Annotated in this window: 50 protein-coding genes and 3 pseudogenes (1 of these 53 running past the window's edge); 29 read left to right on the top strand and 24 right to left on the bottom strand. The window is 69.9% G+C overall.

The features are described 5' to 3' along the window. The 4 genes from OG199_RS00265 to OG199_RS00250 all read right to left on the bottom strand — a co-directional run. Positions 1–1,438, bottom strand: the 5' portion of a protein-coding gene (locus OG199_RS00265; RefSeq protein WP_405827157.1) for an AMP-binding protein. 14 nt of this gene lie to the left of the window's left edge; 1,438 of the gene's 1,452 nt are visible here — the first part of the coding sequence; it begins with the start codon at positions 1,436–1,438; the stop codon falls past the left edge of the window. Positions 1,439–1,796: 358 nt separating this feature from the next. Continuing rightward, a complete protein-coding gene (locus tag OG199_RS00260; protein WP_356806512.1) occupies positions 1,797–2,498 on the bottom strand; it encodes a response regulator transcription factor in 702 nt (233 codons plus the stop codon). A 191-nt stretch (positions 2,499–2,689) separates the two neighbouring features. Beyond that, positions 2,690–3,661 carry a DMT family transporter gene (locus OG199_RS00255; protein ID WP_356806514.1) on the bottom strand — a complete coding sequence of 324 codons (972 nt, stop codon included), beginning with the start codon at positions 3,659–3,661 and terminating at the stop codon, positions 2,690–2,692. A 54-nt stretch (positions 3,662–3,715) separates the two neighbouring features. Next, complete coding sequence (locus OG199_RS00250; RefSeq protein ID WP_405827155.1) at positions 3,716–5,080, bottom strand: TrpB-like pyridoxal phosphate-dependent enzyme; 1,365 nt, start codon at positions 5,078–5,080, stop codon at positions 3,716–3,718. A 509-nt stretch (positions 5,081–5,589) separates the two neighbouring features. Between OG199_RS00250 and OG199_RS00245 the strand changes: the two genes are divergently transcribed. Both OG199_RS00245 and OG199_RS00240 read left to right on the top strand, forming a co-directional pair. Next, complete coding sequence (locus tag OG199_RS00245) at positions 5,590–6,078, top strand: GNAT family N-acetyltransferase (RefSeq protein WP_356806516.1); 489 nt, start codon at positions 5,590–5,592, stop codon at positions 6,076–6,078. Between the two features lie 1,104 nt (positions 6,079–7,182). Further along, positions 7,183–7,896 (top strand): LysR substrate-binding domain-containing protein, encoded by a 714-nt coding sequence (locus tag OG199_RS00240; protein WP_356806518.1) that lies wholly within the window; start codon positions 7,183–7,185, stop codon positions 7,894–7,896. Positions 7,897–8,023: 127 nt separating this feature from the next. Here OG199_RS00240 and OG199_RS00235 read toward each other — a convergent pair whose 3' ends face one another. Then, positions 8,024–8,764: a class I SAM-dependent DNA methyltransferase gene (locus OG199_RS00235; RefSeq protein ID WP_405827152.1), complete on the bottom strand. Its 741-nt coding sequence runs from the start codon at positions 8,762–8,764 to the stop codon at positions 8,024–8,026. A 107-nt stretch (positions 8,765–8,871) separates the two neighbouring features. Then, positions 8,872–9,603 (bottom strand): NAD(P)H-binding protein, encoded by a 732-nt coding sequence (locus OG199_RS00230; RefSeq protein WP_356806521.1) that lies wholly within the window; start codon positions 9,601–9,603, stop codon positions 8,872–8,874. Positions 9,604–9,761: 158 nt separating this feature from the next. Between OG199_RS00230 and OG199_RS00225 the strand changes: the two genes are divergently transcribed. Then, complete coding sequence (locus tag OG199_RS00225; protein WP_356806522.1) at positions 9,762–10,238, top strand: Rrf2 family transcriptional regulator; 477 nt, start codon at positions 9,762–9,764, stop codon at positions 10,236–10,238. Positions 10,239–10,534: 296 nt separating this feature from the next. On the opposite strand, the gene OG199_RS00220 is transcribed toward OG199_RS00225, so the two are convergent. The 3 genes from OG199_RS00220 to OG199_RS00210 all read right to left on the bottom strand — a co-directional run bounded on the left by OG199_RS00220 (position 10,535) and on the right by OG199_RS00210 (position 15,570). Further along, a complete protein-coding gene (locus OG199_RS00220; RefSeq protein WP_405827149.1) occupies positions 10,535–11,950 on the bottom strand; it encodes a DEAD/DEAH box helicase in 1,416 nt (471 codons plus the stop codon). Between the two features lie 598 nt (positions 11,951–12,548). Next, entirely contained in the window at positions 12,549–14,165 is a 1,617-nt protein-coding gene (locus OG199_RS00215) for a purple acid phosphatase family protein (protein WP_405827147.1), read from the bottom strand. A 742-nt stretch (positions 14,166–14,907) separates the two neighbouring features. Beyond that, the gene (locus OG199_RS00210) at positions 14,908–15,570 is read right to left on the bottom strand and encodes a hypothetical protein (RefSeq protein WP_405827145.1); all 663 of its coding nucleotides are present in this window, start codon (positions 15,568–15,570) and stop codon (positions 14,908–14,910) included. 217 nt (positions 15,571–15,787) lie between these two features. Between OG199_RS00210 and OG199_RS00205 the strand changes: the two genes are divergently transcribed. The 7 genes from OG199_RS00205 to OG199_RS00175 all read left to right on the top strand — a co-directional run bounded on the left by OG199_RS00205 (position 15,788) and on the right by OG199_RS00175 (position 24,895). Continuing rightward, positions 15,788–15,928 (top strand): hypothetical protein, encoded by a 141-nt coding sequence (locus tag OG199_RS00205; RefSeq protein WP_356802835.1) that lies wholly within the window; start codon positions 15,788–15,790, stop codon positions 15,926–15,928. Between the two features lie 165 nt (positions 15,929–16,093). Then, positions 16,094–17,047, top strand: a complete 954-nt coding sequence (locus tag OG199_RS00200; protein ID WP_356802833.1) for an aKG-HExxH-type peptide beta-hydroxylase — start codon at positions 16,094–16,096, stop codon at positions 17,045–17,047. Between the two features lie 8 nt (positions 17,048–17,055). Beyond that, positions 17,056–18,249: a HesA/MoeB/ThiF family protein gene (locus OG199_RS00195; protein WP_405827143.1), complete on the top strand. Its 1,194-nt coding sequence runs from the start codon at positions 17,056–17,058 to the stop codon at positions 18,247–18,249. A 76-nt stretch (positions 18,250–18,325) separates the two neighbouring features. Further along, positions 18,326–19,597, top strand: coding sequence for an MFS transporter (locus tag OG199_RS00190; RefSeq protein WP_405827141.1), 1,272 nt, complete (start codon positions 18,326–18,328; stop codon positions 19,595–19,597). Continuing rightward, complete coding sequence (locus tag OG199_RS00185; RefSeq protein ID WP_405827139.1) at positions 19,594–21,000, top strand: metallopeptidase TldD-related protein; 1,407 nt, start codon at positions 19,594–19,596, stop codon at positions 20,998–21,000. The genes OG199_RS00190 and OG199_RS00185 overlap by 4 nt, the downstream gene beginning before the upstream one ends. Continuing rightward, entirely contained in the window at positions 21,000–23,957 is a 2,958-nt protein-coding gene (locus OG199_RS00180; RefSeq protein WP_405834367.1) for a lantibiotic dehydratase family protein, read from the top strand. Before OG199_RS00185 ends, OG199_RS00180 begins: the two co-directional genes overlap by 1 nt. Beyond that, the gene (locus OG199_RS00175; protein WP_405827137.1) at positions 23,954–24,895 is read left to right on the top strand and encodes a thiopeptide-type bacteriocin biosynthesis protein; all 942 of its coding nucleotides are present in this window, start codon (positions 23,954–23,956) and stop codon (positions 24,893–24,895) included. Before OG199_RS00180 ends, OG199_RS00175 begins: the two co-directional genes overlap by 4 nt. On the opposite strand, the gene OG199_RS00170 is transcribed toward OG199_RS00175, so the two are convergent. The 3 genes from OG199_RS00170 to OG199_RS00160 form a co-directional block, all read right to left on the bottom strand. Then, positions 24,884–26,587 (bottom strand): DUF885 domain-containing protein, encoded by a 1,704-nt coding sequence (locus OG199_RS00170; RefSeq protein WP_405827135.1) that lies wholly within the window; start codon positions 26,585–26,587, stop codon positions 24,884–24,886. The genes OG199_RS00175 and OG199_RS00170 overlap by 12 nt on opposite strands. A gap of 108 nt (positions 26,588–26,695) precedes the next feature. Further along, on the bottom strand, positions 26,696–27,889 hold the full coding sequence (locus OG199_RS00165) for a threonine aldolase family protein (RefSeq protein WP_405827133.1): 1,194 nt from the start codon (positions 27,887–27,889) through the stop codon (positions 26,696–26,698). Positions 27,890–27,899: 10 nt separating this feature from the next. After that, the gene (locus tag OG199_RS00160; protein ID WP_405827131.1) at positions 27,900–28,112 is read right to left on the bottom strand and encodes a response regulator transcription factor; all 213 of its coding nucleotides are present in this window, start codon (positions 28,110–28,112) and stop codon (positions 27,900–27,902) included. A 233-nt stretch (positions 28,113–28,345) separates the two neighbouring features. Here OG199_RS00160 and OG199_RS00155 point away from each other — a divergent pair, with 233 nt between their 5' ends. Further along, positions 28,346–31,369 (top strand): BTAD domain-containing putative transcriptional regulator, encoded by a 3,024-nt coding sequence (locus OG199_RS00155; protein WP_356802817.1) that lies wholly within the window; start codon positions 28,346–28,348, stop codon positions 31,367–31,369. A gap of 42 nt (positions 31,370–31,411) precedes the next feature. Here the strand turns inward: OG199_RS00155 and OG199_RS00150 are convergent, their stop codons facing one another. Both OG199_RS00150 and OG199_RS00145 read right to left on the bottom strand, forming a co-directional pair. Beyond that, entirely contained in the window at positions 31,412–31,555 is a 144-nt protein-coding gene (locus OG199_RS00150; RefSeq protein ID WP_356802816.1) for a hypothetical protein, read from the bottom strand. 138 nt (positions 31,556–31,693) lie between these two features. After that, complete coding sequence (locus OG199_RS00145; protein ID WP_405827128.1) at positions 31,694–32,101, bottom strand: hypothetical protein; 408 nt, start codon at positions 32,099–32,101, stop codon at positions 31,694–31,696. A gap of 215 nt (positions 32,102–32,316) precedes the next feature. On the opposite strand from OG199_RS00145, the gene OG199_RS00140 reads away from it, so the two are divergent. The 11 genes and pseudogenes from OG199_RS00140 to OG199_RS00090 all read left to right on the top strand — a co-directional run. Next, positions 32,317–33,636 carry a lysine N(6)-hydroxylase/L-ornithine N(5)-oxygenase family protein gene (locus OG199_RS00140; protein WP_405827126.1) on the top strand — a complete coding sequence of 440 codons (1,320 nt, stop codon included), beginning with the start codon at positions 32,317–32,319 and terminating at the stop codon, positions 33,634–33,636. Beyond that, positions 33,633–34,688 (top strand): FAD-dependent oxidoreductase, encoded by a 1,056-nt coding sequence (locus OG199_RS00135; protein ID WP_356802810.1) that lies wholly within the window; start codon positions 33,633–33,635, stop codon positions 34,686–34,688. The genes OG199_RS00140 and OG199_RS00135 overlap by 4 nt, the downstream gene beginning before the upstream one ends. Beyond that, complete coding sequence (locus OG199_RS00130; RefSeq protein WP_405827124.1) at positions 34,685–36,691, top strand: class I tRNA ligase family protein; 2,007 nt, start codon at positions 34,685–34,687, stop codon at positions 36,689–36,691. Before OG199_RS00135 ends, OG199_RS00130 begins: the two co-directional genes overlap by 4 nt. After that, the gene (locus OG199_RS00125; protein WP_405827122.1) at positions 36,684–38,348 is read left to right on the top strand and encodes an AMP-binding protein; all 1,665 of its coding nucleotides are present in this window, start codon (positions 36,684–36,686) and stop codon (positions 38,346–38,348) included. Before OG199_RS00130 ends, OG199_RS00125 begins: the two co-directional genes overlap by 8 nt. After that, a complete protein-coding gene (locus OG199_RS00120) occupies positions 38,345–38,950 on the top strand; it encodes a GNAT family N-acetyltransferase (protein WP_405827120.1) in 606 nt (201 codons plus the stop codon). The genes OG199_RS00125 and OG199_RS00120 overlap by 4 nt, the downstream gene beginning before the upstream one ends. A 2-nt stretch (positions 38,951–38,952) precedes the next feature. After that, a complete protein-coding gene (locus OG199_RS00115) occupies positions 38,953–39,744 on the top strand; it encodes an alpha/beta hydrolase (protein WP_405827118.1) in 792 nt (263 codons plus the stop codon). Next, entirely contained in the window at positions 39,741–40,691 is a 951-nt protein-coding gene (locus tag OG199_RS00110) for a cupin-like domain-containing protein (RefSeq protein WP_405827116.1), read from the top strand. The genes OG199_RS00115 and OG199_RS00110 overlap by 4 nt, the downstream gene beginning before the upstream one ends. A gap of 14 nt (positions 40,692–40,705) precedes the next feature. Continuing rightward, positions 40,706–41,914 carry an ATP-grasp domain-containing protein gene (locus tag OG199_RS00105; RefSeq protein ID WP_356802798.1) on the top strand — a complete coding sequence of 403 codons (1,209 nt, stop codon included), beginning with the start codon at positions 40,706–40,708 and terminating at the stop codon, positions 41,912–41,914. Continuing rightward, positions 41,911–43,185, top strand: a complete 1,275-nt coding sequence (locus OG199_RS00100) for an MFS transporter (protein WP_405827114.1) — start codon at positions 41,911–41,913, stop codon at positions 43,183–43,185. The genes OG199_RS00105 and OG199_RS00100 overlap by 4 nt, the downstream gene beginning before the upstream one ends. 62 nt (positions 43,186–43,247) lie before the next feature. Further along, positions 43,248–43,967 carry a hypothetical protein gene (locus tag OG199_RS00095; RefSeq protein WP_405827112.1) on the top strand — a complete coding sequence of 240 codons (720 nt, stop codon included), beginning with the start codon at positions 43,248–43,250 and terminating at the stop codon, positions 43,965–43,967. Between the two features lie 139 nt (positions 43,968–44,106). Beyond that, positions 44,107–44,313: pseudogene (locus OG199_RS00090) on the top strand (IS481 family transposase); the annotation flags it as partial. 228 nt (positions 44,314–44,541) lie between these two features. Here OG199_RS00090 and OG199_RS00085 read toward each other — a convergent pair. From OG199_RS00085 to OG199_RS00075, 3 genes and pseudogenes are all read right to left on the bottom strand, one after another. After that, positions 44,542–45,060: a hypothetical protein gene (locus tag OG199_RS00085; protein ID WP_405834365.1), complete on the bottom strand. Its 519-nt coding sequence runs from the start codon at positions 45,058–45,060 to the stop codon at positions 44,542–44,544. Next, the gene (locus OG199_RS00080; protein WP_405834363.1) at positions 44,946–45,329 is read right to left on the bottom strand and encodes a NucA/NucB deoxyribonuclease domain-containing protein; all 384 of its coding nucleotides are present in this window, start codon (positions 45,327–45,329) and stop codon (positions 44,946–44,948) included. The genes OG199_RS00085 and OG199_RS00080 overlap by 115 nt, the downstream gene beginning before the upstream one ends. Continuing rightward, positions 45,262–45,692, bottom strand: a pseudogene (locus tag OG199_RS00075) (IS21 family transposase); the annotation flags it as partial. The pseudogene OG199_RS00075 and the gene OG199_RS00080, both read right to left, overlap by 68 nt. A 104-nt stretch (positions 45,693–45,796) precedes the next feature. Between OG199_RS00075 and OG199_RS00070 the strand changes: the two are divergent. Next, positions 45,797–45,919 carry a hypothetical protein gene (locus OG199_RS00070; protein WP_405827110.1) on the top strand — a complete coding sequence of 41 codons (123 nt, stop codon included), beginning with the start codon at positions 45,797–45,799 and terminating at the stop codon, positions 45,917–45,919. 177 nt (positions 45,920–46,096) lie between these two features. On the opposite strand, the gene OG199_RS00065 is transcribed toward OG199_RS00070, so the two are convergent. From OG199_RS00065 to OG199_RS00050, 4 genes are all read right to left on the bottom strand, one after another. Then, entirely contained in the window at positions 46,097–46,516 is a 420-nt protein-coding gene (locus OG199_RS00065; protein WP_356808865.1) for a hypothetical protein, read from the bottom strand. A 286-nt stretch (positions 46,517–46,802) separates the two neighbouring features. After that, positions 46,803–47,231, bottom strand: a complete 429-nt coding sequence (locus tag OG199_RS00060) for an ATP-binding protein (protein ID WP_405827108.1) — start codon at positions 47,229–47,231, stop codon at positions 46,803–46,805. 565 nt (positions 47,232–47,796) lie between these two features. Beyond that, the gene (locus OG199_RS00055; RefSeq protein WP_405827106.1) at positions 47,797–48,585 is read right to left on the bottom strand and encodes an anti-sigma factor family protein; all 789 of its coding nucleotides are present in this window, start codon (positions 48,583–48,585) and stop codon (positions 47,797–47,799) included. Between the two features lie 25 nt (positions 48,586–48,610). Continuing rightward, on the bottom strand, positions 48,611–49,213 hold the full coding sequence (locus OG199_RS00050; RefSeq protein WP_356808862.1) for a sigma-70 family RNA polymerase sigma factor: 603 nt from the start codon (positions 49,211–49,213) through the stop codon (positions 48,611–48,613). Between the two features lie 704 nt (positions 49,214–49,917). Here OG199_RS00050 and OG199_RS00045 point away from each other — a divergent pair. The 6 genes and pseudogenes from OG199_RS00045 to OG199_RS00020 all read left to right on the top strand — a co-directional run bounded on the left by OG199_RS00045 (position 49,918) and on the right by OG199_RS00020 (position 53,453). Then, on the top strand, positions 49,918–50,463 hold the full coding sequence (locus OG199_RS00045; protein WP_356808861.1) for a cupredoxin family copper-binding protein: 546 nt from the start codon (positions 49,918–49,920) through the stop codon (positions 50,461–50,463). A gap of 122 nt (positions 50,464–50,585) precedes the next feature. Continuing rightward, positions 50,586–51,476: a metallophosphoesterase gene (locus OG199_RS00040; RefSeq protein ID WP_356808860.1), complete on the top strand. Its 891-nt coding sequence runs from the start codon at positions 50,586–50,588 to the stop codon at positions 51,474–51,476. Next, on the top strand, positions 51,473–51,928 hold the full coding sequence (locus tag OG199_RS00035; protein ID WP_405827103.1) for a hypothetical protein: 456 nt from the start codon (positions 51,473–51,475) through the stop codon (positions 51,926–51,928). The genes OG199_RS00040 and OG199_RS00035 overlap by 4 nt, the downstream gene beginning before the upstream one ends. A gap of 136 nt (positions 51,929–52,064) precedes the next feature. Further along, the gene (locus OG199_RS00030; protein WP_356808858.1) at positions 52,065–52,334 is read left to right on the top strand and encodes a hypothetical protein; all 270 of its coding nucleotides are present in this window, start codon (positions 52,065–52,067) and stop codon (positions 52,332–52,334) included. A gap of 14 nt (positions 52,335–52,348) precedes the next feature. Then, positions 52,349–52,710 (top strand): annotated as a pseudogene (locus OG199_RS00025) (transposase family protein); the annotation flags it as partial. A 212-nt stretch (positions 52,711–52,922) separates the two neighbouring features. Beyond that, entirely contained in the window at positions 52,923–53,453 is a 531-nt protein-coding gene (locus tag OG199_RS00020; RefSeq protein WP_356808857.1) for a 2'-5' RNA ligase family protein, read from the top strand. Positions 53,454–53,517: 64 nt separating this feature from the next. Here OG199_RS00020 and istB read toward each other — a convergent pair whose 3' ends face one another. The 3 genes from istB to istA form a co-directional block, all read right to left on the bottom strand. Beyond that, positions 53,518–54,312 (bottom strand): IS21-like element helper ATPase IstB, encoded by a 795-nt coding sequence (istB, locus tag OG199_RS00015; protein WP_405827100.1) that lies wholly within the window; start codon positions 54,310–54,312, stop codon positions 53,518–53,520. Between the two features lie 67 nt (positions 54,313–54,379). Beyond that, positions 54,380–54,637 (bottom strand): hypothetical protein, encoded by a 258-nt coding sequence (locus OG199_RS00010; RefSeq protein ID WP_356809566.1) that lies wholly within the window; start codon positions 54,635–54,637, stop codon positions 54,380–54,382. Further along, positions 54,634–55,725, bottom strand: a complete 1,092-nt coding sequence (istA, locus tag OG199_RS00005) for an IS21 family transposase (RefSeq protein ID WP_356809565.1) — start codon at positions 55,723–55,725, stop codon at positions 54,634–54,636. The genes OG199_RS00010 and istA overlap by 4 nt, the downstream gene beginning before the upstream one ends. Between the last annotated feature and the right edge of the window lie 1,505 nt (positions 55,726–57,230).

Below are 57,230 nucleotides of genomic sequence, written 5' to 3'. Positions count from 1 at the left end.
CCATGAGGAGGCGACGGCTCACCTTGCCGGTGGGCCCGATCGGCAGTGGGTCGGTCATCAGGTGGAAGGCGGCGGGAATGGCCGCCCGGTTGACCTTGGCGGCGCAGTAGCTGCGCAGCTGCAGTCCGGTCACCGCGTCGTCGCTGCGCCGGACGAACGCGTGCAGTGCACGTCCCGAGACGGGGTGCGGCACGGCCACCACGGCCGCCTCGGCGACGCCACCGTGGCCCTGGAGGACCCGTTCGACCTCCTCCAGGTTGATCCGCACACCACGCACCTTGACCTGCGAGTCGGTGCGGCCCACCAGGGCCAGTTCACCGCCGGCCGAGCGGGTGACCACGTCACCGGTGCGGTACCAGACGCGGTCACCGCGCACGACGAACCGGTCCTTCGCCCCCGCCTCACCGAGATACCCGGCGCTCTGGAACGGCGTCGAGACCAGCAGCTCGCCGCTGCCGGCGCCCCGCAGCACCGCGCCGTCGGCCACCACTTCCACCAGCACGCCCGGCAGCGGACTGCCCAGGGGCAGCACCTCCCGGTCGGCCGCCTCGGCGGCGGAGAAGGTGTGGATCATGCTGTCGTTCGTCTCGGTGCAGCCGTACACGTTGTGCAGCCGCGCCGCCGGGAAGAGCCGGGCGAGTCCGGCCCGCACCGACCGCGGCACATGATCACCCGTCAGCAGCAGCTCACGCACGCCCGGGAACCCGGAGGCGCTGCCCGCCTCGGTCAGCAGACGGAAGAACATCGGCACCGCCTGCACGACGTGCGGCCGGGTGCTCGCCAGCAGAGCCAGCAGGTACCTGGTGTCGACGCACCGGTCGTGGTCCACCGGTACGACACAGCCGCCGTGCCGCAGCGTCCCCCAGATGTCCAGGAGGGTCAGGTCGAAGTTGAGCGGGGCGAAGTTCAGCACCCGCGTACCGGTGCCGAGCGCGAACGCGCTGCCCGCCCAGGAGGTGAAGGCGTCGACGCCGGCTGCGCCCAGCGGAACGAGCTTGGGGATGCCGGTGGAACCGGACGTCGTCAGCAGCAGGCTGGTGTTCTGCGGCAGCACCGTCCCGCCCTGCGCGTCACCGGCCACCGGACGGTGCGTCAGACGCTCCTCGACGACCCCCAGGACGGCCTGACAGCCGCTGCGTTCGACCAGCTCGGCCAGGAGTTCCCGGCCGAGTTCCGTGGAGGCCAGCAGCAGCGGCCGTCCGGCCTGCATGCAGGCCAGGACCGTGGCGATCGCCACGGTCGACTTCGACGCCTGGAGCGCGAGCGGGCGGCGGGTGTCGGGATACCGGCCGGCCAGTTCGGCACCGATCCGCTCCGCCGCCCCGACCAGTTCGGCGTACGTGACGACCTCGTCCCGCGCGCCGCCGAACAGCAGCGCCGGATCGTCCGGGCTTTGCCTCGCACGCACTGCGACGTCCGCCGCCACCGATCTGGACATGACTCCCCATTGATCGAAAATCGGCGGACCCGAGCCATCGAGTCCTCCGACCGGATATACCGTCACGAACATTCTGACGGCGCCGCCCCGTCAATTTCTTCGGACTAGCGGCCGGGTTTTGTACCCGTTCTTTGGACCTGCATCCGGACCGGATCGCACGGAACGCAGCGGATAAACTGTGACAGGCATCTCGGGCGCATTACCGCCGACCCGATCCTGAAAACAGAAAACCTCATCGAGACGGCCCGGACCGCGAATTGCACCCGGCCCGGACCGCCTACGACGAGGATCCGCCACAACAGCGGTGACACACATATTCCAGAAAATCCCGCACCCGTTTCGGCGACAGCGCGGAAACCTAGAAACCCCCGCCCTGCGGGCCGGCCAGAACACCCCGGTCCCACGCACGGACGATGGCCTGCGCACGACTGCGCACACCGAGCTTGCGCAGCAGGTTGGACACATGGAACTTCACGGTCTTCTCGCTCAGCACCAGCGCCTGGGCGACCTCGCTGTTGGACATGCCCGCCGCGATCAGATCGAAGATCTCCCGCTCCCGCGACGTCAGCGTCGACACCTGCGGCACCACCGCCTGCGCCGGCCCACGCCGGACCAGGAGATCCACCAGCCGGCGCGTCAGCGGCGGCGGCAGCACCGCGTACCCGTCCGAGACCGCGCGGATCGCGGTGGCGATCTCGCTCAGCGCCGCGTCGAGCGGCACGAACCCGTCCGCCCCGGCCCGCAGATGCTCCAGCGCCGTCTCGTCCACGCACTGGTCGACGAGCACCACCGCCGCCACCCCGCCGGCCCGCCCGACGACCGCCCGCAGGATGTCACCGGTCTCCCAGCCCGGATCGGAGTCGTCGATCAGCACGACCCGCGGCTCCTGCTCGTCCAGCAGACGCAGCAGCTGCGGCCGGGAATCGGCCACCCCGACCGCCTCCAGCTCCGCCTCCGCGGCCATCAGGGCACGCAGCGCCGTGACGAGCAGCGGCCGGCGGGCCAGAACGGCGATCCGGATCGGTCGGGTAGAGGGACCGGTGGCGGCCATCTGCGACATCAACCTCCAAACTTCCTGGATGAGGCACCGGGGCCACAGGTGCCCCGGCTCGTGAACGCGCCGATCCCGGCGCGCACCCGGCTGTGCGCGCCGCGCACCGGATCCGTTCCACCACGGCCCGCGGCCCCGGCCCGCCGCTCACGCACGGGGACTTGCACCCCGCCCGGCGGCACCGTGGCGCGCCCGCACGGTCAGGGAACGCGCCCCGCCTCACCCGAGGGCTGCGCCCCCACGGCCACCGCGGCCGGCGTGAACTCCGGCTCGGGACCGGTGACGACCGCACGCCGCCCCAGCCGCGACAGCTGGTTCTCGCCGAGCAGGATGCTCACCACGATCACCGCACCGCCGACCGGCACGTTCCAGCTGAACCGCTCCCCGAGGAAGACGGCGCTGACCACCAGACTGATGAACGGCACCAAATAGTTGACCGCGGAGGCACCGGTCGCACCGATGTCCGCGATCAGCCGGTTGTAGAGCACATAGGCGAGCCCCGTGCCGAACACCCCCAGCAGCACGATGCTCAGGGAGACCGACCAGGTGAACGACGGGGTGCGCCAGCCCAGGAACGGCACCAGCGCCGCCTGGATGACCAGCGCCACCAGAACCTGCGCACTGGCCGAGGACATCGGGGAGATACCGCGGTCGGACAGGAACTTGCGGACGAACACCGCATGCCCCGCGTAGATCACGGCGACCGCCAGACACGCCATCTCGCCGCCCGCGGTACCCGTCGCCCCGTTCCAGGGCGCGATGGCGAGCACGATGCCCGCGAAGCCGAGCACCAGCCCCGCACTGCGGCGCGCCGTCGCCCGCTCACTGCGCAGCTGCACCGTGGCCAGCCCCAGCGTCAGCAGCGGAGTCGCACCGGTCAGCACACCGGCCATGGCGGCACTGGTGTGCTGCTCACCCCACGCGAGGAGAAGGAACGGCGCGACCATGCCCAGCACGGTCGTGACGGTGATGTGCACCCACACGAAGCCGAAGCGCGGCAGCCCCGCACCCGTCACCGCACCGATGCCGATCAGGACCACCGCCCCCAGGACCAGCCGGGCCAGCACCAGCTGCCCCGGATTCAGCCCCTCGCCGGAGACCTTGATCAGGGGATAACTGGAGCCCCAGATGACCCCCAGGACCACGAACTGCACGGCGCTGACACGTTTCACGGGATCGTCCCGTCCCTTCTCCTGTGCTCCTGCTTGCGGGCGGGCCGGGCTGCGTCAGGCGTTCACCAGCTTGGGAATGCTCTCCAGCCCGTGCTCGAGGGCGCCCGGGTCGATGCTGTCGTCGGCGAGACTGCCGGACAGATAACGGTCGTAGGCACTCAGATCGAAGTTTCCGTGCCCGGACAGGCCGAACAGGATGGTCTTGCCCACCCCCTCCTCACGGCACCGGATCGCCTCGTTGACCGCGCCGCGGATCGCGTGCGTCGACTCCGGGGCGGGCACGATGCCCTCGGTACGCGCGAACAGCACACCGGCCTCGAAGCAGTCACGCTGACGCAGCGCCACCGCCTCCATCAGGCCCTCCTCCACGACCCGGCTGACCAGCGGAGCGATGTTGTGCGCCCGCAGCCCGCCCGCGTGCACCGACGGCGGCACGAACTGGTGGCCCAGCGTGTGCGTACGGGTCAGCGAGGTCAGCCCGGCGGTGTCGGAGAAGTCGTAGGCGATCCGCCCCTGCGTGAGCGAGGGGCACGCGGCCGGCTCGGCGGCGATGAACCGGATCCTGGGCCCGCCGTGCAACTGCGCCCGCAGGAACGGGAACGACAGCCCGGCCAGGTTGCTGCCGCCGCCCGCGCACCCGACCACGATGTCCGGGTAGTCCCCGGCCATCTCCATCTGCAGGATGGCCTCCTGCCCGATCACCGTCTGGTGCGCACACACGTGATTGAGCGCGCTGCCGCGGGTGTAGCCCCAGCGCGGGTCGGAGAAGGCGACCTGCAGCGCCTCGGACTTGGCGATGCCCAGGCTGCCCGGGTGGTCCGGGTTCTCCTTCAGCACCGCACGCCCGGCCTCGGTCTCCATGCTCGGGCTCGGCGTGCAGCTCGCCCCGAAGGTCTCCATCAGCGCCCGCCGGTAGGGCTTCTGCTGGAAGCTCACGTTCACCATGAACACCTTGGCGTCCATGCCGAACAGGGACGCGGCGAACGCGACCGCGCTGCCCCACTGGCCCGCACCGGTCTCCGCGATCAGACCGGTACGGCCCGCACGCTTGTTGTAATAGGCCTGCGGAATCGCGGAGTTCGGCTTGAAGCTGCCGGTCGGCGCCACACCCTCGTACTTGAAGTAGATCCGCGCCGGCGTGTCCAGGGCCTTCTCCAGACCACGGGCACGCAGCAGCGGCGCCGGCCGCCACCGGGCGTAGAACTGCCGCACCTCTCCGGGGATCTCGAACTCGGCTTCCCTGCTGAGCTCCTGGTCGACCAGCGCCTCCGGCATCGTGCGGGTCATCTCGTCACGAGTGACCGGCTTGCCGGTCGCCGGGCTCAACACCGGCGCCACATAGTCGAGGTCGGCGGCGATGTTGTACCAGGTCTCGGGAATGTCCCGGGCGCTGAGCTCGAACCGTACCGGCTCTATCATGGCTGCCTCTCTGCGCGTTGAATCGTCACTCCGGCCACGCGACCGCCGGGCTCTTGTGTCACCACACCTGCAGGCCGCCTCCGGACAATGAATTCTGGCCGCCACAGCCACCGACCCGATACCTCGGCAGGCAGGTGGTAGGGAAAACAATGGAACGTCCCGGGAGAGCAGGACGAAGCCCGACAGGACTTTTCCTCCCGGCCCGCCATGTGGTACAAGCATCTCCCCGCCAGCTTGGCCACCCGCATTCGAGGGTAATCCTGAGACGGACGACGCGAACCCTCCCGACCACCCCCGTATTTACCTCCCAACCCCGCCTGCGGGAAGCACGCACGGCAAAGTCTGGGAATTCCACCAGTTCCCCTCGCGACCGATCCATGGCATCTGCACACGCGTGCGAACCTGAGCCCCCGGGGCCCGGCCGCCGCGGCACCCCGACGCCGCACGGCCCGCCCGCCGCACCCACGCGGCCGGTTCATCGGACCACCAGGACCCAGGGGATGGCACACATGATTCGTCCAGTCACCGCCGACGACCTCACGCTGCTCCACACGATGGTGCACGGGATGGCCGAGAACGAGGAGGCGACCCAGCAGATCAGCACCGACGAGGACGAACTGCGCCGCGCCCTGTTCGGCCCGGACCCGGTCGCCTGGGCCCACTTCGCCGTCGACGACAAGACCGACGAGATCGTCGGCTACACCCTGTGGGCCCTCGTCTACAGCACCTGGCGCGGCACCGCCATCCACATCGACGACATCTACGTCCGCGAGGACGCGGTCGGACGCGGCTTCGACACGGCCCTGCTGAGCACCCTCGCCGGCCTGTGCGTCGCACGCGGCTACCGCCACATGCAGTGGTGGGGGAGGGTCACCAACGAACCGACGGCCGCCTTCTACCGGTCGCTCGGCGCGGAGATCCCCTCGGTCCAGGGCAAGGAACTGACCGTCTTCCGCCTCTCCGGCGAGCCGCTGGCCGACCTCGGCCGCCAGGCCTGACCCACCTCGCACCGTCCGAACGGGAAGCGATCCGTAAGTGAATTATTAGATGTGCCCCTCCCGGCTGTCGCGCGGTGCTCCCGACCCGTGAGGCTGACGGCATGAGCACACCACTGAGCGTCAGCGGTGCCGCCGCGAGGTGCACCGGCCGGCCGGGCAGACCGCGGGACAGGGACAAGGCCGAACCCGTCCGGGCACCGGGTCTCTGACCCGGCGTCAGCGGCCCTGGCCACCGGGATGTCCTCCCGCGCACGCGCTGCCTCCCGCCTTTTGACACCGGGCGGCCACCGGATTCCCGGATGTACCGACACCGGGAACCGGGCGGCCCGCGTGCGCCCGGACCACGGACACCGGGCGGGGCACACGGCCCAGCGGTGCCCGCATGCCGCCGGCCGGTGCGTGACGGCAGCCGGCGACCGCACACCCGCCGCGCGGCCCTTCGCCGCCGCACCGCACCCGCTCCACGCGAGCCCGCCGGGCCGCTCCCGGGCACTCCGCCCACCCGCTCCCGCCCCGCTCGCCGCGCTCTCCGGCGGCCACCGGCCGCACCCGGCCCGCGTACGGCCGCCCACCGCACCGCCACCCTCACCCGGTGCCCCGTGCCGGCGGCCCGCTCCCGCTCCCGCACCAGGACGGGCGGGCGTTCGCTCACCGATGCGCGCCGAAGGCGCCGGCGCACACGGCCGCACGGCCGTGCATGGCCGGACGGCGGCGCACGGCCGGACCGCCTCGCCGTCGCGGCCGGGGAGCGCCGGCCGCGACGCGCACCACCCCGCCGCGCGGGTCACCGGCGCCCGGGGGACCCACCCCCTCGGCCGCCTCGGCCGCCTCGGCCGCCTGCGCGGCCGGAGCCGTCGTGGCCGGACCGACCGGCCCCGGCGGCCGGCTGACGCCGCGTCCGGTACTCCGCCCGGCGGCCCGCGGACGCACGCTCACCGCCGTACGCACCGCGCCGCGATCCGGCGTACGGCGCCTCACCGCACCCCCGGGTGCCCTCACCGCACCCCCGGGTGCCCTCACCGCACTTCCTGGGTGCCCCACGGCACTTCCCTGGGCGCACCCCCAGCCCTCCCCATCAACGCCGCCTCACCGAGGAGCTCTGACATGGTTCACCTGACCGGCCCCGAGCCGACCACCCGCGGCCTCGGTACCACCGACGCCCCCGCGATCCGCTTCGGCATACACGTGACACCGGACCTCGCCAAGGGCGTCATCGCCCGCACCGGCGCCCGCATCGAGGACTTCGTCCTGGTCCCCTCCAGCGTCCGCGAGTCGTTCACACAGCTGCGCACCCGCCGGGTCGACGTCATGCTGGTGAAGTACAGCCCGCACGAGAACGACATCGCGGTGGGCCCGCCGGTCGGCTTCGACGCCCGCGCCGTGCTCGTCGGCACGGACCACCCGCTCGCCTCCCGCGACACGGTGTCGGTCGAGGAGGCCGCCTCCTATGACGCCTTCGACCGGCCGCAGGGTTTCCCGGAGTCCGTGTGGGACCTGATCGTGCCCCCGCGCACCCCCGCCGGGACACCGATCCGCCGCGTCCACACCCTCACCACCCAGGACGCGCTGACCCGCACCCTGACCACCACGCAGGCCCTGCACTTCTCCTTCCGCTCGGTCGAGGCGGGCCTGTCACCGCGGATCAGGGCCGTCCCGGTGAGCGACCTGCCCAGCGCGCCGATCGCCCTGGCCTGGCTCAACGGCGCCGTCCTGCCCGCCCACGTACGCGCCTTCATCCGGGCCGCCCAGGCGGGTGCCACGTGGCTGCCGCAGGCGACCGGGACCGACCCCGTACGGCAGGCGGGCGGCGCGAGGTGAGGCCCATGCGTGGTGCGCGTCCCACCCGCGCCGCCCCCGCGGTGCCGCACCGGCCCGGACCGGGCCGGTGCGCGGGGCCGTGCGGGCGCGCGCTCCCGGGGCCGGGTGCGGGTCCGGCCCGGCCGGGTCAGGCGGCGGGTTTCTCCCAGACCGAGACGTGCCGGGTGCTCTCGCCGGTGAACGGTGCCCGTGTCCAGTCCTCCCACCGGTCGCGCAGCCGCAGCCCGGCGAGGCGCGCCATCAGGTCCAGCTCGGCCGGCCACACGTACCGGAACGGGAGGGACCAGTGCTCCGCGCGCCCGTCGGTGATCGTGACGTAGTGCGAACTCATCGCCTGGGTGGCGACGTCGAAGGTGTCGAACGCCCAGCGGGTCGAACTGATGTGGAACGGCACGGCGTTCTGTCCCGGCGGCAGCCGGCGCAGGTCCGGCACCCCCACCTCGACCACGAAGCGGCCGCCGGGGTCCAGATGGGCGGCGGCGTTGCGGAAGCAGTCCACCTGGGCGTCCTGCGTCGTCAGGTTGTTGATCGTGTTGAAGACGAGGTACGCCACCGCGAACGTGCCCGGCACCTCCGCCGTCGCGAAGTCGCCGATCGTCACCCCGACGGCGTCGCCTCCCGGCTTCGCGTGCAGCCGGGCGACCATGGCCCGGGACATGTCGATCCCGTGCACCGGGACCCCGCGGCGGGCCAGCGGCAGCGCGATCCGGCCGGTGCCGACGCCGAACTCGAGCGCCCGGCCGCCGCCGGCGAGCTCGGCCAGCAGGTCGACCGCCGGATCGACCGCGCCCGGCTGGAACATGTCCGCGGCCGAGTCGTCGTAGCCGGCCGCGATGGATTCTCCGAAGTAGCCGTCGTCATCGAGCATTTGGGGACCGTACCGCCCGCGGGCCGGCCGGCGCGCGCCGTTTTCCCCGCGGACGGGGGCCTTGGGGAAGGTCCACCCGAGCAGCCCCTGGCGGGGGCCCGCGGGGTCTACTTCAGCCAGTCGGTGTAGCGGGTGGCGGCGATGCGGGCGCCTTCCTTGGTGGTGAGGACGTCGCCCTTCGGGACGGCGAACATGCCGGCGGTGTCGTCGACGGTGACCGGGCGCTTGTCGCCCTTGGCGGCGAGGGTGATGCGGCCGATCTCGTCCAGCGGGTAGGTGTCGGGTCCGCCGAGGTCGAGGGTGCCGTCGAGGGGGGATCCGGCCGCGACGTCGGCGACGGTGGCCGCGACGTCGGCCGCGGCGACGGGCTGGAGGAGGGTGCGGGGCAGGCGGACGGTGTCGTCGTCGGCGGTCCAGGACAGGGTGGCGTCCATGAACTCCATGAACTGGGTGGCGCGGACGATGGAGTAGGGGACGGGGCCGGCCTTGAGGAGGTCCTCCTGGAGGGTCTTGGCGCGGTAGTAGTCCAGCTCGGGGACCTGGTCGACGCCGACGATGGACAGGATGACGAAGTGCCCGGTGCCCGCTCGCTGGGCCGCGGCCAGGAGGTTGTCCATCGACGTCTGGAAGAACGCGGGGGAGGCGTCGTCGAAGGTCGGGGAGTTGGTCAGGTTGACGACCACGTCGGCGCCTTCCAGCGCCGCGTCCAGGCCCTTGCCGGTGAGGACGTCGACGCCGGTGGACAGCGAGTGCGGGACCGCCTCGTGCCCGGCCGCGTTCAGGTCCCGTACGACCTGCGATCCGATGAGCCCGGTTCCGCCGATGACCGCGATCTTCATGACCCGTCCTGCCCTTCTTTGATGGCTTATGTCCGCTATATAGCCAAAGAGACGCGTACGCACTCCATGCCGCCTACTCGGACATTCAATGTCCGGGATAATACTCGGACACTTGATGTCCGAGTCAAGCGGGGGTGGATTAGAGTGAAGCCGTGAAGATGTCGGGCGGGGTCGAATGGGCACTGCACTGCTGTGTCGTGCTGACCTCGGTGGAGGAACCGGTACCGGCCGCACGGCTGGCACAACTGCACGACGTCTCGCCCAGCTACCTCGCCAAACAGCTCCAGGCACTCTCCCGCGCCGACCTCGTCCGGTCGGTCCAGGGCAAGGCGGGCGGCTACGTCCTCACCCGTTCCCCCGCACAGATCACGGTCCTCGACGTCGTCGAGGCCGTCGACGGACCCGGCCCGGCCTTCGTCTGCACCGAGATCCGCCAGCGTGGCCCGCTGGCCGCCCCGCCCGAGTCCTGCCCCGCCCCCTGCGCCATCAGCCGCGCCATGGCCGACGCCGAGACCGCCTGGCGCAACGCCCTGCGATCCGTCTCCGTCGCCGACCTGGCCCGCAACGTCAGCTCCGACTCCGGCCCCGGCGCACTGAAGACCGTCGCCACCTGGCTGACCACGCCCGAGGGATAGAACCACCACGCCGCGGCCTGCGCCCGCCCGCCCGCTGCGATCTACGCCCGCGGCCTGCGCCCGCCCGCCCGCTGCGATCTACGCCCGCGGCCTGCGCCCGCCCGCCCGCTGCGATCTACGCCCGCGGCCTGCGCCCGCCCGCCCCCTGCGATCTACGCCCGCGGCATACCGCCCGTCCGCTGTGCCGCCGCCCGTCCGCCGTGTGGGCGCCGTGCCGCCGTGCGGGCGCCCGCCGGCCGCGTACGTGCCACGGCCACCCCAGCAGAGCCGGGTAGAGGCCCGGCAGGGCCCCGGTGTCAGCGCCCCTTGCGCGTCCGGGCCGCCGCGCGGGCCTCCGCGACCTTGCGGGCCTCGGCGGCCTTGCGGGACTCCTTGGCCGGACGGCCCGCACGCGAACCGAGGCCGGCGAAGGGGACATGGCCGCCGCCCTTCGCCCCGGCCGGCGGCCGCTTCGCCCCGGTGATGGCCGTCAGCGCCTCCTCACCGGAACGCACCTGCGTGACCGTCGGCCGGATACCGGCCTCGGACATCACCCGGTTCACCTCGCGCCGCTCGCCATGGGTGACCAGGGTGACCACCTTCCCGGACTCCCCGGCACGCGCCGTACGCCCGCCCCGGTGCAGATAGTCCTTGGCGTCGGCCGGCGGATCGACGTTGACGACCAGGTCGAGCGCGTCGATGTGAATGCCCCGCGCGGCGACGTTGGTGGCCACCAGCACGGTGACCTCACCGGCCTTGAACTGGGCGAGCGTGTGCGTCCGCTGCGGCTGCGACTTCCCGCTGTGCAGGGCGGCGGCCCGTACACCGCTGGCCCGCAGATGCCGGGTGAACTGGTCCACGGCCGCCTTGGTGTCCAGGAACATCAGCACCCGGCCGTCCCGCGCCGCGATCTCGGTCGCCGTCGCGTACTTGTCGGCGCCGTGCACGTTCAGCACGTGATGTTCCATCGTGGCGACCGAGCCGGCCACCTGGTCGACCGAGACGACGACCGGGTCGTGCAGGTACCCCCGTACCAGCTGGTCGACGTTGCGATCGAGCGTGGCGGAGAACAGCAGCCGCTGACCGTCGCCGCGGACCTGGTCCAGGATCTCCGAGACCTGCGGCAGGAACCCCAGGTCGCACATCTGGTCCGCCTCGTCCAGCACCGTGATCCGCACCTGGCCCAGCTGGCAGTCCCGCCGCGACACCAGGTCGGCCAGCCGTCCCGGCGTCGCGACGACCACCTCGACACCGGTGCGCAGCAGCGCCGTCTGCCGGTTGATCGACAGACCGCCGACCACCGTCGCCAGCCGCACGTTCAGCGTCCGCGCGTACGGCTCCAGCGCATCGCTCACCTGCTGCGCGAGCTCCCGGGTCGGCACCAGAACCAGTGCGAGCGGCCGCTTCGACTCCGCGCGCAGACCCGCCGTCCGCACGAGCAGCGCGAGCCCGAAGGCCAGCGTCTTGCCGGAACCGGTCCGCGCCCGGCCCAGGACATCCCGGCCGGCCAGCGCGTTGGGCAGCGTCGCCGCCTGGATCGGGAAGGGCTCCGTCACCCCCAGGCCGCTCATCGCCCCCACCAGCTCCGAGGGCAGCCCGAGCGCGTCGAAGGACGCGGCCGGCGGCAGACCGGCGGAGACCGCCTGCGGCACCGGGAGCTCACCCTGCGGCACCGCCGCCGACCGGTGCTCGCCGGCACGGGGGAGTCCAGAAACTGGCGGCTTCGCGTTCATGGGGAACCTTCCTCGATACGACGCCCGAAACGCGCCGGGGCCCGTACCCCTTTCGGTACGGACCCCGGCGACATCGAAGCGTGCCGCCATTTTACCAGCGGCACCCCGCCCGCCCGCCGCCCCGAAGGGACACGGTGCGTGTGTGCCGCCCGCACGACCGTGCGCCTCCCGGCCGGGCCGGGGCAGGCCCACCCCGCGACACGAGCAGGTGTGACGACAGCGGGTGTGCGTGTTGATGCCGGCGGCTGGCCGGTTGGCCGGTTGGGGCATGACGACGTATCCACCCGCTGGTGACCCGACCACGGCGGCGCCCGGGGGCGGCTGCGCCGCCCCAGAAGGGCGGGTGGTTCAGCGGTCCAGGGCTTGCAGCATGGTGCGGAACCAGTCGGTCATCGTCATGCTGTCCGTCACGTGGGTCGTGCCTGCCCGGTGCGCACTGGTTGGTCACAGCGGTGAAGTACTCACGGAGCTCGTCACGTCGTGCAGGTGCCGGACGAGTTGGACCCGTCCCGTTGCGCCATCGACGCGCGCAACGCCTGGGGCCGGGACGACGTCCCGGCCCCAGGCGTTGACGACTACTGCTGCTGCTCGCGGTGGGTCAGTGCCGGCCGTGGCCGCCGTCACTACGACGGCGTTGGAGCGTGAACTTCTCGAAGACCGACAGCTCACCCGTGGGCGTGATGATGTTGTAGTAGGTGACGTGGATGCGGGTCACGTCACCGGGGTGACGGCCCGGGTCGACGGCGAACTCGGCGAAGCCGTACGGATGCTCCGCGTCGCGGACGCCGATCCACACCGCCGTCTCCTTCTCCTTGACCGAGTTGAACTTGCCGACGTGCTCCGTCTGGACGTATGCCGAGTGATGCCCGTGACCGTCGGCGTCGTCGGTGGTGAAGCTGTTGTTGGTGATGCCGGACACGCCGCCACCGCCGAGGACCATGTGCGTTGTGCCGTGCGCGCTGTCGATCACGTCGAGTGCGCTCTGACTCGGGTTGGGGGTGAGGGTGACGCTGCCCGGGACGACGCCACGCACCGCCAACGAGCGCTCGTAGTCGTGCTCGTGGCCACAGAGCACCAGGTCGACGCCGTACTTGTCGAACAGCGGCCCGTACGCCGCACGCAGCGCGAGATCGGGGCCGTTCGCGGCGGTCGCAGAGCTGATCATCACCTGGTGCATGCAGATGACGATCCAGTCGATGTCCTTCGAAGCCCGTGCCGACTTGAGCTCCTTCTCCAGCCAGGCCAGCTGCCGACCGCCGGAGTAGCCGTTGATGTAGATGTCGCCCCCCTCCTGCAGGGCGATGTCGTCGTTCTGCAGGGAGATCACCTTCACCGCGCCGACCGTGAAGGAGTACCAGAGGTTGTCGAGCTCGGGCTGGGTCTCGGTCGAGGGCAGCTCGAAGTACGTCTGGTACGCGTCGAGACCGAGCTTGCCGTTGCCCAGCTCGATCTCGTGGTTGCCCGCGGCCGGCATCCACGGACGGAATCGCGCTGAGCGGCTGTTGTTGGCGAGGAAGTCGCGCCAGACGCGGATGCGGTCGGGCCCGGTGTTGGCGTAGCAGAGGTCACCGTTGAGGAGGTGGAACAGCGGGCCGACCTTCTCGACGCCGGTGACGATGTCGGCGGCGGCGGGCGTGGCGTTGGGCTCGAAGTCCCGGCCCGAGGCGTCGGCCGGGTTCGCTCCGGTCTTCCACGTCACACTGGGCGCACCCTGGTCGCCGAAGCTGGTGAAGGTGAACGGAGCTCGGCCGGACGGCGCCGTGTGGAAGGTACCGGCGTCGGGGGTGGCGCCGTCGTGCTGGGCCGCGTACAGGTAGCCGGTGTCGGCCCTGAGCTTGCTGATCAGCGCGTGATGGACCCAGACGCTCCGCCCGGAGGCGCCGTCCACGTAGGTCTTCGTCCTCGCGTGCACGGTCGAGCCGAAGCCGCCACCCAGCGTGCCGTAGACGACCCGAGGGTTCTTGACGGCCGCGTCGGTGACCCACGAGACGACCATCTGGCTGCGTGGGTCGGCGCCGAAGGTCAGGTGCAGGCCCTGGACGGGGGTGGTGGCCGAGCCGGTGGTGAGACCGGTGACCTCCGACTGCGCCGGGACCGCCTCGGCGGTTCCGGCGCCGAGGACCAGTGGCCCGGCGGCGGCGCCGGACACCGTCGCGCCGAACAGGCCGAGCGCGTTGCGACGAGAGATTCTGGTTTGCTTGGGTTCTTCGGACATTCCAGGGGCCTTTCGCGTCGTCGGGTGCAGTCGCACAACGACCGGACAGCAGCGCTCCGAACCTGACAGGGGGCTGCGGCAGGTCAGCGGTGCGCGCACTCACGGACGCTAGGAAGCACGGTCGACCGGAGCGGTGAGACAGGTATGAACGCCAGATGGCGGTCACCGCAACGGACGGAAATTCCCGGCGGCCTGACCCCGTCCTGGCTAAAGACCGTGTCCTACGTGGTGAGGCGGACGAGCCTCTAGTAGCAGCACAGGGCGGCGGCGAGGCCGAAAAGGCCGGGTAGTTGCGGCGATGGCGCGGGACGCCGCCACCGGCCGCCGGACAGCACTGAACCCGCCGGCGGCCCCGCGACGGGGACCCCCACGGAGGTGCGGTCGACAACGGCCTGCAGTGCGACGAGTACCCCTTCGCCTCCACCGAGAAAGGCTCCACCAAGGGAGACACCGCTTCTCCGTCCGGCTGATCGACGGAAGGATACGACGTACCCGAGTTCGGCAGGCTGTCCAACGTGCGCCGCTTCGTACGTCGTGTGTGGGCATGGTGCAAGAGACGGCTGAGCTGGTCTGTTTTCGCTCTTCCCGCGGCGGCATGTCTCGTGCCGGGGAGGGGTCCCAGCCGCGCGTTCGCTGCGTGACACCCATGAATCTCTCGTACGCGGCGCGCTCGACGAATCGCTTCCCTCCTCCTCGTCGGAACCCCGGGGTGGAGGCTGCGCACCGCGTCCTGGCGCGTAGGTCAGACCATGGGAATCAGGACCGCGGGAAGATCCCCGGCCTCCACGGCTGCCCGATCGACGGACAGGCCGCAGTAGTCGCCCACAGCCGTGAACACCGCTTCGGGAAGCCGGGGCCCGTGCTCCTCGAAGTGCGCCACGGCAGCGGCCTCACCCACTTCCCCGATGGAGGGGAACACAGCGCCGGCAGCATGGAGGGCCGCATCCAAGGCCGAGCCTTCCCCGGTGTCCTGTCCGAACTCGGCCTGACGGGCGCTCTCGTCGCCCGGCGCATGGATGATCCTTTGCGGCGGACTCCAGGCGTTCAAGGCCACGCAGACGATCTCCTCGTCCGGAGCGGGCCGCATCGACTCCACCTTCCGGTAGCCGGTGGCCCACGTCGCCGCGCCCCAGTCCTCCAGCACGTACACCCACTCGCCGCACGTCCCGTACATCGCGCGATTGACGTGCGGTGACCGGTCGCCCGGTCGCCTCACTGGCACGAGGAGATCCCTGCAGAGCGTACGGTCGGCGAGCTCGTCGAGATCGGCACCCAGCGCGATGAGGAACTCGTCCGCGTCGACGCCGCGTGCACAGGTAAGCGATATCCCTCCCAGCATGCCCGGAAGGGCGGCTGAACTGCCTGCCGTACTGTGCACACCGATCCAGGCGATTCCGTCACTCATGCGGGTTCCATTCGGGTTTCGTCGTGGCCGCCAAGAGATCCACGAGAACCAAGTGTCTCGTGACGCCCCCTGTCGAACTGGATCACGAGTGCCATGCGCATTTATACGTGATCTCTACTCACGTCAAGTCGTCTACTTTTCCGACTGGTTGGACCACCCCGCCATGCCGGAATCTTGAGTCAAGCCCGAACGGCGGGCCCGACTGAAGGAGACGGAAATGGCTGAGAACACCAACGACATCCAGGGCACCCCGGTCCAGGACCAGGTGGAGACGAAGGTCGCCGCGGACCTCGACGTCGAGATCGAGCTTGAGACGGCGGAGACCTCCTTCACCTACACCGAGCCGCGTCTCGCCTGATCATCCGGCCGCTGAGCGGCCGCGAGCGTTGGGCGCCGCCATTCGTGAGCTGGCGGCTGTCCCATCGTCGGCAGCACTCGGGGCGGGATCTCGATTCGAGGTTCCGCCCCCGGCTTCTCACCCACCAGGAGCGATCGCGCAGATGAGTACCGAGGAGGAGGAACAGTGAAGGCGATCCCCGTCGACCTTGCCGAGCAGGTGCGATCGATCGGCATCGACGCGAGCCGGACCGAGCGGCTTGCAGTGATCTATCACCGCAGTCTGGCTCGGCGCGCCGCGGGCCGGGTGGACGCGGCCGAGCGGCGGCGGGTCGAGGACCTCGTTCCGCGGACCCGGCGTCTCGCGCCAGCGGCCGTGCACTCCCTGTACAAAGGCACCGTCGCGGACACCGATCCCGTCGAGGTCGTGCGTTGGCTGGACGAAGCCGGCGTGCCGCAGCCGACCGAGGTGTACAGCGGTCCCCGCGACCCGCTGTGGCTGCGTGACGGACTGCAGGAGGTGCTGCGGTCCCTCAACTGGGGCGAAGAAGAAGTGGGGAGCGTCGTCACCGACCTGCCAGACGACGTGCGCGTTTCGCTGAGGCTGGCTCGGCAGGCGCTGAGCGCTTCCTGGCCTGATGCGTGGACGGAACACAACCTGCTGGTCCAGTACCTCGTCTTCGCGCGGGGGCCGCTGCGATCGGCGACCATCCAGAGCACGTACGGCGTCGTCTACGCCGAACTGGAAGAGGCAAGCGACCCGCTGCGTATGTTCGAGCTGTTGCTGCACGAGTCGGCGCACCACGCGCTGGCCCTGCGGGAACAGTTCACGCGTTTCCTCGACAACCCGGACGCCATCGGTGTCCACGCGCTGCGTCCCGATGCGCGGCCGCTGCGCGGAGTCCTGCACGCCGCCTTCGTCATGTGCCGGATCGCCGAAGGGCTGAGCCGCTATCTGAGCGTCCATCCCAGCGGTGGCCCACTGGACGGCTGCCCGGTCGAGGAGCGCCGGCGCTTCGCCCTGGACTCATTGCGTGAGGCGCTGATCGTGCTGGACAGTACGGCGCGGTGGACCAAGGACGGGCAGACCTTGTGCGCGTCCATGGGCGAGTGCCTGGCACGAGAGGGTGTGCCGTCATGAGGGCGGCGGTGTCTGAGGCGACGGTGCCGCGGTTCGGCGTCACCGGACGCACCACCGCGGCTCGTACGGTGGCTGTGGGACAGGGGGACGAGCGCTGGCAGTTCAGCAACCAGTGGGAAATGCTCGAACTGGCCGACGGTTCCCTGTTCTTCGACAGCGTCTACGCCGATCACCGGGTGATCTCCGAGCCGCCCGATACGCTGCGCCGGATCCTGTTGCTGATCGAAAGCGACCGGCCGACGCTCAGGAACGTCGTCGAGCGCGTCATCGGTGACACGTCGGTCACCACCATCAGCCGGGTCGAGCGTCTCCTTGCCCCTTTGACCCGGGCCGGGATCCTCGTACCGCTGCGCGACGGACAGCGCCCACCGTGGGCGGACGACGAGCTCGTCGATCGCTTCTCGACGGAGCTTGAGTGGCTGGGCACGCTGTCCACCGAGTCGCAAGGGCATTGGGACTATTTCGGCAGGCTGCGCGCGGCGCACGTGGCTGTGATCGGCCTCGGCGGGGCGGGCAGCCTGTTGGCCCAGGCGCTCACCGCCGTGGGAGTCGGACGGTTGACCCTCGTCGACGGTGACACCGTGGAATCGTCCAACCTGGTGCGGCAGATCCTCTTCAGCCCGGACCAGAGCGGGCGGGGTAAAGCCGACTGCCTGGCTGAGCAGCTGCGGCGGTTCTCCCGGTACACCGACTACCGGGTTCTGCCCGAGTACGTCCGCGGCAAGGACGACGTCCGCCACTCGATCGACGGTGCCGACTTCGTGGCCGTGTGCGCCGACGCGCCGCGTTTCGTGCTCAACCGGTGGATCGACGAGGTCTGCAAAGAGAGCGGCACGCCCTACCTGGGCGCCTTTGCCGGCTCCGTCGGACCGCTGTACAGCCCGAGCGCGGCCGGTTGCTTCGGCTGTCTCGAACACCGGCTGCGCGAGGAACTGGGGGACCGCCACGACCTGTTGGTCAACGCGCTGGCGGCCAAGCGGTCGTGGCGCTACCCGGCCTTCGTCTCCGGCCCGCTCACCGTCGCCCATCTGATGACGACGGAGATCGTGCTCCATCTGACCGGTGCCGCACCACCCTCCACCGTCGGGGGGATCGTGCGCTTCCAGCATCCGCGCACCGTGCTGGAGCCGTTCCCCGGACATCCGGCCTGTGACTGCGCCACGGGGGAAACGGTGGCGCCCCCTAGCGCCAGGACCGCCTGAGCGGCCACCGCCCGGACCCCACCCGACCCAAGCCTTCCGAGTAGACGAGCAGACGATCAGACAGAGCGAGGCCTCCATGAAAGCCGCCCTGACGAACTACAAGAATATCGCGCACCTTCCCGACGCACGGCGCCTGCTTGTCGCGGATTCGATCTCCAAGGCCGGTGACTGGATCCTCTACGTCGCGATGAGCGCGCTGGTCTTCGAAGAGGGTGGGGCCGGTGCTCTCTCCCTGTTCACCGCGCTGCGCGTCGTCGTTCCTTTCATGGTGGGGCCATGGGCCGGGCGCTGGGGCGCGGTTCTGGCGCCGCGAACGGTGATGATCCTCGCCGACGCCGTACGGGCCGGCCTGCTGTTCCTGGCAGCCCTCGCGGCCAGTGCCCACCAGTCGGCGTGGCTGCTCGTGGCCCTCGTTGTGGGCTGCTCCTTGGTGTCCGCCTTCCACGGGCCGGCCGAACGCCGCTTTCAGCGGGATGTCATTGACCCCGACCAGCGCGCGAGCTTCAACGCCGTGATCGGCGCGACGGGCACCACGGTCATCGTCGTCGCCCCGGCGCTCGGCGGACTGATGAGCACCGCCGTCGGCAATGTCGGTGCCCTGGTCGTGGACGCCGCGAGCTTCCTGCTGTCACTGGCGTTCGTGGCCGCAGTCCGCGAGCCCACGGCCACCGCCGCGCCAGTGGCCGAGCAGTCGCAGGCCGCCGGGTTGCGCAAGGGCGCCCTGGCCACGGCCGTACGGGCCATGCGGAAGGATCCGGCGGTGCTGGCCTGCGTCATGACCCAGGCGGTGGCCTGCACGGTGGCCGGTGCCTCGTTGGTCCTGCTGCCGTTGCTCGGCGACCGGCTGCACGCCGGCAACGGGTCGATCGGGTGGCTGACCGCCGCTGTCGGCGCCGGTTCCGTTCTCGGTGTCCTGATCGGTGGCAGCGTGGCCAAGCAGGGACGGCTCCTGCTGTGTGTGACGAGCGTGGTGTCGATGGGCGTGATTCTCGGTCTCCTCGGCTCCAGTCCCAGCCTGCTGGTCGCCCTCGGGTGCGCTGTTCTCGTGGGTCTGGCCGCCAACATTCCGGAGCCCATGTACTGGACGTCGTATGCCGACCGCGTCGGCGAGAGCGACTCCAGCGCCTTCTACGGCCTCGTTGAGTCGTCCATCACCGGAGGATTCGCGCTCGGCGGGGTGATCCTCGGCGGGCTCGTCGCGGCGCTGGACGTGCGCACCGGGACCTGGGCCGTGGGCCTGGGCGGCAGTGTGCTGGCCCTGGCGGCCTTCGTGCCCGCCGTGCGCCACCACCGGGCCCGAGCGGCACAACCCTTGTTCTCTCCGTCGGCCGCGGAGTCGGCGTCATGACCCCATCGACCACCGGCCACGATCTCGCGGGAGCGGGCGGTCACCGCACGGCGCCGGCCGCCGGGGACGGACCTGGCTGTGTGACGGTCCGCAGCCACCGGCGTGCGGCCGCGGTGGGCACCGGTCCGGGGACGGAGGTAAGGATCCGCCGCCTCGCGGACCATGTCGAGCGGACCACCGCCGCCCTCGTGTTCGACTGTGCGGCGGGCCCCGAGGCGTCCCCGGTCCGCCATGCGGCCGTGGACGAGTGCGGCACGCGCGCGCTGCGTGCGGTGTCCCAGGTCGTCGAGGTGGAATGCCCTGACACACATGGTGCCGCTGGACCCGACGCCGAGCTCGTCATGCCGCCGCACATCGACCGGGAGCCAGCACTGCTCGTCGAGGCGGTCGCCCGGCAACTGCCCCGGGACGACGACCTGAAGCTGGTCGTCGAGGCTCACGTCGCCGTAGAGAACCGGCTGCTGCTGCCGGCAAACGGGCCGTCCAGGCACGAGACGCTACACACGTCGGCCGTCGTCGTCGATGTGCTCAGGGCGGGGCGGCGAGTGGCCGAGGCAGATGCCGCGTGGAGCGGTGACATCGCCTACGGCCTCGACCGGCTCCGCGAGCAGGTGGAACAGGCATTGGCCCGAGCAGCTGCACCCCCGCGCACGGCTGCTCCCCGGGTGCAGCTGCTCCTCATCGACGGCAGCGCCGGCGCCTTCTTGCACGAGGTCTGCGGCCACCTCCTGGAGAGCACCCGGCATCGTCCGTCGCTGCTGGCTGGACACCTGACACGGCAGGTGGCGTACGACCGGCTGACCATCGACGACAACCCGCGGCACGCCGGAGGCTTCGGCGCGCACCAGCACACCATGCTCGGCACGCCGACGCGCCGTCGCCCCCTGCTCGCCGCGGGGCGGCTAGCGGGCCTGCTGGAGGACAACGTCGACGGCCCGTGGCGTGCCGAGGACGCCTGGCACAGGCCGCAACCGCGGATGAGCCACCTCGAACTGGCACCCGCCGCCTCGTCCGCCGCCCTGGACAGCGCGCTGGGCGACACCAGTGCACCGGTGATCCACGTCCACCGGCTGGGATTCGGGTCTTTGGACCACCGGGATGGCACGGTCGTGCTTGAGGTCAAGGACGCCACGAAGGACGACGGCCGCACCCGGCTGGAGCCGTTCCTCGTCACCGCAAAAGCACGGCACCTGTTGCAGGACGTACGGGCCGTGGGGTGTGCCGGGACCCTGCACACGTGGTCGGCCTACTGCCTGGCTGGCTCCGGCAGCCTCCCGGTCGGAGCCACCACACCCACCCTGCTCACGGGTCCTGTCCGAACACTGCCGCATCGACGGCTCACCCCGCCGCGGCCCGCCGTCCGCCACCAGACACGACAGCCGAAGGAAGAAAGGCCGGTGTGATGACGGACGACCCGCCCCCCGTCACCTACACCAGCGCCGGGCCGGCGCTGGTGCGGATTCCGCTCGCGCAGATCGGCAGCCCCCATGACGGCGCGGGAGTGGCCACAGCACCACCCACCCCGGAGCAGCTGCGCGCGCGGATCACGGCCTTGCTGAGTGACGACCTGCTGATGGACGCGGTCGCGCTGGCGAGCCCCTCGACGACGCACACGGCCCGACAGCCGCTGGACCAGCTTCCGGTGAAGAAACTACGCACCCTCGCCGTGAGCCTCACCGCCTACGCGGCACGAATGCGGGCCCGGGCCACGCCCTTTGGTCTCTTCGCTGGAGTCACCCTCGCCCCTTTCGCTGACGCCGGACGCGGGAGCGTGGCCGAACCAGCCCAGCACCGGCGCGTGGTCCGCCCGGACGCCGCCTGGCTCAGGGCGGTCGTGAACAGCACGGAACGCTCGACGGCCGGACTGAGCACCCTGGAGTACGCGGCCAACCCCGCCGTACGACGCACTGACGACACCTACGTCCTGCTCACTCCTGACGCACGCACCAGCCGGATCGCCCTGCGCGCCACAGCGGCGCTTGTCGCCGCGATGGAGGCTGCCGCCCGGCAGGTCCCCGGCCAGCGCATCCTGGACGCGGTCCGCGTCCAGGGCGCATCGCGCGAGGACGGCGTACTCCTGCACCGCACCCTTGTCACGCACGGCTTCCTCGTCTCCGAACTTCAGCCGCCCCCGCACAGCCATGACCCACTCGCCCATGTCCTGGACCGGCTGCGCCGTCGCCGCCTGTGCCCCGAACTGGCCCAGAAACTGCAGGAGTTCGTCGCCATCGTCGACGCCTACGCCACGGCACCGGCCGGCGCGGCCGGCCCCGCGCTCGAAGACGTCCATGAGCTGGCCGACCGGGTCGCCGAGGTGGCCGGGGTACCGGCCGTGGAGGGCAGCCCCCTGCACGTCGACACGGTCGTCGACGCGGACATAGCGTTCGGGCCGGACGTCCGCGCGGAGGCCGAGGACGCCGCGGGCGTCCTCGCGCGGTTCGCCACCGCTCGAGAACTCCGGCACGTCCAGGACCACCTTGAACAGGTCTCCGGCGGTTACGCCGTCCCTCTCCCGGAGTTCTCCTGTCCGCCGCTGCCGCCCCGCCCGCCCGCCACGCATCCCGCGTTGCTCGCGGCCTACGCCGCCGCGCTGCACGAGCGCCGAACAGAGATCGTGCTGGACGACGCACTCCTGGACGCCATCGCTCCCGTCCGCGACGGTGCCCCGGTCACGGACCTGGACCTCTTCGCTGTCGTCGCCGCGCCGGATTTGGCCGCACTGAACCGGGGCGACTTCGAACTGCACGTGCGCAGACCGGCCGCGAGCAGCGCCGGTACCGCGCTGGCCCGCTTCGCCCCTGCGCTGGGCGGCGCCGGCGACAAGGCCCTGCGCGCCATCCATGACCGGGCCGACCTGACCGCCGCGGATTGGCTGCCCGAGCCGGTCCTCATCGCCGACGTCACCTTCCACCCCCGCCACCCGGCCGCCGAGAACGTCGCCCGGGCCAGCCTCACCCGCTCGGTCCGCATCCGCACCAACACCCCCGCCGACGACGACGGGATCCGCCAGAGCGACCTCGGTCCGCAGGACCTGCTGCTCTCCCCGGGCCCGGACGGCCCGCAGATCTGGTCCCGGAGCCTGGGCGTCCGGGTGCTGCCACGAGCCGCCACCGCCCTCAACTCGGAGGCGGCCGGCCCCCACAGCGCCCATGTGCTGGCCGCCGCGAGCGGCCAGAACCTCGCCATCGCCTTCGGCTGGGGCACGCTCGCCGACGCACCCTGGCTGCCGCGCGTGCGGCGTGGGCGCACCGTCTTCAGCCCCCAGACCTGGCGCCCGCAGAGCGATCTCGTGCACGACGGTGCCCGTGCCCCTTCCTGGCACGGGCGGTTCGCCCGGTGGTGCCGGCAGTGGTCCGTCCCCCCGCAGGTCACGCTGGTGGACGGGGACCGCCAGATTCCGCTGCGTCTGGACGACCCTGTCGACGTTCACCTGCTGCACCGCCAGGCACAGAAGGGACCCCTCGTCCTGACCGAGGCGCTGGGCCAGGAACACTGTTGGGCTCGATCGCCCGGTGGCGCCCATCTCGTCGAGGCCGTCTTCCCGATGGCCGCGACGGAGCGACGGTGTCCAGGTCCCGGGAAGCCGATGGCCGGCCTCCCCCCGGAGCGCCCCCGTCCGCCCGCCCCCGTCCTGCCCGGCGGGGACTGGCTGCGGGCCACGCTGCCCTGCTCCGGCAGGAAGCGGCAGGAACTTCGGCACCAGCTGTCGGGCATCCTCACCGGACACCGGTGGTTCTTCACCCACAGGGACGAGGAGCACCTGGACATCCGCATCCTCCTCGATCCGTGCGGACCGGGCAGGTGGGAGGAGCTCCTCGCCGGACTGTCCGGCGTGTGGCCGGCAGAGGGGCCGATCATCCTGGCCTACCCCCGGGACGCGGGCTTCGGCACGCCCTCACCCCACCCGGAACTGCTGGAGCACTGGGCCATGGCCGACACCCGCTGCGCACTCGCCGCCCTGGACAGCCCCGTACCGGACGGCCCGCTGCTCAGCATCCTGGATCTCGCCGGACGGCTCAGACTGAGCGGTACCCGGCCCCTGGCCGGCATCGAGCCGGACCGTCGTGGCTTCGCACCCCTGCGCCGACGGGTGATCGCGCGGCTCACCGGCGCTGCAGACGAAGACGGCTTCGCCCCACGCGAACTGACGCACCGCTGGGAGGAACGCGCGGCCACGACGCAGACCTACCTGCGCCGGCTGTCGGCCCCTGCCGCAGTCGCCCACGCGGGACACCTCATGGTCCGCCAACACGCCGGGCGCCTGGTGGGACCGGGCGGGACCGACGGTCTGCTGGCCCTGGCCGCCGCGGCGGAACACGCTCACCTCTCATGGCACCGAGCAACCAGGGATGCCTCATGAACCGACCGCCCCTCCCCATCGGCCCCGGGACGACCGATGAGGAGGACACCCTGATCCCGCCCCACCAGGCGACCCACCACGACAACTGGGTGGACATCGGCCTGGCCCTGACGGGCTATCCGCCGTCCACCGAGGTCTACGAGCGGTTGCTGGACGAGACCCAGCGGCTGCGGCAGACCGGACTGGCCGACCTCTTCCTCTTCATCCACAAACCGCCCGGCCTGCGCTGGCGGCTCCAGGCGGCCGACGGCACACACCTCGGCGAGCTGCGCCGGGAGGCGGTCACGGCCGCGGCACGCATCGTCGGCCGCGACCACGTGCGCAGTGCCGTCTACGAACCGCAGCAGACCCTGTTCGGAGGGGCACGTTCGATGGGGTACGTGCACCGGACCTGGAGCGCGGACTCTCTGCTGTGGATGCGCTGGCACGCCGGCGCCCGGCCTGGCTCCCGGCCGGCCGGGGAGCGTCTGATCCTCTCCTTCCGGGCGCTTGCCCATGTGTTCGTCAAGCTCGGTGTGGTGGGGTGGGAGGACCGGGAGGTCTGGAACCACGTGACCGAGGAGACCGGCCGCCGCCTGGCCGAACACGAGTGGGCGCGGCCGGAGGTGGTGGCCCTGGCCAGGTCCCTGCGCGTTCGGTGGGACACGGTCTGGGCCGCACCGCACGATCGGCCCGGCCTCGATCAAGCGGACCAGTCGCCGCTGCTGCACACGTTCGCCCGCACCAGCGGCCCCACCCTTGAGGCATGGCACGCCGAGTGCCTCAGCCGCCCCGCCACCCGGTATCCACTGACCCCGAGGCGGGCCGCCGCGTATTGGACCGTCTTCCACTGGAACCGCGCGGGACTGACCGCAGCCCAGCAGGCCCTGACCGCCCAGACCCTGGCTGGCCGACCTCTCGACCACACCTATCGGCCTCAGCCGGAGTCAGAGCTTTGACAACTCGTCCACCAGGTCGTCCAGCCCCAGCGACCCCAGCGAGAGTGCTGCCATGTGCCACGCCTTCAGGTCGAAGGACTCGCCGTGGTGTCGGCGCGCGTTCTCCCGGCCGAGCAGCCAGGCCCGCTCGCCGAGTTTGTAGCCGATGGCCTGCCCCGGCATCGAGAGATAGCGGGTCAGCTCGCTCGACACGAACTCGGCCGGGCGGCCGCTGTGGGCGCGGAAGAACTCCTCGGCGAGCCCCGGTGTCCATCGCTCGCCGGGGTGAAAGGCAGAGTCCGCCGGGATCGCCATCTCCAGGTGCATGCCGATGTCGATGATCACGCGGACGGCACGCATCATCTGGGCGTCCAGATGACCGAGCCGGCGCTCTGGATCGGTGAGGAAGCCCAGTTCGTCCATCAAGCGCTCCGCGTACAGCGCCCAGCCCTCGCAGTTCGCCGACACCCAGCCGACGGTGGACTGGTAGCGGGACAGGGACGAGGCCTTGTGCACCCACTGCGCCAGTTGCAAATGATGCCCCGGAACGCCCTCGTGGTACCAGGTGGACACCAGGTCGTACACCGGGAAGCGGGTTCGGCCCATGGTCGGCAGCCAGGTGGTGCCGGGGCGCGAGAAGTCTTCCGACGGGGGGAAATAGTACGGTGCCGCCGCGCCGCCCTCCGGGGCGATCCGCGCCTCCACCTTGCGTACCCGCTCGGCGAGTTCGAAATGGGTGCCGTCGATCGCCTCGATCGCCTCGTCCATCAGGCCCTGCAACCACGCTCGCACCTCCTCGACGCCCTCGATGTGCGTGCCCTGCTCGTCCAGGTGCCGCAGTGCCGCCCACGGAGACTCCGCCCCCGGCAGCACGCGCTCCGCCTCGGCGCACATCTCGCCGAGCAGCCGGTGGTATTCCGACCAGCCATAGGCGTACGCCTCGCCGAGGTCGAGGTCCGTGCCGTTGAAGAACCGTGACCACAGGGCGTAGCGCTCACGGCCCACGACGTCGGGAGCATCCGCGACCAAGGGTGCGTACTCCTCGCGCATCCAGTCGCGGAGCGCCGCGAGCGCCGCCGTCGCACCGCAGGCCGCCGTCTCCAGTTCCGCACGCAGCGAGTCGGGGCCGGGGGCCACGAACTCCTCGAACCAGCCCGTGCCGTCGCCCGCCCATTCGGTGAGCTGTCCGACGAAGACGCCCGTGGTGTGCGGACCGCCGTACAACTCGCGCTTCAGGCCCAGGGCCAGGCACTCCCGGTAGCCCTCGACGGCGGCCGGTACGGCTCGCAGCCGCTCCGCGACCGCCTCCCAGTCCGCCGTGGAGTCGGTGGGCATCACCGAGAAGACGTCGCGGATGGCGTGGATCGGTGAGTGCGTGTTGCTGACCGTCCGCAGTTCCTCGTCCGCCTCGTACACCGCGAGCTCCGCGGTCAGCCGCTCGCGCAGCAGCCGGGCGCAGCGTCGCTCGACCTCCTCCTTCGCCCCGGGAATCCGCTCGGCGACGTCGAGCCGGGCGAGCGCGCCACGGATCAGCGCCGCCGCGTCGGCTCGGCCGGCCGGGGAGAAGTCGGGCAACCGGGTGTCGCACTCGCGCACGCCCAGGAAGCTGCCGGTGATCGGGTCGAGTGCGATCAGGTCCTCAAGGTAGGCATCGGCGATTTGGCGGGGCAGCGCCGTGCCGCTCAGCCCGGAGAGAGCTGCGGTTCGTACCATACGTAGGTCCTTGTCCGAGTAGGAGGCGCCGGGCGGAGTTCGGCTCCGTCGACGAACTCCTGTGGCGTGTGAGCGGCCGGCCGTGCGGTGACCGAAGGCCGCGGTGAGCTATCCCTCGATACAGCGCACGAAGTCGACGACCGCCGCCTGGACCTCGGCGGGGGTCCAGTCGAGGCCGGCTGCTGTCACCGTCACCTCGGTGAGCGCGATTCCGGGCGGAAGTCCCGGTTCCCACCAGGGAAGTTGGAAGACCGAGACCCCGCTCTCCTCCGCCTGCCGTGCCGCCGCGTCCAGCAGTGCCTCCGGGGCGAACGGAAGCCACACCTGGAACTGGAGGGTGTGGGGCACCTCCGGCTGTACCTTGAACCAGCCGAGGCCGGACTCCCGGAACCCCTCTGCCATGGCCGCCGCCACGACACGCGCCTGCGCCACGTACTCGGGCAGCCGCGGCAACTCGTGGTCGAGACCGATCAGCGCGGACAGCGCAGCCGGGAACTGCTGGAAGATCTTGCCCCCGTAACGGTGCCGCCAGATCCTGCTCTCCTCGATCAGCGAACTCGGTCCCGCCAGGGCCGCACCCGAGAGCCCGTCGAGCGACTTGTAGAAGGAGACGTAGACGCTGTCGGCCAGAGCGGCGATCTCGGCCAGGGAGCGTTTGAAGTGCGGTGTGCACTCCCACAGCCTGGCTCCGTCGAAATGCACCACGGCGCCGCGCTCCCGCGCCGCCTCTGTGACCTCGACCAGCTCCTCCCACGTGGGCAGCAGATATCCGACGTCACGCAGCGGCAGTTCGAGCATCAGCGCGCCGAACGGTTCCGGCAGGTCGCGGATCTCTTGGGCGGTCGGCTGGCGAGGGGCTCCCGTGGCCTTCATCGGCCGTAGATCGCTCACCGTCCGGAAGGCGTCCGCCTCGAAGACCTCGGGGTGGGACACCGGGTGGAGCGCCACGCGGCGGTTGCCGGTGCGCTCGGCCCAGCAGCGCAACGCCACCTGCTGCGCCATGGTGCCGGTGGGGAAGAAAGCAGCGTCCTCCTTGCCGAGCAGTGCGGCCACCCGCTTCTCCAGATCGGCCACGACACCGTCGCCGTAGACGTCCGGCGGGGAGGAGAGGTCGTAGACCGTGGCTGACCGTGCGACGAGGGTGGCGAGCCGCTCGTTCAGCGGCACGGTCGCCGAGGGCCTCGCGAGCACCTTCTTCGCCTCGCGCAGCATCCGCATCCGCCACTGCGCCTTGTCCTCTGCCTTTTCTGCGGTCGCAGCGGTCTCGGTGTTCGCTGCGTTCTCTACGTTGTTCTCGCTCATGTCCCTCTCCTCACAACCCGAGTTCGATCGCCGCGCGGATGAGGTGGGCACGGGTGGGAACGTCCAGCTTCAGGCGGATGCGCTGCAGATAGGTCTCCACGGAACTCTGGCTGATGTGCAGCCGCCGGGACGTCTGAAGATGGGTGAAGCCGGCGGCGATATGGGCGAGTACCTGCCTCTCTCGTTGAGAGAGCGGCGATTCTCGTTCGGGCCCAGGAGTCATGGGTGACGTGGTGAGATCCGCAGTCATGTGAATCCTTCGTGGTCTTGAGCCTGCGAGAGGAATCCGTTGTTGCCGGTGACTCTCCGCGCGGCGCTTCCCGATCCGCTCCCGATCGGTTACCGCCGGTTCCCGCCCCGGGCACCTCTGGTTGCCCGGAAGGAAACGATCTACCATCGGCGGGATTTGAGTTCCGGTAGCTGACCAGGGCCAAACGCCACGGGGGTGGTACGCACATGGGAGCCGGCTTCGACACCAGACTCCGCTTCAACCTGTTCGGCCCGCTGGAGGCATGGGTGGGCGACGAGAGGCTCCGGCTGGGCGGATTGATCCAGGAGCGCGTGCTCGCCACCCTGCTGCTCGAACCCGGCAAGGTGCTTCCCGTCACCCGGCTGGTGGCCGCCGCCTGGGCCGAGGATCCGCCCGCCACCTCATCCCATCAGGTGCGCAAGGCGGTGGCGGACCTGCGCCGCCGTATCCCCGGGGGCGGCGAGATCCTGCTGACCGACGGCCCCGGATACCGTGCGGAACTCGCCCCCGGCCAGCTTGATCTGACGGAATTCAACGCCCTGGTGACCAGGGCGAGGGAGGACGTCGCGGCCGGCCGCCGTACAGAGGCTGCCAGTGCGCTGGGGGACGCTCTCGCACTGTGGCGCGGCCCCGTGCTCGCCGGGGACGGCGGCCCCGTGATCGAGGCGGCCGCCACGGCGTTGGAGGAGCGGCGGCTCGCGGCCACGGAGCAGTTCTTCGGCCTGCGTCTGGACCTCGGCGAAGGCAGCGAACTGGTCGTCGACCTGCGCGAGACCGTCGCCCAATACCCGCTGCGCGAGACCCTGCGCGGCCAGCTGATGCTCGCCCTGTACCGGTCGGAACGGCAGGCGGAGGCCTTGGAGGAGTACAGCAGGACCCGCGAGCTGCTGGTGGAGGAGCTGGGCATCGATCCCGGGCCCAGGCTCACCAAGTTGTACGAGGACATCCTGCGGGAGAGCCCGGAGCTGTCGGCATCCCCGTCGGCGTCCCCCGCTCCCGCCCCGGCGGCCCCTGCGGTCGTCGAATCGCCCTGCACCCTCCCCTACGACGTGTCCGACTTCTCCGGCCGGGAGTCTGAACTGGGCCAGATCCTCGCTCAGGCCCGGCAGCAGGGCGGCGCGGGCACTCGGATCGTGGCCATCGACGGGATGGGCGGCAGTGGCAAGACCTCGCTGGCGGTGCGGGCGGCACACCGGCTGGCCGACTCCTTCCCGGACGGTCAGCTCCACATCGACCTGCGCGCCTACTCGCCCGACCAGCAACTCGTCAGCACGGTCAGCGCGTTGGGCACCTTGCTACGGGCCCTGGGGCTGCCCGACGCCCGCATACCCGACGACCTCGCGGGTCGTACCGCGCTGTGGCGCACGCTGCTCGTCGGAAAACGGATGCTGATCCTCCTCGACAATGCTTCGGACGCGGCCGCCGTCCGCCCCCTTCTGCCGACCGACCCCGGTTGCCTGGTGCTGGTCACCAGCCGGGCCCGCCTCATCGACCTGGACGGAGCCCACTGGCTCACCCTGGACGTGATGACACCCGCGGAGAGTCGCACCCTGATGGCCCAGATACTGGGTGAGGCGCGTGTCGCCGCCGAACCCGAGGGTGCCGCGGAACTGGCCCGGCTCTGCGACCACCTTCCCCTCGCCCTGCGCATCGCGACCGCAAGGCTGGGCAACCGCCCCCGCTGGACCTTGCAGTACATGGCGGACCGGCTGCGGGACGAGACCCGCAGGTTGGACGAGCTCAGCATCGGAGTGCGCAGTGTCGCCGCCACCCTGCGGCTGTCGTACCAGGCACTCGACGAGGAGAGCCGCACCACGTTCCGTACCCTCGCCCTGCACCCCGGTGGCGGCATCGACGTGTATGCCGCGGGAGCGCTGCTCGGCACCTGGCCACGGCACGGGGAGGACGTGCTGGAACGCCTCCTCGACGTCCACCTCGTTGAGCAGCCGGAGATCGGCCGTTACACCTTCCACGACCTGGTCGGCAGCTTCGCCCGCGGGCTGCACGGCGGAGCCCTTCCGCCCGCTCACGAGGCGGCGGTCGACCAGCTGCTCGGCTACTACCTCACCGCCACCGAGGTCGCGTGCAAGGCCCTTTTCCCGGGCCGGCGCGACATCCCGAGCGGCCTTCCCGCCTCGACGTTCGAGCTGCCCTACCTGAAGACCGCCGAGCATGCAGGGGAGTGGTTCGCACGCGAGCAGATCACTCTGATGTCTGTGGTGAGACTGGCCGTGCGCCACGGATACGACCGGCATGCGGTATGTCTCGCCCGCAACGTCGTCTTTCATCTCAATGCCCACGGTCTACTCGACGAGTTCGGGGAGTTGGCCCGCACGGCGGTGGCCGCCGCCCGCCGCCTCGGCGACGACGCGCTGCTGGGAGTGAGCCTGGCCAACCTGGGCGTCGCCTGCTGGGAACTGGGCAGGTTCACCGAGGGCGTCGAGGTGGCGCGGGAGGGCAGAGATCTCGCGGCACGTCTGGGGGACCTCGCCACCAAGGCCCACAGCGACAGCACGCTCGGGCTGTACGAGAGTCTGCTGGGACGTTTCTCCGAGGCGCTGGCCCATCTGGAGCAGGCGATCACCACAGAGCGTGAACTCGGGCTGCACCGGGCGGAGGCGGAGAGCCTCACCATCCTCAGCACACTGTACGAGCAGTGGGGCCGCTACCAGGAGGCCGTCGAGGCCGCGCACCGTGCGGTGGAGCTGTGCGGCCGGGTAGGCCAGCACGAGAACGGCCTCGTGGCGCTCATCGATCTGGGGTTCGCGTACGTGGGCCTCGGCGAGTACGCGAAGGCGGAGGCCGCCGTGGCCCGGGCACGGGAGATCTGTGACGACACCCGGGAGCCGGGCATCGCCGCCCTGGTGCTGGCCCTGTCCGCCGACACCGCGCACGCCCTGGGGGACACCGAGCGGTCCGCAGAGTACGCCCGGCGCTCACTGCGGACCGTGGAGTCGAGCGCGTCGCCGATCAGGTCGGCCAAGGTCAGGAACGTGATCGGGCGGGTGCTCCACAAGCACGGGGAGCACCAGGAGGCACTGAGCCTCCACGTGCAGGCTCATGAACTCGCCTCCCGGCTCCAGTACCTTCCCGAGGACGCGTACGCCCGTCTCGGCATGGCTCGCGCCGCCGAGGCCCTGGGTGACCACCGAGCCGCGACCGCCCACCGGGTGGCCTGCGACGAGCTGTTCACATCGATGGGCGTACCGTGCGACCGCTGGCGCAGATGACCGGCGGTGCCTGAGCCGGCCGGTGGAGCCAGGACGTCCGGGTCACGACCCGGTGGTGTCGGTTCCGTTGGTGGGACCCTTGCCCTCGGCGAGTACCAGGGGTGCCGCGTGACGCGCCTGGGAATGACCCGATTCCACCGCCGGAGCGAGGCCGATGACGATGGCCGTGGTGATGATTCCGATCATTCCAACCAGCTTGCGCGCCATGTCGGGCCCTTCGTGTGGAGTGATGTCCGCTGTTGACGTCACTGATGCTGCTCGCGGCCCTTCCCGAACGGTTCCCGCCGCGTTACCAGGCCGCGGGAACCGCTTGGTCACACACGCTCAGCGCGGGCTGTTCCGGGTGGCCTCACCGAGCCGGAATGTGGCGATCCGCGGCCCGCGAGCCGTGAGAACCACCTCCGCCCAGGCGTCTCCGGACTCGTGTCCCACGAGATCGAGCGCGGCTCTGACCACCGACCGCAGTACGGCGCGTTCGGCCGCGGTCGGCGGCTCGGCGGCGGGCTCCTGGCCCGGCGTCGGCCGGGGGGAGATGCCGACGATGTGGTGCATGCCGTTGTTCGTCGCGGTGCTGACGCCGAACAGGGGCCCGTTCAGGGGCCTGTCCGAGACGAAGGAGGCCGCGCCGGCCCCGGAACCTTTGCGCTCGGCCCAGCGCTCGACGTCCGCGAGTTCCTGGAAAGCCGTACGGGGCTCCGCACCGTCACTCGGATCGGAGTAAGGGGTTGTCACGTAGTGATCCTTCGGTAGGCAGTGGTCGGAGAAAGAATCCCTCGCGCCGATTCCGATTCGCTCCCGCCCGATTACCTCCCCTGTCCCAAACGGTCTCGTATCGCTGATCCAGGCCTCTGTCAAGTCATGGAGAAAAGCGACTGGTTGCGTCCCCGACCGCGGCGAAGGATCAGTGGAGGCGGTCAGCGAGTCCACTGGTCCAGGGGGTAATTCGCATGAGCGGAAAACGGGGCGAGCAGCACTACGGCTGCATCGGTGTGGGAGTCGGTCCGGCCAATCTGAGCCTCGCCTCTCTCCTGCACGGAGACCAGACGGTCCCCAGCCTCTTTCTCGACCGGAAGAAAACGTTCACCTGGCACGACGGACAGCAACTGCCCGGCACCACGCTCCAGGTGTCGATGCTGAAGGACCTGGTCAGCCTGGCGGATCCGACCAACAGGTTCTCATTCCTGGCGTATCTGCACGCCCACCGGAAGATGTACCACTTCATCAACGCACAGTTCGATGCCATGCCCCGGCAGGAATTCCGCAATTACCTGAACTGGGCAGCCGAGCAGAACGAGAACGTCACATTCGGCGAACAGGTTGTCTCGGTGGACTTCGACACGGCCTTCGTGGTGCGGACGGACCGCCGGACGCTGACCGCCGACAACCTGTCCGTCGGCATCGGCACGGCCCCCTGGTACCCGCCCGTGGCACAGAGCCTGTCCGGGGACGACCAGTTCCACGTCTGCGACTTCGCGATGAAGGCACGCGCTCTCGCCGGCCAACGTGTGTGTGTCGTGGGCGGAGGGCAGTCGGGTGCCGAGGCGTTTCTCGACCTCATCTCGCAGCCCGCCGCCGAACGCCCACGCCGCGTCTCCTGGATCACCCGGCGCCACAACTACTTCCCGATCGACGACTCCCCGTTCACCAACGACTTCTACACACCGAGCTACTCGGACCACTTCGCCCGCCTGGACAGGCCCGCCCGCGAGCGGCTGAACGAGGCCCACATGCTGACCAGCGACGGCATATCCGAGGCCACGCTGCGCAGCATCTACCAGCGCATCTACGTGCACCGGTTCGTCGAGGGCAACGCAGACCTGGTCACCCTCCACCCCAGCAGCGAGGTGGTCCGGGCCGGGCGCGGCGTGAGGGGCGAGTGGTCCATAGGCGTCCGCAACAGCGACCACGGGGACCGGGTCACAACCATCGAGGCCGACGTACTCGTCTGGGCAACCGGGTTCCGCCCGGCGCCGATGACCTTCCTCGACCCGATCGCGCACCGCCTGGAGCACGAGGGCGAGGAGCTCGGCATCGACGACAGCTTCGCCGTGCGGTGGGACGGCCCCGCCGACCGCAACATCTTCGTTCACAACGCCGCGCCCGCGCAGCGGGGCCTGGCGGACCGCAACCTGAGCCTCGTCGCCTGGCGAAGCCGACGGATCGCCGACCGCATCCGCAACACGCGCGGTGACGAGCCCCTGGAGTCCTTCATCGAATGGTCCGGAAAACCGGGCTCCTCCCCGGTCCTGGAGGGAGTGCTCCGATGACCGACACCGACATCACGGTGGTGGGCGGCGGCATCATCGGCTGCCTTGTGGCCCGCACCGTCCTGGCCGCGGCCCCGGATGCCCGCCTGATGGTCCTCGACCGGGACGTCGTGGCTTCGGGCGCCAGCAGACGCTCCGCCGGACTGCACTTCCCACGCGGTGCGACCGGGCGGGTGCGCGCCATGGCGGACTTCAGCCAGTCCTTCTACACGGCCCTCCTGAACAACGCCCCCGCTCTCCCCATCCACCCGCTGGACCTGCACGTCCTGTCGGCGGATTCGTCCGGAGTCGGGCGTACCTATCTCCCCGCCGCCGCGCTGACCCCAGTCGCCGGTGTACCGGGCGGGCTAGTCGACGTACCAGCCGGGACCAGAGTATGGACGGGCCGCGGCTGTCAGTACGCCGACGTCGGCACGCTGACAGAGGCCCTGACGCGTGAGCTGCGCACCCGTGTCTCCTTCCGGGAAGGAACCAGGGTCACCGCCGTCGAGCCCGGCCCCGCGCACGTAACCCTGCGCCTGTCCACCGGGCGGACGATCACCTCGTCACACGTGGTGCTCGCACCCGGACCGTGGATCGCGGATCCCGCGTGGCGCTCCCTGGTGGCACCGCTCGGCGCCCGAGTGAAGAAGATCGTCGCCCTGCACATCGACCGGGCGCCCACGGAGCACGACGGGGCGATCGTCTTCGAGGACCAGGACGCCTTCCTGCTCCCGCTGCACCACCGGGGCCACTGGCTCTTCAGCTACACCTGCCGCGAATGGGACGTGGATCCCGACCGGCTCACCGGCGGAGTCGGCGAAACCGACCTGGACGCAGCACTCACGTGCCTGTCCGCGTACGCGCCGACCCTGGTCGAACACGCCACCTCGGGGCGGGTCTTCTCCGACGCCTACAGCCCCACGCGTGAGCCCCTCATACGGGCACTGGGCAACGGGCGCGTCGTGTTCGCCGGCGCCGCGGGCGGCTCCGGGTACCGGCTGGCGCCCGCGATCGCCGCCGAAGCCGCCAGCCTGCTGGACGTCACCTCAGGACGAAGGAGCGCAGCGTGAAGATCAGCCGCTTCACCCCGGACGAACTCTCCGCCGCATTCGGCATCGACATGGCAGCCGTCCCGGGAATCGGTCCCGGGGCAGGCTGGGGGCGAGTCGCGCCAGGCGGCCGCAGCGAGGCCCACCAGCACGACGAGACGGAGATCTTCGTCATTGTCCGGGGCACCGGCGAACTCCTCGTCGACGGGGAGCGCACACCCGCTCGTCCCGGAACGGTCGCGATGTTCGAACCGTTCGAGACCCATGTCATCGAGAACACAGGTACGGAGGAGCTCCTCTTCTTCGACCTGTACTGGCGCGACTCCGCCCGCGCGGCCGCGGCGGCCGCCGCCGCGCCGGCCGACCGCCGCCGGTTCGGGAAGCGGCCGGTGTTCGTCTTCTCCACTCCGCCAACCCCCAACGGCGACCTCCACCTCGGCCACCTCTCCGGCCCCTACCTGGGAGCCGACGTCTTCACGCGCTTCCAACGGATGAACGGAGTCGAGGCCTGGCACCTGACCGGCAGCGACGACCACCAGAGCTACGTCGCCGACCGTGCCCAACGCGACGGACGCACCCCGGCGCAGACCGCCGCGCACTTCTCGGCGGAGATCGCCGCGACCCTCGCGCTGATGGACATCCGGCCCGACCAGTACACGGTCACCCAGGCCGACACCGACTATCCGGACGGCCTGCGGTCCTTCTTCTCCCGTCTCGTGGCCTCCGGGGCCGTGAACAAACGCGCCACGCCCGCCCTGTTCGACGCCAGCACCGGTGACTATCTGCACGAGGTGGTGGTGTCCGGCGGCTGCCCCGGCTGTGGAGAACCGACCGGGGGCAACATCTGCGAGGAGTGCGGCGAGCCGAACCTGTGCACGGACCTCACCGACCCGCGCTCCCAGCGCTCGGGCGAACCGCCCCGACGCGCCGCCGCCGACCGCTACTGCCTGCCCCTGCACGAGTTCCAGGCCACGGTGGCGGCCCATCACCGCCTGGGACGGGTGCCGGCCCGCCTACGGGAGCTCGCGCACCGCGTCTTCACCCGCCCTCTGCTCGAACTGCCGCTGACCCACCCCGCCCACTGGGGCGTATCGCCCCGAGAGTCCGACGCCAAGGGGCAGGTCATCTGGGTGTGGCCGGAGATGGCGTACGGATTCCTGCACGGCATCGAGGCCCTGGGCCGCACCCTGAACCGCGGATGGCGGGCCAAAGCGCCGCAGCAGGCCTGGAAGATCGTGCATTTCTTCGGATACGACAACAGCTTCTACCACTCACTGCTCTATCCGGTGCTCTACAAGCTGGCCTTCCCGGGCTGGGAACCGGACATCGACTACCACGTCAACGAGTTCTACCTGCTGGAGCACCAGAAGTTCTCCACCAGCCGGCGGCACGCGATCTGGGGCAAGGACATCCTCAGCACCGACAGCGTCGACGCGGTGCGCTTCTTCCTCGCCCGTACCCGCCCGGAGGGCCGGCGTACCAACTTCGACCCCACCGCGTACGAGACGCTGCTGAGCGACACCCTGATCGGCACCTGGCAACGGTGGCTGAACGGTCTCGGCAGCCGGATTGACGAGCACCACGACAGACGGGCCCCCGACACGGGGGTGTGGACCCCCGAGCACACCGCCTTCCTCGATCGCCTCGCCGTCAGACTGACCGCGATCACCCGCAGCCTCGGTCAGGACGGGTTCTCGCTGAACCGGGCCGCGACGGAACTCGACGGCATCGTCGAAGACACCGTCGCCTTCGCCGACCGCGAGCGCGCGCTGGCCGGACTCGGCCCGTGGCAGGACGAAACCCGCACCGCCCTGGCGCTGGAACTCGCCGCCGCGCGACTGCTGGCCCGCTGTGCGGCCCCGATCATGCCCCGGTTCGGCCGGCGGCTCTCGGCAGCGCTGGGCCTGCCCGACACGGCCGACTGGCCCGGCGGCGTCGAACTGCTGCCGGCCGGCACGAAGGTCACGCTCACCGACACGGTGTTCTTCCTCGGCGGCGACGACAAGGAGAGCGCCGATGTTTGACCTGATCGCGGGCGAGGACCACGACGGAACGCCCATCCTCGACGTCGTCAACACACTGGCGCTGAAGGCGTGCACCGACCACCGGCATCGCATCCACTACCGCGTCGGTGACGAGGTGCGTTCCCTCACCCTCGCGGAGCTGGACACGCGCGCGGCGCGCGTGGCGCGGCACCTACACGCATTGGGGATAAGGCCACGCGACCGGGTCGGCATCCTCGCCCCCAACAGCATCGAATGGGTTCTGCTCGACCTCGCCGTGATCAAACTCGGCGCCGTCACAGCAGGCTTCGAACCCGTCTGCTTCGAACCGGACCAGGTGGTGAAGGACTACGGTCTGGCGCTGCTGTTCACCGACGGCGCCTGCGACGACGGCCCGCTGCGCGACATCAGGTCGGTCACGGCCTGGGCACAGGACATTCCCTCAGAGCCGGTACCGGCCTGGCACCAGGGATACGACCCCGCGGACGTCCTGGCCGTCAAGTTCACCTCCGGCAGCACCGGTGCCCCCAAAGGGCTGGAAGCCACGGTGGCCAGCGTCAACAGCTCCCTCCACGAGGTGCAGCGAATGTTCGCCCACGGTGAGGGCGACAACCTCCTGGTCTTCCTCGGCAACTACCTCCTCCAACAGCGCTACTGGATCTACTCCGCGCTCGTCCACGGTCACGACGTGACGCTCGCGCGCAAGACCGACGCCCTCGACATGGCACGCAGGACACAGCCCACGGTCGTCATGGGCGTCCCCGGCTTCTACGAGGAAGTGCGGGCACGCCTGGAAGGCACGATCCTTTCTGCCAGCGCGGACGAGCGACAGGAGGCCATCGAAGCCGAATTCGGCGGCCTGGTCCGCTACCTCTGGACAGGCTCCGCCCCGGCGAGCCGCGAGCTGCTGGAGTTCTTCAACGGCTCCGGAGTGCCGCTGTACGAGGGCTACGGCCTCAACGAGACCTGCATCGTGGCGAAGAACCACCCCGGCGCCTTCCGCCCCGGAAGCGTCGGCAAGGTCCTTCCCAACAAGAGGGTCCGCTTCGACCGGGACGGGATCCTGATCGTCGGCAGCCGGCACCCCGTCAATCACCGGTACACGTGGAGCGGCCCCGGAGCCGACGAGAAGATCTTCCTGCCCACCGGCGAGGTCCGGACGCACGACCTCGGTCACCTCGACGAGGACGGCTATCTCTTCATCCATGGGCGGGTCGACGATGTCATCACCCTCGACAGCGGCTACAACGTGCTGGCCCCGCTGATCGAGGAGAAACTCCGCACACACCCCGGCATCCAAGACTGCGTGCTGTACGGCACGGGCGACACGTTCCTGTCTGCGATTGTCTCGCTCTCACCCGCCAGCGGCGCGGACGACGAGGAGCTGAGCCGACATGTGACCGCACTCAACAAGGAGCTGCTGCCGGAACAACGCGTCCACGCCCTGGTCATCGCCGCGGAGCCCTTCTCGACCGAGAACGGACTGCTGACCGGACAGTTCAAGCCGAGACGACGAGCTGTGCACGAGCGGCACCGCCCGGAGCTCTCCCGTCTGCACCGCAGGCGCACCGCACCAGGCACGGGCCCGACCGCCGACCACCCCTGGGTCGTCACCGCCTCCCGGCCCGCGACAAGCCCCGCAAACAGCCACCCCAGCACCTCGAGGAGCACCGCATGACCTGGGACGACCTGCCGGACACGGTCCTCACCAACGACAGGGTCGAACTGCGCCGTATCCGTGTCACCGACCGCGCCGAGTTCGAGCGCATCTGCTACGACGAGGAGATCTGGCGCCACTTCGTCACCAGGATCGAAACCCCAGCCGACCTCAACACCTTCCTGGAGACCGCGATCAAGGACACGCTGACCGGCGTGCGCATCGTGTTCGCCGTCGTCGACCGCCACAGCGGACACATCGTCGGCAGCAGCGCGTACGGCAACCTGGCCAGAGCCGACCGGAGGCTGGAGATCGGCTGGTCGTGGGTGGCGACCGCCCTGCGCGGCACCGGAGCCAACCGGGCCGCCAAACTCGCCCTCCTGGACCACGCCTTCGACGTCCTTGGGTGCGAGCGCGTGGAGTTCAAGACGGATGTGCTCAACACCGTTGCGCGCAGGGGCCTCGCCGCGCTGGGCGCCACCGAGGAAGGCACTCTGCGCAGCTACAACTACATGCCAGGCGGCCGCCGCCGCGACGTCGTGTACTACAGCATCCTGCGCAACGAGTGGCCCGTGCTGCGCGCGGAGCGCTTCGCCCCGCTCGCCGTCGGCACGGGGGCGTGAACATGACCCAGATCGCCACGGCGGCGGACAGCATGCTGCCGCGCCCTCAAAACGCCAGCACCTTCCAGCCGCATACCGAAGACGTCTTCTTCCACGTAGCCGAGCACCGGCTGGCTGCAACCAGGGTCTACGCACCCGACGGCGCCGCGCCCGCCCTCATCCACCTGCACGGGCTCGGCCCCACCGCGACCCGGCACGGTGTCCGCTATCTGCTGGACGACCTGGCGGCGCACGGGCACTCCTCTGTGACCTTCGAGTTCTCGGGCAATGGCGAGAGCACGGGCGTGCTGGAGGAGGCGACCCTGCGACGGCGCCGGGACGAGTCCCTGGCTGCGGCCCGGCTGCTGGACGGCGAGACGCGTCCCGTCGTCATGGGGACCAGCATGGGCGCCCATCTCGCAGCATGGACCGTGCCCGTACTCGACCCGCGAGCCCTGGTCCTGTTCTGCCCCGCGGCCTACCCCGGCCACGCGGCCGATCTGCCGTTCGACGGAAGCCTCGCGCGCCCCGGCAGGTACGCCGACTCGCCAGCCTATGCGGCGATGCGGGAGTTCACCGGCGATCTGCTGATCGTCGGTGCCCGAGACGACCAAGTGGTGCCCGCGACGGTCCTGGACGGCTATCTGGACAGCGCCGAGAAGGCCAGGACACGACGGTTGATCTGGCTCGACGGCGACCACTTCGTCCACCGCCGGCTCCCCGGGCAAGGGGCGCCGCGGCGCGACCTGCTGGCGCTGCTGCGCACGTTCGTTGCCGACAGCAACAGGAAAAGCCAACAAGAGGGGCACTCGTGACCATCGAGCCCAACGTCCTGCGCCGACACGACCGGGACAGTCCCACCGCCGTCGAGCAGGCCTTCCACACCGGCCCGCTCGCCGAGGCGGTGACGACGGCCCCGGACATCGAGCGCCGCAGCGGTTTGACCGCGCAGGAGTTTGCCGCCGAGTACCGGCACCCGATGCGCCCCGTGGTCTTGGAGGGCCATGTCGCCGACTGGCCCTCCGTACGGACCTGGTCCTTCGACCATCTCGCCGAGCGGTGCGGCTCGGTGCACGTGGTCGTCGACAGCTACAACACCGAGGCGGCCCGCGAGGCGCGCCTCGGCGAGTTCGTCCGGATGCTGAGGGACAACCAGGGCGACGACGCGACCCCGATCTACCTCCAGGAGTGGTACTACCAGACGACCGCTCCCGAACTGGCCGCGGACATGCCAGAGATGGACATCGCCCAGTACGACTTCCGGCGTAACCTGTACGGCGAGTCCGCGTCGACCAATCACCAGCTGTGGCTCGGCCAGCGGGGTGGTGTCACCCGGCTGCACCAGGACTCGTACTCGGTCGACGTGATGCACGCGCAGATCGTCGGCGAGAAGCTCTGGTACGTCATGGCGCCCGAGACCGAGCTGAGCGGCACCACCGAGGCAGACTGGCGCAAGCTATGCGAGGCGCCCGAGACGCGGCTGATGCGGTGCGTGCTGAGACCCGGCGACGTCCTGTACCTGCCGGCGAACTGGTACCACCGCATCCAGCTGCTGAGCGATTCGATCGGCCTGGGACGCAAGTGCCTCGACGAGCAGAACCTGCCGACCCACATCCGTCAGCGGATGAACGAACTGCTCGCGTTGCTGCTGAACCCCGACGAGGTCAGGCGCAATCACCCCGAACTCGTCGACGTCGTACTCATGCGCGCCCGGTCCTGGGCGAACCGCATGGACCTCGACCTGTCCCGGCTCAGGCCGTGACAGGGGTGGCGGCGATGACACGGAAACACGTGCTGCTGGTCGGCGGGCCCGGCAGTGAACTCGACAAGCTGGACAGGCTGGGCGTGCGCTACTCCATGATGCAGCTGCCCGAGCGGGTGAGCGCACGGCAGTACACGAACGCGGCGCACTACGCGGTCCTGGACTACCGGAATCTTGAGGAGGTCCTGGCCATGGCACGGGCCTGGCACTCGGTCGATCCGTTCGACGCAGTCGCGTCGTTCACCGAGTACGGGCTGTATCCGGCCTCCCAGTGCGCCCGCGACCTGGGCATCCCCGGGGACAACCTGACCGCGGTGGAACTGACCAGGGACAAGACGAAGTGCCGTGAACTGCTCGACCGGCACGGGGTGAGCCCCGTACGCCACCGACTGTGCCAGGACCTCGATGAGGCGCGCCGGTTCATGCGTGAGCTCGGGGCCCCCGTCGTACTCAAGCCCCTGGACGGCGGCCTGAGCGAGGGCGTCTGCCTGGCGGAGACGGAGGAACTACTCAGCAAGAGCTGGGAGTTCACATGCCAGGCCACCGACGGACCGGTCCTCGCCGAGGAGTTCCTGGTCGGCCCCGAGTACAGCGTGGAATCCTTCTCGGCGTCGGGCCGTCACGAGATCGCCGCCATCACCGAGAAGGTCACCACACAGCTGCCCCGTTTCGTCGAGACGGGACATCAGGTCCCCGCCCGGCTGGACGAGGCGTCCCGCATCGCGATCGAGGAACTGATCACCGTCTTCCTGACCCTCATCGATCAGCGGGACGGCCCGGTACACACGGAACTCCGCCTCACGGACGCCGGCCCCAGGATCATCGAGGCACAGACCAGGGTCGGCGGCGACCAAATCTGGGAAATGTGCCAGATGACCAGCGGCATCGACCTGATGACGGAGACGTTCACCACCCTGCTCTCCCTGCCCCGCCCCAAGCGCACACCCGTCGCACCGGCGGCCGCGATCCGGTTCTTCTCGTACGAGGACGTCCGCGTCGTCGGGGTCGGGGGCACCGTAGAGGCCGAGAACGCACCTGGCGTCGTCCGCTTCCAGTGCACGCTGGAGGCCGGGCAGGAACTCGGCCGGCTCGCCTCCTCCACGGACCGCCAGGGCTATGTGCTGTGCACGGGGGAGAACACCGGCGAGGCGGTCGCCCACGCGGAACGGGCCCATGACCTCGTCCGGGTCGAGGTCTCCGAACCCGCGGTGGCGGTCCGGTGAACGGGGCCTGGCCGCGGCCGATGGTGCCGCCCGGCGGCACCAGCCTGCTGCTGGTGGGGCTCGTCGACGCCACGGGCACCGGCCTCTACCTGGCGGGGGCGGTTCTCTTCTTCACGAAGATCGTCGGCCTGAACGTCGCCCAGGTCGGAACCGGCCTCTCGGTCGCCGGAGTGCTCGGCTTCCTGGCGCCCGTCCCCTTCGGCAGGCTGGCCGACGGACGGTCACCGCGCATGGTCCTGATCGGGCTCCACCTGACCTGTGCCATCGGGTTCGCCGCCTACGCCTTCGTGGACGACTTCGTCTCCTTCCTGGTCGTCGCGGGCCTGCTCGGGGTGGCCGAGCAGGCCGCACGTCCCATGAACCAGGCGCTGGCGGAGCAGGTGGTCGGCGAGGAACATCGCACCCGGATGTCGGCGACGCTTCGGGTCGTCTACAACGTCGGCTACACCGGCGGTGCCTTGCTGGCCGCGCTCGCCATCCAGACAGGGACCCGGACGTCGTTTCTCGCCGTCATGGTGGGCGACGCGCTCTCGTTCCTGCTGTCCGCGATACTGCTGGCCTTTCTTCGGGTGCGCCCCGGCGGCCGGCCCCCACGTGCGGCGGTGGGCGGTGACGGCCCGCCCTTCCCGGCGTTGCGTGACCGTTGGTACATCGCCGCCTCCGGCGTGAATGCGGTGCTCCTGCTCCATATGACGCTGCTCAGTGTGGGCGTACCTCTGTGGATCACTACGCGGACGAGCGCACCGGAGTGGGTCGTGGCGGTTGTGCTGGTCGTCAACACGGTGCTGGCCGTGCTGTTCCAGGTGCGGGTGGCCCGGGGGACCGAGAAGGTGTCCGACGGAGCGGTCGCCCTGCGCAGGGCAGGCATGGTGCTGGCGCTGTGCTGTGGGTGCTTCGCTGCAGCGGCGTACGTCGGCTCCGTGCTTTCCGCACTCGCCGTGATCCTAACCGGCACCGTCCTGCTCACCTGGGGCGAACTGCTTCAGTCCGCCGGCCAGTGGAGTCTCTCTTTCGGCCTCGCGCCCACCCGCTCCCGCGTCGAGTACCTCGCCGCCTTTCATCTGGGATCCAGCGTCCAAGTGGCGGTCGGCCCCATGCTGGTGACGGTGGGGGTGATCGCGAACGGGCCAGCGGGGTGGGCCGGGCTGGCGGTGGCGTTTCTCGGCGCGGGGCTCCTGGCCCGCTGGGTGGCAGAGAAGGCCGAAGGGCGGCTACAGCTCGCCGCCGAGAATCCAGATACACCTGAGCTGCAGAAGAGCATCACCGGCTGAGGCGAGCAGCTCTGGTCACGTGAAGTGGTTCCGGTCCAACTTCCGTGGAGCGGTGACGCCCAGTGTTGCTGAACAGCTCTGTGCATGGTGTGCCACCACGACCGATGGTGGTGTCGGTGGGACGGTCGATACTGCTGGTCATGGCAGATTGCAGTCCGGTCCTCCGGATCATCACCTCAGCGGCGCGGGAGTCCCTGAAGCCGCTCGGACTGGCCCAACGTGGCCGGTCGCGGCTGTGGATTGATGATCACGGGTGGTGGCTCGGGGTTGTGGAGTTCACCCCGCCGCGGACGGCCGGCAGCGGTCTGTACGTCGGCGCGATGTGGCTGTGGTATGACGTGGACCACCTAGCCTTCCACGTGGACGCAGTCCGCACCGGCCTCGAACTGTTCCGCACCGAGGACCAGTTCACGCCGCTGGCGCTCGACCTCAGCCGACAGGCGGCTGCGAACGTGACCGCGCTGAGGGAGAAGTTCCCGGCTCTGCCGAACGTCGCCCGGTACCTGACGTCCAGGCCGGTGCGGCGGGGATTCCTCTGGGACAGCTTCGACGCTGGGATCGCAGCCGCTCTTATCGGGGATCCGGACATGGCCCGCGATCACTTCGAGCGAGTCCTGCGAGAGGACGCGTTGGCGCCTTGGATTGCCAAAGCCCAGGAGAAGACTCGTGAGCTTCACGCGATCGCGGCAGATTGCGACGCCGTGACCGCCTGGGTCACGCGGGCCGTCGATTCATGCCGAAGCAAGCTGGGCCTCGATCCCATGGTGCTTGCGATCAGCTGAGCGGACAGCGAGTGCTAGATGTTCTGTCCGGGGAGGTTGTGGACGGGTGAGGCAGGTCTCGGCTGCGGGATCTTGAACAGGTGAGGGCCTTCCGGGTTCGGTGTGGATTGCGACGTCTACACCGACCAGAAAGGCCCTCGTGGTCCACCGTAATGCACCCCTGACCGAGACCGGCCGGCTGCGTCTGGCCCGCTGTGTGGTCGAGGACCGCCGGCCGTTGCGGCGGGCCGCCGAGCGGTTCCAGGTCTCACCGACGACCGCCCGGCGATGGGCCGAGCGCTCGCCCTCCAGGGCGGGTCCAGCAGCCGCTTGGTCATCTGCTGCAACAGGCCGCCCTCACCGGTCAGCTGCAGGCCCTCGGCCTGGGCACGGCCCACCAGCTCGTCGATCAACTGGTCGTCCACGGCCTTCACCGACGCAGCCCCCCCCAGGCTCGGCAGTCTCGGACTCGGACACGTTCTCACTGGTCATCGACGCATCTTCCATGATCGGGAGTTACACCGAACGTCCTACAGTCCCCGGCCCTCTGCTCGCGATCTCGTGAAGGCAGCGGTCTTCCTTCAGCGTCCGGGTTTTACGGCTCGTCGTCGTCACTGGGTTTCGAGGAACGGCTGTAGGCGAGGTCCAGGACGTAGCGCTCGGTCACCGGGGGGTTGTTCCATGCCTCGGTGAGGTCGTCTTCGAAGGTGTCGTCGGTGGGGCGGTCGAGGGTGGTCTGGTAGTAGTCCCCGGTCGCCTGGCGGTTTTCCCACCAGGCGTGTCCGGTGTAGACACCCGAGCGGGGGAGGGACATTTCCCCGGCGGGGCCGTATTCCAGTTGGTTCACCACGAGAATCGCCGTCTCCGACTCGATGCTGACGGGAACCGAGCCCTCAACTCCGGCAGGAGGAGGGGGAGGGCTGTCCCAGAGCCGGATGGCGACCTCGACGTCGATGTCGGGCTGCAGGCTTTGGATGTACAGGTGGTAGCCGTTGCCGGCTACCACCTGGGTGCGGGCGGCGGCCATAGCGTCGTCGTCACTGAGATAGGCGTCCGCGTCGTAGATCTCCACGACGCGGCGGCCGGGTGTGGCCTTGCACCTGTATGCGGCCAGGAGCGCCATGATGCCGCTGCCCTTCTGCTAGTCGGTGATCTCATGTAAAAGGCGTCGCCGTCGAGGATCCGGTTGAGGGTGTACGTCTGGTCGAGCCCGCGACCGCCGGTCTCATTGTCGGTGCCGTCGATCAGCCGGACGGAGAACCGGTTGTCACCCTTGGCCGAGCCCTCCTTGGTGGAGGCGTACGGGTACTCGTCGCACTGAAGCCGGCAGGACCCGCTGCTGACCCGTCCCGACCTGGACCTTCGTCTCCGGGAACCACAGATCGCACTGGGCGACCCGGCCGGGCTCGTAGACGACCCGGTCGACCGGGTCGATGCCCACGTACTCCGGGCGGATCACCGCCGAGGCGCTCGCGCAGCGGCGGCAGCGAGTACGGCCAGCCGATCCGCTCGGCGATCACCGGCGCGGGCATCCGCGGCCATTCCTGCAACTGGGCCTGAATCTGCGGCTCGTAAGTGTCCGCGACCTGGCCGCGGGGCTCACGTTCGTACTTCGGCGGCCGGTCCGAGTTCAACGCGGCCCGCACCGTGTTCCGGGCCACCCCCAGCCGCCGAGCGATCTCCTTGATGGGTACACCCTCCGCGCGAGCAGACGGCGTATCTCTGCCAGTCCTCCACTTTCAGCACCCTCCAAGAGTCCGGACGGGGTCAGGATTCCCGGACTACTCAGGGGTCAGTTTTCAGGAAGCGTCAACAGCACCGTCGACGAGGGCGGACGCGGACTGTTCATCGTGGCGCAGCTCGCCGAGCGCTGGGGCACCCGACAGCAGTCCGACGGAAGGACCATCTGGGCCGAACTCGCCCTCCGGCCAGCCCCCGTGCCCACCCCCGCACCCGCGCTCGCCACGCTGTGAGCCGGGCCGAGCAGCGTTGCCCGTCGGCGGGGGTGCGTGGCGGGCGCGGGGAGTTGTTCCTCGCCGCCCGCCTGAACTGCCCGTTCGCGGACCTGCTCAGCGCACTCGGCCTCCCGAACCGCGATGCACGGCCCACACCCCCGGTTCGCGTCACGGCCGTGTTGGGTCGGGGGCGGTTCAGGCGCCGGGGCGTCCGGCGGCCGTCCAGGCGGCGTATTCCTGGCGGACATAGAGGCGGCGGCTGGGGACGGGCGTGATTGCGTCGGGGTGCGAGCCGGCCGCAAGGTGTGGATGACGGCGGTCATACAGCAGGAGTTGTTCGGCGGTTTGCTCGGCTGCGTCGACAGGGCCGGGGCCGGGGTCGTCCAGGGTCATCCGGTCCATGAGCGCGGCGCGACGCAGCAACCAGGCGCGTTCGGCGACCGCCGGGTCGACCGGCGGTCGGGTGACGAGCCTGGCCTGGCGGCCGTCGCGTTCGGCGCCGAGGGCGAGCACCTGGTGCATCTCGCGGTGGAGGTTGGGCGCGTTCACGTACGCGTCGCGCCGGGGCGGTGCGCCGACGTCCTCGCCGCTGTCGGGGTTGACGTCCACGCTCACACCCCCGCCGGTACGCCAGGGCCAGCGCCGCAGCGTGTACACAGCACCGTGTCGTGCCCGGGTTCGCGGGCGTCGTGGTCGACGGCAGGTGGGTCTGCCGCGGCCCGCAAGGACGCCCGGGGCCGGCCCGGACAGCCGTCGACGGGGCATGGTTTGTGTGTCGTCAAGTCCCACTCGGTGGGGTCGTCGGACGCCCCGGTGCCGCAGTCGCTCCCGGTGAACCGTCGCCGCGCCGTGGTGCCGGCGTCGGTCAGGGGCCGACGCCCGTGCGCAACGCCCGGGCCGGTCATGCCGAGCACCTCAGGCAGGCCCGGACCTCGCGGCCGCCGCGCGACTGGTGAACCTCGGTCGACTGGGCGAGGCACTGGACGATGCCGGTGCCTCGGCCGTGTTCGTCCGGGGCGATGTCGGGGCGACGGCGATCCACCGCCGTGCCGGAGTCACTGACCACGATGTGCAGAGTGTCGCGGTCGAGGACGAGCAGCACGGTCAGGCGCTCGCGGCCGTACTGGGCGGCGTTGGAGGCGAGTTCGTCCACGATGAGAACGGCGGAGTCCCGCTCGCTCGCGGGAACGCTCCAAGTCTCCAGCAGATCGGCTGTGAAGTGACGAGCGGGGGAGACGTGCGCCTCCTGCGCGGGCAGCGTGAACAGCGCCTCGCGGCGGTAAGGCTGGCGGAGGAGTGCACTCGGGTGGGGCGAAGCGATCACAGACATGGTCTTCTGGCTCTTCTGTCGATGTACGGAAGCTGGAACGTGGGACGCCGCCTACGACTTCGAGGGGCGGTCGCTGGACCGGATCCTGTGCATGGGCGCGCTCATTCAGTTCCACGGACGATGCGTGCCGAACGGTTCGAGCCGTCTGCACCTTTTGTCCAACTTCTTTTTGAGACAGGTCAATGCCAGCGGCCCGGCGGAGCACTGTTTGCCGAGGAACGCGGGGCATCTCGGCCGGGCTTTTGTAAGCCAAGGGCGATGGCGACGGCCACGGTGTGCACGACCCGTCGTGCACACACGTAATCAAGTCGGCTGAGGACCGGGCCGGTTCGCTGGAGACGGCGGTGAGGGCGACCGGATCCCGGGAGCGTTCGGCGCGCCGGGAGAAGGACCGGGTCTCCGGCTTTGGCCACCTTCCGGTGGAGGTTGAGGTGCATGCCGCCGGCCCCCACATCGCCGTGCCTGCCGGCGCTGGGGCAGCCGCGTGACGGGAGCGGCCGCAGTCCACGAGTCCGTGGGTGCGCCAGGAGCCCGCCCGACGCACTGCCGGGCGGGCCCTCTCGCCTCACGCCCGGATCGTGACCAGCTTCTGACCGTTGCCCGCGAGGATCTCGAAGTGGTCGATGGCTCCCGGAGACAGGGCAACCGTCCCCTGGATCGTGCTGCCGGCCGGGTATGTGCCTGCCCGCCAGGTAGCGCCGTCCGCCCTGGTTCCGCCTGGTCCCACCGCTTGGAGCCGACAGGTGATTCCGGCGGGCGCCCCCTTGGCCGAGACCTGCAGAACACTGCCCCAGGCAGAGGGCGAGACCTTGACCGAGGCGGTTACGCCGGTGGCGGGATCGCTTCCGGAGAAGGTGCGCGAGGGTGTCGGCGCGGTCGGCGCGGGTGGCGTCGCCTGACTGCCCACCGTGCCGACAGCCGCCAGCCATGTGCCGCCGACCGCCGCTGCGAGGAACGTCAGGAAGGCGGCGGCCCCGGCCAGCTGCAGACGCCAGGTTTTGCGGCGGCGGGCAGCGGCCCGCTGGAGCAGCCTGTCCAGACCACCCGCCTGCGGCGCCTGCTGCATCACAGGCACGGCGGGTCGTGCGGACGAGGAGTCCTGCGCGCTCTCGGCGGCCCGCGCCACCAGCCGGTCGGCCAGGTCTCCGTCGGCTGTCGGCACCGTCTCGCCTGCGGCCTCGGCTGTGGTCACCGTCGCCAGCAGCGCGGGCAGACCCGCTAGCCGGGCGTGTTCGGCCCGGCACTCGGCGCACTCCGCGAGGTGGACACGCACCTGTTCCATTTCCGCCGGGGGCAGCGTGCCCAGGACGAATCCTCCCAGCGCCAGCCGGAGTGGGTCATGTTCCGTACTCATGGTCACCACCTCCTGCACGCCGTGGTCATGGCTCGATTCCCCGTTCCTCCAGCGCCAGCCGTAGGGCGTGGAGGGCGTAGTACGTCCGCGACTTCACAGTGCCCAGCGGGATGCCCAACACCCGTGCGGCCTCTGCCATGGTCCGGCCCCGGTAGTAGGTCTCCAGCAGGACCGCTCGGTGGCCCGGGGGCAGCGTGCGGATGGCGTCGGCGACCGCCCAGCTCTGCAGCGCCTGCTCGATCCCGTCCTCGCCCTGCGCCTGCTCGGCGGCTCGCTCCAGCGCCTCGCCGCCGGCCTCGGCCGGCCTGGCCTGCCGGGCCCGGTGGGCATCGATGACCAGGTGTCGGGCGACCGTACACAGCCATGCCCGGGCCGGGCCGCGTGCGGGCTCGAACGCGGCAGGGTGCTGCCACGCTCGCAGCAGCGTCTCCTGCACGACATCCTCCGCCCATTGCCAGTCTCCTGAGGTCAGTCGCAGCACGTAGTGGAACAGGGGCCGTGCGTGCTCCGAATACAGGGTGCGCAGCAGTTCCTCGTCCGCGGTCGAAAGGGTCCCTTTACCGGAGACACGGTCCCCGGACCGATCCGGATCGGTCCGGGGACCACGTTTTCGGGAACTCCAGTGCATAAGGCGATCATTACGCACACCAGCTGCTTTGTCCTGTAACGCACAGTTTAGTGCGAGTGGCGCCCTGTGAATGCCGCAGGCCGACACCCTGCTCGGATCTCACGACACAGCCGGGATCAATCGCGGGGAGCACGCGCAGGAGGCCGGTCGAGCTGCGGCGGCCGTGAAGAAGTCTCACAAAAAGTGCTCACCCGCCGAACCGTCGGACCCCCGCCGTCCGTGGAGCCGGACAAGAGGTGGCCTACACGGCAATTCCACATCTATTCCCCACGGAAACTCCGTGCTCGACGAACGACGGACGAGAGGTGACCGAGATGCATTACGCACTGCGTGCCCCTCGCCCCGGGCACACCACGGAGCGCTCGACGCATACAGCGATCGAGCGCTGGGCGATCACCGGAGCAGAACTCCGTCCCGCCCAGCGAGCGCATCACCCGCCTGGCACCGCCAACCCGCGATGCCTCTCTCGCGGCCGCCCTACGGGGAATTGCCTTATGCCGCCCGCTATTTCGCAGCGCAAGCGCGGATGCGCAGCGCGGGACACGTCGAGGCGAGCGGTCGGTGCCGGGCGGTATCAGCCCGCGCTCGCACGGTCCCTCAGATGCACTCGGCCATGAGCAGGGCCTCCGCCGCACAGGGCTGCGGTGGCGTGCGCTCAGTCGGCGCAGCCCCCATCTCCGCCTGATCAGTGAGGAACGAACACCATGTACCTGAACCTGCGCACGCCATGTCGTCGGTCACGCGCCGCGGCCTGGCTGGCCATCGCCACCGCCGGCGCGGTGGGGCTCCTCGGGGCGTGCGGCCATTCGTCGCATTCCTCGTCCACCGGAGCCGGTGCCGGCACACCCGGTCCGGGTCAGCACCAGCTGGCCGGGATGTCCGGCGCCACGGGGCCGGGGAACACGGCGGGCCCCGACCACGGCACCTCGCCCACGCCCGGCATGAGCATGCCCATGGGCCCACCGAGCACGGGGGCGCCGACGGCGCCGGTGACAGGGAAGGCCGTGGCGATCAAAAACTTCGCGTTCTTCCCCGCCACGCTGAAGGTCAAAGCGGGCACGACGGTGACCTGGACCAATCAGGACACCGACGCCCACACCGTCACCAGCACCGGATCGGGAGGCCCTCTGCACTCGGCCGCCCTGAACACCCGCGCCACCTACCGCTACACATTCACCAAGCCCGGCACCTACGCCTACCTCTGCACCATCCACCCGTTCATGACCGCCACCGTGGAGGTGACCCGATGACCGCATACCACCACAGTCACGACGCAGCACCGGCCGGCGACGCCGCTCAGCCCGACCCCGCCCCGCAGCACGGTATGAGCCGGCGCCAACTACTCCGACATGCAGGGTGGTTCGGAGGAGCCGTGGTGCTGACCGTGGCCAGTGGAGAGGTGATCAGTCACATCGCCGACTCCCGGGACACCCACGCCGGGGCCGCCCCCGGGGCCGTCGAGGCCGCCGCCGCAGGAAGCGGCGCACTGCGGTTCGTGCAGGTCTCGGACAGCCATATCGGGTTCCAGGGCCCGGCGAACACGGACGTGGCCGGCTCCTTCACCGAAGCCATCAACCAGGTCAACTCGCTTGGATTCAGACCTGACTTCGTCATGCACAGCGGCGATCTGACCCACCTGTCCACGGCCGGACAGTTCGACCAGGTCAGGCAGATGATGACCAGTATGAAGACGGACCGTGTCTTCACCGTACCCGGCGAACACGACTCCATCGGCGACGCAGGCCACGCCTACCGGCAGACCTTCGGCAAGGGCACGCTCGGCGACGGCTGGTACAGCTTCGACACCCACGGCGTGCACTTCATCGCCCTGGTCAACACCCTGAGCCTGGAGAAGCTCGGCCACCTTGGCAACGAGCAGGTCGATTTCGTCCGCAAGGATCTCGCGGGACTGTCGTCGGACACGCCCATCGTGGTCTTCAGCCACATCCCCCTGTTCGCCATGTACCCCCGGTGGGGCTGGAGTACGGACGACGCGTTGAAGGTCATCGCCCTGCTGCGCCGCTTCTCCTCCGTCACCTGTCTCAACGGGCACGTCCATCAACTGTTCAGCAAAACGGAGGGCAATATCACCTTCCACTCCGCCACCACCACCGCCTACCCCCTGCCCAAACCGGGCCGCGCCCCGGCCCCCACCCCGCAGGTCGTCCCCGCCCGGCAGCTCAAAGACGCACTGGGCATCCGCAGCGTCGGCTACCGCCAGGGCGATCGTGAACTGGCCATCAAGGACCAGAGGCTCGCATGAACAGCCAAGGACTCCTCGCCCTCACCCTGCGGTCGGCGACCGCCGCCACCCTCGCCGCCAGCGGATACATCCACGCCCGGCTCTACGTCGACGAGTACCGCTTCGTCCACATCGTCGGCCCCCTGTTCCTGCTCCAGGCAAGCGTCTCCTTCGCCCTCGGCGCCCTGCTGCTGGTGGGGACGCCGCCCCTCCTGCTGAGGGCCGCCGTGGCCGGTGTCGCACTCGGCGCCCTCGGTGGCTTCACCGCTTCGCGCACCGTGGGCGTGTTCGGATTCACCGAGCACGGTCTGCAGCCCGCGCCACAAGCCCTTCTCAGCCTCTTCGCCGAAACCGGCACCCTGCTGCTCCTCGCGATCTGGCAGATGACCGTGACCAGACAACACCACGCTGCCCGTCCGCCCATCGCGACACCCACCTGGAACCGCGCCGACACCCGCACACCACCCAACTGAACCACCAGCGGGAGGCCGCCGACAGCACAGCGCACCCCTCCCGCTCCAACAGGCAGTCGGGCGGTCCCTCCATCCGCGACCCGCCCCAACGCCTGCGACATCGGCTTCGCCGCAGAACACACCAAGGAGTACCTCCATGCACCGGGAACCGCGCCCAGAAACAGCCGGGTTGAGCCCGCGCATCCGCGAACTGAGGGACGCCGTGAGCGCCCTGCTCGGCCTGGACGACGACACCGCCGTCATAATCCGCCAACTGACCTGCACCGCACCCGGCCGTCCACGCCTGAAGACCGTCGTCGCGGTGCTGTCCATGGACGGCGAGGCTCAGCGCTGGACACTGGACCGCCCCGCCGGCCAAGTCACCGATGACGACCTACGGGCTACCCTGCTCCACCCCCCAAATTGAACGGAACCACCTGGATGGCCCCGTTCACCGGTCTGAGCCCACGCTGCTTCGGAAAGCTCGTGACCATGCTGCGGCGCGAGGGTGCGGATGCGGTCCGCAGGGGCAGGCCGTGGAGCCTTCCGCTGGAGGCCGGGCACTGCTCGTTGCGGCGTACTGGCGCACGAACTTGACGATGCGCCAGCTCGCTCCGCTGTTCGGGGTGTCCAAGTCGGCAGCAGACCGCATCATCGACCACCTCGGGCCGATGCTCGCGCCCCAGCCCCGCAAGCGGTTCGCCAAGGACACCGTGCTCATCGTGGACGGCACCCTGGTCCCCACCCGCGACCACGCCATCGCCGCGCAGTCGAGGAACCTCCGGTACTCCACCAACCACCAGACACCCCACGTTGCTATGCCGTCAAGCGATGCGGGTCGCACTCTCGAATGGCTTCGTTCACTTCAACCGGCAGCGTTTGTTCGTGGGTTCCGGCGGCGTTCAGTGATCATCGTCACTCTGGATGTTCACGGGAAATAGCGGCAGCGTCTTGGTCGTCGCGCTCGTCGACCTGCTTCGCAGATCGGCGTGATCGTTCAGCGGAAAAAGGAGCCGTGCTGTCTGCGGCAGAGGAGGCGGGCCAGACGGGGCTCATCGTCCGGATCCCGGAGGCGGAGCCGTCCGTCCGCGCGTGGCGTGGACGGCTCGACCCCTCAGCCCAGGCCGGGGTTCCAGCCCACGTCACCGTGCTCTTCCCGTTCCTCGACGAGAGCCGGATAGATGCGCTCGTCTACTCCGCTCTCGCGGACGTGCTGGGAAGCCACCAGGCCTTTGACCTGCGGTTCGAGAGATGCGGACGACTCCCGGAAGTGCTGTATCTCGTACCCGAGCCTGACACGCAGTTGCGGCAGCTCACGGAGGCGATCGCTGATCGTTGGCCTGAGGCTCCGCCGTATGGCGGCCGGTTTGCCGAGATCGTGCCGCACCTGACCATCGCTCAAGGTCAGGAAGACGCCGTCCTGGAGGAGATTGAGGCCGACCTCGTCGGCAGGCTCCCGTTCACGTCTCACGTCGCGTCGGTTGAACTCATGGTGCATGACGGGGTGAAGTGGCAAGAGAGGGCGTCGTTCGCACTCGGAGAATGAACCAGGTCATGAGGCTTGGCTGGTCCGCTGCCCCTTGGGGCAGCGGACCAGCGGGGGGCTCCGGTCAGCTGGCTGCAGCGTGCTCGGCGCGTGCTCGGGTGCTGGCGAGGCGGTAGGAGTCGGTGCCGGTCTCGATGATGGTGCCGTTGAAGGTGAGGCGGTCGACGATGGCCGCGCAGAGGCGGGGGTCGGTGAACGTCTTGGTCCAGCCGCCGAAGGACTCGTTGGAGGCGATGGCGACGCTGTTCTTCTCCTCGCGTTCGGTCAGGACCTGGAAGAGGAGTTCGGCGCCGCGACGGTCGAGTTCCATGTAGCCGAGCTCATCGATGCACAAAAGATCGACGCGGCCGTAGCGGGCGATCGTCTTGGAGAGCTGCTTCTCGTCGGCGGCCTCGACGAGCTCGTTGACCAGCTTCGTCGCCAGCACATACTTGACCCGGTAGCCGGCCATCGCCGCCTCGGTGCCCAGGGCGATCAGCATGTGGGACTTGCCCGGCCCGGAGTCGCCGATCAGGCAGAGAGGCTGGCTCTTCTTGATCCAATCGCAGCTGGCGAGCGTGTGGATGGTGGCCGCGTCGATGTTCGGGTTCGCGTCGAAGTCGAAGGTCCGCAGAGACTTGTCCCGGGGGAAGCCGGCCGCCTTGATCCGCCGTTCCGAACGGCGCCGGGACCGGTCGTCGCACTCGGCCATCAGCAGCTCGGCGAGGAAGCCGCGATAGGTCATTTGGTCCTTCATCGCCCGGTCGGCGATGTCGGCGAACTCGTTTCTGATCGAGGGGAGCCGCAGTAGGCGGCAGGCGGTGTCGATGGCCGTGTTGGCGGCCTGCTTGGTCAATCCTCGCTGGCGGGGCAGGGTCACTGTGCTTCTGCCTCGCGGTGTTCACCGCCGCTGGCGCGACGGCGTCGGAGCAACTGGTCGTAGTGGGTCACCGAGGGCAGCGGCTGGTGTCCGGGGGAAGATGCGCGAGCCGCCACTCGTGCAGAAACGTCACCGTCGCCTCACCGGCGGAACCGGCGGGCGAAGGGTGCCCGGCGGGGTCATCCTCGGCCTGGGCGACCTTGCGGGCCTCGAGGGCGACCGCGTCCGCGTCCGCGGTCAGTGCCCCGGCCCGCAGAGCCATTGCGAGGCCGGCGACCAGGTGCTCGTGCGAGACGTGGCGGGCCAGCAGCAGCACCTCGATCAAGGCTCTGGTGCCGGCGGTGTCTCCGTGGGCCTTGACCGCCGCGGCCCACTGGACCGGGGTGAACTTGCCTGCGGAGCGGGCCTGTTCAAGTGCGTCGCACCGGGGAAAGCACCCGGCTTGCGGATCAGAGCCTTCAGGTAGTGGTCCAGATCCAGGCGACAGCCGCCCTTCGCGATCAGACGCTCATGCCGTGCCACTTCCACGTTCCGGTCGTAAACAACCAGGTGAGAGGCGTGCAACACGACCCGGCCCCGCTTGCCGATCAGCCGGACCGGCACCGAGTACCGGTTCGTGCGAACCGCGATCTGGCTGTAGCGATCGATCCTCGGAGTGAACAGCCGGCACGTCTCGAAGGACTCTTCCGGCAGCGGCATCAGCAGCGGCCGCTCGACCTGGAAGTACTCGTCGATGGTCCGGGGCCGCGAACCGATCCGGCGCCGTCCGTCGTGCAGATCCCACTGGTCGACGAGTTTATTCAGCTCGGCCAGCGAGTCGACCTCGGGCACCGGGGTGAAGTGGTTGCGGCGGAAGTAGCCGATCTGCCCCTCCACTCTGCCCTTCTCGTGGGCGCCCTCGATGCCTGGCCGGCAGTAGAAGCTCTCGATCGAGAAGTGCGACTTGAACGCGATCCACCGGTCGGCCTCCACCCTGGCCCGGCTCAGCCCCAACACCTGGGCCACGGCGGCCTTCAGGTTGTCGTAGGGGACCTTGCTCCGTGGGACGCCGCCCAGCGTCCGTAGCGCGTGAACGTGCCCTTCGAAGAAGGCCTCCTGGCCGCAGGACGCGAAGACGCGGTGGACGGCCTTGCCCGAGTAGGACAGGCGGAAGGAGAACAAATAGCAGGTCACAAGCTCGCCAGCGAGCCGGATCGTCACGTCGCCGAAGTCGACCTCGGCCTCCATGCCGGGCTGGTGGGTCTGCGGCACGAACGCCTCGACCGGCGCCTTCCCCGACTCGACGAGGATCTGCGGCTTCCGGTCGGAGACGTAACGCCGGACCATCTGATAGGAGACGTCCGCTGCGTGCTCCTCGACCAGGCGGTGGAAGATCCGCGTGATCGTGTGCCGCTGCTTGCGCGGCGCGTCCAATCCGCCTGGAGCATTCCGTCGATCAAGCACGAGGAGTTCTTGGAGGCTGAGGGGCAGGGACCCAAGGCAAGTCATGCGGGCAGCAGGGCAGCGGGCACTGACACGAAGGCCGCTGTGCGGCAGCCGCTGGCCGCCGGTGACTGTCTGCCGGGATGGAGCGTGGGCTCGTTAACTCGGCTGCTGTCGGCGAGGGGTGCGTCAGAGGGTCGTTCAGGTACGGGTCGGCCCTCCGCGTTCTTCGGGCGAGGGCGCGTCGGGCATCGTGTGGGCGGGGCGGTGAAGTTCTGTGCGGTGAGTTGTGGAAGCTAGCCTCGCCGGAGGCGAGGCGTCGACGTCTTTCTTGACGTAGTGTCTCCGATGATGCCGAAGAAGAAGGTGAATTCTGCGGCACTCCATAGACGGAGTACATGAGTACTGCGGCCACGAACGACAAAATCAGAAATTCACGCTGATACATACATCCTCCAAATATTGTGAAAATGCGGACCCTCCTTGCGTCGGGTTTCTCTAACTACTCCCACTCTAGGTCACCCTGACGGCCTGTTATTTCTGCAACCCAGGCCCCCTGGAGTCGCCGCCTATTTACGGAATCGGCAGACAAAAGCGTGGCCCCCTTAAAAGGGGGGTGTGACGTTGGCCACTACGGCGTGTCGGGTATTTGCCGGGCCGACGAGAGCACTTCATCGGGAGGCGGCCGGCGGAATGCGACGGAGTCGCCCAAAGACGGGAACCCCCACACACGGGTTGAGGTCCGGAGGACCCAACCCCTGTTGCGGGCGATGTTGCGTTCTGACGTTGCGTCAGGTGCTGCATTCGAGGTTGCGGGCCGGATTCGCCGGCTTCTATATAACCGCAGGTCAGAGGCCATGTGGCGTGTGGTCGTCTTGCCGACATCCCCTCAGCTGCCACTTTCCCGCACCGCAGAAGTACGAGTAGAGGAATGGGGGGTGGGGTGTGGTCGGGTGGCGGCCTCGGGGACGGGCGGGGCCTGTGTCGGCGGTGGCGCGGCGCTGGTGTCGCCGCGCTGGGTGGTGGGGGCCTGGTAGCCCGTCAGGCGTCCGGTGGGGCGCCTGGTGGGGTGTTGGGTGTGTGAGTGTCCGGAGGACTCCTGCGCCCTTTCGTGGTCGTCTGACGGCTTCTCACTCTCCTTGCTCTCCGGTTGGGTTGGCCCCGGAGGGGCCAACTCTCCCTGGAATTCCGTGGTTTAATTGTCTCAAAAAATTCAGCGAATCCCATTTTCTCTCCCGTGGTAGGGAATTCGGAGAATCCCTACCACCTCCCGGGGAGGGACTGGAAGGCCCGACCCGCCCCCGGCACCCGGAAACCGGCCTGACACCCCCTCAAAACCCGTCCGCAAACCCTCAACCCCACACACACACACAACGCTTTTCGTGCCGGAGGCACGCAGGTTTATGAATTTCGCCCGGAGGGTGAATTCATAAACTATTCGCCGGAGGCGGAGGCAATTCGCGCGGGGACGCGCGAAACGAGCGGAGCGAGTATTC

The sequence above is a fragment of the Streptomyces sp. NBC_01176 genome, from assembly GCF_045039825.1.
GTDB lineage: Bacteria > Actinomycetota > Actinomycetes > Streptomycetales > Streptomycetaceae > Streptomyces.
The sequence above is the reverse complement of the archived record's forward strand: the minus strand, read 5'-3'. Positions and strand labels throughout refer to the sequence as shown.

What these genes read in the sequence shown, in the direction of transcription:
- OG199_RS00135 (WP_356802810.1), top strand. Translation starts at nt 33,633, where the DNA reads ATGACCGACACCGACATCACGGTGGTGGGCGGCGGCATCATCGGCTGC.
- OG199_RS00165 (WP_405827133.1), bottom strand. Translation starts at nt 27,889, where the DNA reads ATGAGCGAGAACAACGTAGAGAACGCAGCGAACACCGAGACCGCTGCG.
- OG199_RS00045 (WP_356808861.1), top strand. Translation starts at nt 49,918, where the DNA reads ATGTACCTGAACCTGCGCACGCCATGTCGTCGGTCACGCGCCGCGGCC.
- OG199_RS00260 (WP_356806512.1), bottom strand. Translation starts at nt 2,498, where the DNA reads ATGTCGCAGATGGCCGCCACCGGTCCCTCTACCCGACCGATCCGGATC.
- OG199_RS00240 (WP_356806518.1), top strand. Translation starts at nt 7,183, where the DNA reads ATGGTTCACCTGACCGGCCCCGAGCCGACCACCCGCGGCCTCGGTACC.
- OG199_RS00190 (WP_405827141.1), top strand. Translation starts at nt 18,326, where the DNA reads ATGAAAGCCGCCCTGACGAACTACAAGAATATCGCGCACCTTCCCGAC.
- OG199_RS00250 (WP_405827155.1), bottom strand. Translation starts at nt 5,080, where the DNA reads ATGATAGAGCCGGTACGGTTCGAGCTCAGCGCCCGGGACATTCCCGAG.
- OG199_RS00150 (WP_356802816.1), bottom strand. Translation starts at nt 31,555, where the DNA reads ATGATCGGAATCATCACCACGGCCATCGTCATCGGCCTCGCTCCGGCG.
- OG199_RS00125 (WP_405827122.1), top strand. Translation starts at nt 36,684, where the DNA reads ATGTTTGACCTGATCGCGGGCGAGGACCACGACGGAACGCCCATCCTC.
- OG199_RS00160 (WP_405827131.1), bottom strand. Translation starts at nt 28,112, where the DNA reads ATGACTCCTGGGCCCGAACGAGAATCGCCGCTCTCTCAACGAGAGAGG.
- OG199_RS00105 (WP_356802798.1), top strand. Translation starts at nt 40,706, where the DNA reads ATGACACGGAAACACGTGCTGCTGGTCGGCGGGCCCGGCAGTGAACTC.
- OG199_RS00220 (WP_405827149.1), bottom strand. Translation starts at nt 11,950, where the DNA reads ATGAACGCGAAGCCGCCAGTTTCTGGACTCCCCCGTGCCGGCGAGCAC.
- OG199_RS00155 (WP_356802817.1), top strand. Translation starts at nt 28,346, where the DNA reads ATGGGAGCCGGCTTCGACACCAGACTCCGCTTCAACCTGTTCGGCCCG.
- OG199_RS00235 (WP_405827152.1), bottom strand. Translation starts at nt 8,764, where the DNA reads ATGCTCGATGACGACGGCTACTTCGGAGAATCCATCGCGGCCGGCTAC.
- OG199_RS00230 (WP_356806521.1), bottom strand. Translation starts at nt 9,603, where the DNA reads ATGAAGATCGCGGTCATCGGCGGAACCGGGCTCATCGGATCGCAGGTC.
- OG199_RS00115 (WP_405827118.1), top strand. Translation starts at nt 38,953, where the DNA reads ATGACCCAGATCGCCACGGCGGCGGACAGCATGCTGCCGCGCCCTCAA.
- OG199_RS00245 (WP_356806516.1), top strand. Translation starts at nt 5,590, where the DNA reads ATGATTCGTCCAGTCACCGCCGACGACCTCACGCTGCTCCACACGATG.
- OG199_RS00050 (WP_356808862.1), bottom strand. Translation starts at nt 49,213, where the DNA reads ATGCACTGGAGTTCCCGAAAACGTGGTCCCCGGACCGATCCGGATCGG.
- OG199_RS00140 (WP_405827126.1), top strand. Translation starts at nt 32,317, where the DNA reads ATGAGCGGAAAACGGGGCGAGCAGCACTACGGCTGCATCGGTGTGGGA.
- OG199_RS00225 (WP_356806522.1), top strand. Translation starts at nt 9,762, where the DNA reads ATGTCGGGCGGGGTCGAATGGGCACTGCACTGCTGTGTCGTGCTGACC.
- OG199_RS00215 (WP_405827147.1), bottom strand. Translation starts at nt 14,165, where the DNA reads ATGTCCGAAGAACCCAAGCAAACCAGAATCTCTCGTCGCAACGCGCTC.
- OG199_RS00035 (WP_405827103.1), top strand. Translation starts at nt 51,473, where the DNA reads ATGAACAGCCAAGGACTCCTCGCCCTCACCCTGCGGTCGGCGACCGCC.
- OG199_RS00205 (WP_356802835.1), top strand. Translation starts at nt 15,788, where the DNA reads ATGGCTGAGAACACCAACGACATCCAGGGCACCCCGGTCCAGGACCAG.
- OG199_RS00185 (WP_405827139.1), top strand. Translation starts at nt 19,594, where the DNA reads ATGACCCCATCGACCACCGGCCACGATCTCGCGGGAGCGGGCGGTCAC.
- OG199_RS00030 (WP_356808858.1), top strand. Translation starts at nt 52,065, where the DNA reads ATGCACCGGGAACCGCGCCCAGAAACAGCCGGGTTGAGCCCGCGCATC.
- OG199_RS00210 (WP_405827145.1), bottom strand. Translation starts at nt 15,570, where the DNA reads ATGAGTGACGGAATCGCCTGGATCGGTGTGCACAGTACGGCAGGCAGT.
- OG199_RS00170 (WP_405827135.1), bottom strand. Translation starts at nt 26,587, where the DNA reads ATGGTACGAACCGCAGCTCTCTCCGGGCTGAGCGGCACGGCGCTGCCC.
- OG199_RS00060 (WP_405827108.1), bottom strand. Translation starts at nt 47,231, where the DNA reads ATGTCTGTGATCGCTTCGCCCCACCCGAGTGCACTCCTCCGCCAGCCT.
- OG199_RS00055 (WP_405827106.1), bottom strand. Translation starts at nt 48,585, where the DNA reads ATGAGTACGGAACATGACCCACTCCGGCTGGCGCTGGGAGGATTCGTC.
- OG199_RS00175 (WP_405827137.1), top strand. Translation starts at nt 23,954, where the DNA reads ATGAACCGACCGCCCCTCCCCATCGGCCCCGGGACGACCGATGAGGAG.
- OG199_RS00120 (WP_405827120.1), top strand. Translation starts at nt 38,345, where the DNA reads ATGACCTGGGACGACCTGCCGGACACGGTCCTCACCAACGACAGGGTC.
- OG199_RS00180 (WP_405834367.1), top strand. Translation starts at nt 21,000, where the DNA reads ATGACGGACGACCCGCCCCCCGTCACCTACACCAGCGCCGGGCCGGCG.